This is a genomic window from Anaerostipes hadrus ATCC 29173 = JCM 17467, assembly GCF_030296915.1.
Classification (GTDB): domain Bacteria; phylum Bacillota; class Clostridia; order Lachnospirales; family Lachnospiraceae; genus Anaerostipes; species Anaerostipes hadrus.
This window is the reverse complement of the sequence record NZ_AP028031.1, coordinates 2,288,014-2,345,684: the sequence shown is the minus strand read 5'-3', so window position 1 is coordinate 2,345,684 and position 57,671 is coordinate 2,288,014. Positions and strand designations below refer to the sequence as shown.

At 37.6% G+C, this 57,671-nt stretch carries 57 protein-coding genes, 1 pseudogene and 1 riboswitch (2 of these 59 only partly in view); of the genes and pseudogenes, 54 read left to right on the top strand and 4 right to left on the bottom strand.

Annotated elements, in window-relative coordinates; all coding sequences use genetic code 11:
• From QUE18_RS11230 to QUE18_RS11175, 12 genes are all read left to right on the top strand, one after another.
• Positions 1-446 carry the final stretch of a baseplate J/gp47 family protein gene (locus QUE18_RS11230; RefSeq protein ID WP_009204072.1) on the top strand. It extends 613 nt beyond the left edge of the window, so the window shows 446 of its 1,059 coding nt (coding positions 614-1,059); its start codon lies off the left edge, out of view; it ends in the stop codon at positions 444-446.
• Positions 437-973: a putative phage tail protein gene (locus QUE18_RS11225; protein ID WP_009204073.1), complete on the top strand. Its 537-nt coding sequence runs from the start codon at positions 437-439 to the stop codon at positions 971-973. Before QUE18_RS11230 ends, QUE18_RS11225 begins: the two co-directional genes overlap by 10 nt.
• Before the next feature lie 2 nt (positions 974-975).
• Positions 976-1,380, top strand: coding sequence for a hypothetical protein (locus tag QUE18_RS11220; protein ID WP_286257658.1), 405 nt, complete (start codon positions 976-978; stop codon positions 1,378-1,380).
• A 328-nt stretch (positions 1,381-1,708) separates the two neighbouring features.
• Positions 1,709-2,704 (top strand): tyrosine-type recombinase/integrase, encoded by a 996-nt coding sequence (locus QUE18_RS11215; protein ID WP_286257655.1) that lies wholly within the window; start codon positions 1,709-1,711, stop codon positions 2,702-2,704.
• 198 nt (positions 2,705-2,902) lie between these two features.
• Positions 2,903-3,145: a hypothetical protein gene (locus QUE18_RS11210; protein WP_008393607.1), complete on the top strand. Its 243-nt coding sequence runs from the start codon at positions 2,903-2,905 to the stop codon at positions 3,143-3,145.
• A gap of 373 nt (positions 3,146-3,518) precedes the next feature.
• Positions 3,519-4,430, top strand: a complete 912-nt coding sequence (locus tag QUE18_RS11205; RefSeq protein ID WP_040344618.1) for an Ig-like domain-containing protein — start codon at positions 3,519-3,521, stop codon at positions 4,428-4,430.
• Between the two features lie 9 nt (positions 4,431-4,439).
• A complete protein-coding gene (locus QUE18_RS11200; RefSeq protein WP_009204617.1) occupies positions 4,440-4,733 on the top strand; it encodes an Ig-like domain repeat protein in 294 nt (97 codons plus the stop codon).
• Positions 4,730-5,014, top strand: coding sequence for a hypothetical protein (locus QUE18_RS11195; protein ID WP_009204618.1), 285 nt, complete (start codon positions 4,730-4,732; stop codon positions 5,012-5,014). The genes QUE18_RS11200 and QUE18_RS11195 overlap by 4 nt, the downstream gene beginning before the upstream one ends.
• Positions 5,014-5,181 (top strand): hypothetical protein, encoded by a 168-nt coding sequence (locus QUE18_RS11190; protein ID WP_009204619.1) that lies wholly within the window; start codon positions 5,014-5,016, stop codon positions 5,179-5,181. Before QUE18_RS11195 ends, QUE18_RS11190 begins: the two co-directional genes overlap by 1 nt.
• Positions 5,182-5,260: 79 nt before the next feature.
• Complete coding sequence (locus tag QUE18_RS11185; RefSeq protein ID WP_009204620.1) at positions 5,261-5,743, top strand: phage holin family protein; 483 nt, start codon at positions 5,261-5,263, stop codon at positions 5,741-5,743.
• A complete protein-coding gene (locus QUE18_RS11180; RefSeq protein ID WP_009204621.1) occupies positions 5,744-6,442 on the top strand; it encodes a CHAP domain-containing protein in 699 nt (232 codons plus the stop codon).
• Between the two features lie 458 nt (positions 6,443-6,900).
• Positions 6,901-7,095 carry a hypothetical protein gene (locus tag QUE18_RS11175; protein WP_009204623.1) on the top strand — a complete coding sequence of 65 codons (195 nt, stop codon included), beginning with the start codon at positions 6,901-6,903 and terminating at the stop codon, positions 7,093-7,095.
• 35 nt (positions 7,096-7,130) lie between these two features.
• Here the strand turns inward: QUE18_RS11175 and QUE18_RS11170 are convergent, their stop codons facing one another.
• On the bottom strand, positions 7,131-8,018 hold the full coding sequence (locus QUE18_RS11170) for a hypothetical protein (protein ID WP_009204624.1): 888 nt from the start codon (positions 8,016-8,018) through the stop codon (positions 7,131-7,133).
• Between the two features lie 104 nt (positions 8,019-8,122).
• Here QUE18_RS11170 and QUE18_RS11165 point away from each other — a divergent pair, with 104 nt between their 5' ends.
• From QUE18_RS11165 to QUE18_RS11100, 14 genes and pseudogenes are all read left to right on the top strand, one after another.
• Entirely contained in the window at positions 8,123-8,509 is a 387-nt protein-coding gene (locus QUE18_RS11165) for a hypothetical protein (RefSeq protein ID WP_226799404.1), read from the top strand.
• Positions 8,510-8,575: 66 nt separating this feature from the next.
• Positions 8,576-9,058 (top strand): Cys-tRNA(Pro) deacylase, encoded by a 483-nt coding sequence (gene ybaK / locus QUE18_RS11160; protein ID WP_008390637.1) that lies wholly within the window; start codon positions 8,576-8,578, stop codon positions 9,056-9,058.
• A 12-nt stretch (positions 9,059-9,070) separates the two neighbouring features.
• On the top strand, positions 9,071-9,616 hold the full coding sequence (locus tag QUE18_RS11155; RefSeq protein WP_008390636.1) for a beta-class carbonic anhydrase: 546 nt from the start codon (positions 9,071-9,073) through the stop codon (positions 9,614-9,616).
• A gap of 37 nt (positions 9,617-9,653) precedes the next feature.
• Positions 9,654-10,505: an N-acetylmuramoyl-L-alanine amidase family protein gene (locus QUE18_RS11150; RefSeq protein WP_242852752.1), complete on the top strand. Its 852-nt coding sequence runs from the start codon at positions 9,654-9,656 to the stop codon at positions 10,503-10,505.
• 6 nt (positions 10,506-10,511) lie between these two features.
• The gene (locus QUE18_RS11145; protein ID WP_009204627.1) at positions 10,512-10,907 is read left to right on the top strand and encodes a hypothetical protein; all 396 of its coding nucleotides are present in this window, start codon (positions 10,512-10,514) and stop codon (positions 10,905-10,907) included.
• 127 nt (positions 10,908-11,034) lie between these two features.
• Positions 11,035-11,691, top strand: a pseudogene (locus tag QUE18_RS11140) (IS607 family transposase).
• Complete coding sequence (locus QUE18_RS11135) at positions 11,621-12,784, top strand: RNA-guided endonuclease InsQ/TnpB family protein (RefSeq protein ID WP_009265326.1); 1,164 nt, start codon at positions 11,621-11,623, stop codon at positions 12,782-12,784. Before QUE18_RS11140 ends, QUE18_RS11135 begins: the two are co-directional and overlap by 71 nt.
• A gap of 191 nt (positions 12,785-12,975) precedes the next feature.
• The gene (locus QUE18_RS11130) at positions 12,976-13,149 is read left to right on the top strand and encodes a DUF4250 domain-containing protein (RefSeq protein WP_008390627.1); all 174 of its coding nucleotides are present in this window, start codon (positions 12,976-12,978) and stop codon (positions 13,147-13,149) included.
• A gap of 57 nt (positions 13,150-13,206) precedes the next feature.
• Positions 13,207-13,908 carry an ABC transporter ATP-binding protein gene (locus QUE18_RS11125; RefSeq protein WP_040344614.1) on the top strand — a complete coding sequence of 234 codons (702 nt, stop codon included), beginning with the start codon at positions 13,207-13,209 and terminating at the stop codon, positions 13,906-13,908.
• Between the two features lie 9 nt (positions 13,909-13,917).
• Positions 13,918-17,127 (top strand): ABC transporter permease, encoded by a 3,210-nt coding sequence (locus tag QUE18_RS11120; RefSeq protein WP_040344616.1) that lies wholly within the window; start codon positions 13,918-13,920, stop codon positions 17,125-17,127.
• 18 nt (positions 17,128-17,145) lie between these two features.
• A complete protein-coding gene (locus QUE18_RS11115; protein ID WP_008390623.1) occupies positions 17,146-18,462 on the top strand; it encodes an alpha-amylase family glycosyl hydrolase in 1,317 nt (438 codons plus the stop codon).
• Positions 18,463-18,531: 69 nt separating this feature from the next.
• Positions 18,532-20,079: a ribonuclease Y gene (gene rny / locus QUE18_RS11110; RefSeq protein WP_008390622.1), complete on the top strand. Its 1,548-nt coding sequence runs from the start codon at positions 18,532-18,534 to the stop codon at positions 20,077-20,079.
• A 78-nt stretch (positions 20,080-20,157) separates the two neighbouring features.
• Complete coding sequence (locus QUE18_RS11105; protein WP_008390621.1) at positions 20,158-20,688, top strand: NUDIX hydrolase; 531 nt, start codon at positions 20,158-20,160, stop codon at positions 20,686-20,688.
• Positions 20,689-20,756: 68 nt separating this feature from the next.
• Positions 20,757-21,320 carry a hypothetical protein gene (locus QUE18_RS11100; protein ID WP_008390620.1) on the top strand — a complete coding sequence of 188 codons (564 nt, stop codon included), beginning with the start codon at positions 20,757-20,759 and terminating at the stop codon, positions 21,318-21,320.
• A 23-nt stretch (positions 21,321-21,343) separates the two neighbouring features.
• Here QUE18_RS11100 and QUE18_RS11095 read toward each other — a convergent pair whose 3' ends face one another.
• The gene (locus QUE18_RS11095) at positions 21,344-22,372 is read right to left on the bottom strand and encodes a 3-deoxy-7-phosphoheptulonate synthase (protein WP_008390619.1); all 1,029 of its coding nucleotides are present in this window, start codon (positions 22,370-22,372) and stop codon (positions 21,344-21,346) included.
• A 198-nt stretch (positions 22,373-22,570) separates the two neighbouring features.
• Positions 22,571-22,713, top strand: a riboswitch (FMN riboswitch).
• Positions 22,714-22,860: 147 nt separating this feature from the next.
• On the opposite strand from QUE18_RS11095, the gene QUE18_RS11090 reads away from it, so the two are divergent.
• Positions 22,861-23,478 carry an ECF transporter S component gene (locus tag QUE18_RS11090; protein WP_009204631.1) on the top strand — a complete coding sequence of 206 codons (618 nt, stop codon included), beginning with the start codon at positions 22,861-22,863 and terminating at the stop codon, positions 23,476-23,478.
• 63 nt (positions 23,479-23,541) lie between these two features.
• Here the strand turns inward: QUE18_RS11090 and QUE18_RS11085 are convergent, their stop codons facing one another.
• Complete coding sequence (locus QUE18_RS11085) at positions 23,542-23,934, bottom strand: thioesterase family protein (RefSeq protein ID WP_009204632.1); 393 nt, start codon at positions 23,932-23,934, stop codon at positions 23,542-23,544.
• 157 nt (positions 23,935-24,091) lie between these two features.
• Between QUE18_RS11085 and QUE18_RS11080 the strand changes: the two genes are divergently transcribed.
• From QUE18_RS11080 to yajC, 15 genes are all read left to right on the top strand, one after another.
• On the top strand, positions 24,092-24,721 hold the full coding sequence (locus tag QUE18_RS11080) for a histidine phosphatase family protein (RefSeq protein WP_008390615.1): 630 nt from the start codon (positions 24,092-24,094) through the stop codon (positions 24,719-24,721).
• Positions 24,722-24,724: 3 nt separating this feature from the next.
• The gene (locus tag QUE18_RS11075; RefSeq protein WP_009204634.1) at positions 24,725-25,183 is read left to right on the top strand and encodes a DUF1700 domain-containing protein; all 459 of its coding nucleotides are present in this window, start codon (positions 24,725-24,727) and stop codon (positions 25,181-25,183) included.
• A 22-nt stretch (positions 25,184-25,205) separates the two neighbouring features.
• Positions 25,206-26,342, top strand: coding sequence for a M20 metallopeptidase family protein (locus QUE18_RS11070; RefSeq protein ID WP_009204635.1), 1,137 nt, complete (start codon positions 25,206-25,208; stop codon positions 26,340-26,342).
• A 100-nt stretch (positions 26,343-26,442) separates the two neighbouring features.
• The gene (gene thrC / locus QUE18_RS11065) at positions 26,443-27,933 is read left to right on the top strand and encodes a threonine synthase (protein ID WP_008390612.1); all 1,491 of its coding nucleotides are present in this window, start codon (positions 26,443-26,445) and stop codon (positions 27,931-27,933) included.
• A 589-nt stretch (positions 27,934-28,522) separates the two neighbouring features.
• A complete protein-coding gene (locus tag QUE18_RS11060) occupies positions 28,523-29,176 on the top strand; it encodes an IS607 family transposase (RefSeq protein ID WP_286257600.1) in 654 nt (217 codons plus the stop codon).
• Positions 29,139-30,314: an RNA-guided endonuclease InsQ/TnpB family protein gene (locus QUE18_RS11055; RefSeq protein ID WP_286257598.1), complete on the top strand. Its 1,176-nt coding sequence runs from the start codon at positions 29,139-29,141 to the stop codon at positions 30,312-30,314. The genes QUE18_RS11060 and QUE18_RS11055 overlap by 38 nt, the downstream gene beginning before the upstream one ends.
• Before the next feature lie 181 nt (positions 30,315-30,495).
• Complete coding sequence (locus QUE18_RS11050; RefSeq protein ID WP_009203572.1) at positions 30,496-34,206, top strand: LPXTG cell wall anchor domain-containing protein; 3,711 nt, start codon at positions 30,496-30,498, stop codon at positions 34,204-34,206.
• 76 nt (positions 34,207-34,282) lie between these two features.
• Entirely contained in the window at positions 34,283-34,600 is a 318-nt protein-coding gene (locus QUE18_RS11045) for a hypothetical protein (protein ID WP_009203573.1), read from the top strand.
• A gap of 82 nt (positions 34,601-34,682) precedes the next feature.
• Positions 34,683-35,444 (top strand): PP2C family protein-serine/threonine phosphatase, encoded by a 762-nt coding sequence (locus tag QUE18_RS11040; protein ID WP_009203574.1) that lies wholly within the window; start codon positions 34,683-34,685, stop codon positions 35,442-35,444.
• Positions 35,354-36,949 carry a serine/threonine-protein kinase gene (locus QUE18_RS11035; RefSeq protein WP_318248865.1) on the top strand — a complete coding sequence of 532 codons (1,596 nt, stop codon included), beginning with the start codon at positions 35,354-35,356 and terminating at the stop codon, positions 36,947-36,949. Before QUE18_RS11040 ends, QUE18_RS11035 begins: the two co-directional genes overlap by 91 nt.
• A complete protein-coding gene (locus QUE18_RS11030) occupies positions 36,946-39,051 on the top strand; it encodes an Ig-like domain repeat protein (protein WP_009203576.1) in 2,106 nt (701 codons plus the stop codon). Before QUE18_RS11035 ends, QUE18_RS11030 begins: the two co-directional genes overlap by 4 nt.
• 58 nt (positions 39,052-39,109) lie before the next feature.
• Entirely contained in the window at positions 39,110-39,817 is a 708-nt protein-coding gene (locus QUE18_RS11025) for a S1 RNA-binding domain-containing protein (protein ID WP_008390605.1), read from the top strand.
• Positions 39,818-39,829: 12 nt separating this feature from the next.
• Entirely contained in the window at positions 39,830-40,930 is a 1,101-nt protein-coding gene (gene aroC / locus QUE18_RS11020; RefSeq protein ID WP_009203577.1) for a chorismate synthase, read from the top strand.
• 2 nt (positions 40,931-40,932) lie between these two features.
• Complete coding sequence (gene tgt, locus QUE18_RS11015) at positions 40,933-42,060, top strand: tRNA guanosine(34) transglycosylase Tgt (RefSeq protein WP_008390603.1); 1,128 nt, start codon at positions 40,933-40,935, stop codon at positions 42,058-42,060.
• A gap of 26 nt (positions 42,061-42,086) precedes the next feature.
• Positions 42,087-42,380 (top strand): preprotein translocase subunit YajC, encoded by a 294-nt coding sequence (yajC, locus tag QUE18_RS11010; RefSeq protein ID WP_008390602.1) that lies wholly within the window; start codon positions 42,087-42,089, stop codon positions 42,378-42,380.
• Between the two features lie 80 nt (positions 42,381-42,460).
• Here yajC and QUE18_RS11005 read toward each other — a convergent pair whose 3' ends face one another.
• On the bottom strand, positions 42,461-43,288 hold the full coding sequence (locus tag QUE18_RS11005; protein ID WP_009203578.1) for a PHP domain-containing protein: 828 nt from the start codon (positions 43,286-43,288) through the stop codon (positions 42,461-42,463).
• 97 nt (positions 43,289-43,385) lie between these two features.
• Between QUE18_RS11005 and QUE18_RS11000 the strand changes: the two genes are divergently transcribed.
• The 12 genes from QUE18_RS11000 to QUE18_RS10945 all read left to right on the top strand — a co-directional run.
• The gene (locus tag QUE18_RS11000; RefSeq protein WP_009203579.1) at positions 43,386-43,751 is read left to right on the top strand and encodes a TIGR04086 family membrane protein; all 366 of its coding nucleotides are present in this window, start codon (positions 43,386-43,388) and stop codon (positions 43,749-43,751) included.
• A gap of 56 nt (positions 43,752-43,807) precedes the next feature.
• Positions 43,808-43,951, top strand: a complete 144-nt coding sequence (gene scfA / locus QUE18_RS10995; RefSeq protein ID WP_009203580.1) for a six-cysteine ranthipeptide SCIFF — start codon at positions 43,808-43,810, stop codon at positions 43,949-43,951.
• Between the two features lie 95 nt (positions 43,952-44,046).
• Positions 44,047-45,423 carry a thioether cross-link-forming SCIFF peptide maturase gene (gene scfB, locus QUE18_RS10990; RefSeq protein WP_009203581.1) on the top strand — a complete coding sequence of 459 codons (1,377 nt, stop codon included), beginning with the start codon at positions 44,047-44,049 and terminating at the stop codon, positions 45,421-45,423.
• A complete protein-coding gene (locus QUE18_RS10985) occupies positions 45,410-47,704 on the top strand; it encodes a protein translocase subunit SecDF (protein ID WP_008390597.1) in 2,295 nt (764 codons plus the stop codon). The genes scfB and QUE18_RS10985 overlap by 14 nt, the downstream gene beginning before the upstream one ends.
• A 64-nt stretch (positions 47,705-47,768) precedes the next feature.
• Positions 47,769-49,496, top strand: a complete 1,728-nt coding sequence (gene recJ / locus QUE18_RS10980; RefSeq protein ID WP_040344266.1) for a single-stranded-DNA-specific exonuclease RecJ — start codon at positions 47,769-47,771, stop codon at positions 49,494-49,496.
• Position 49,497: 1 nt separating this feature from the next.
• Positions 49,498-50,328 carry a Cof-type HAD-IIB family hydrolase gene (locus QUE18_RS10975; RefSeq protein WP_009203583.1) on the top strand — a complete coding sequence of 277 codons (831 nt, stop codon included), beginning with the start codon at positions 49,498-49,500 and terminating at the stop codon, positions 50,326-50,328.
• Positions 50,329-50,435: 107 nt separating this feature from the next.
• The gene (locus QUE18_RS10970) at positions 50,436-51,731 is read left to right on the top strand and encodes a C39 family peptidase (RefSeq protein WP_008390591.1); all 1,296 of its coding nucleotides are present in this window, start codon (positions 50,436-50,438) and stop codon (positions 51,729-51,731) included.
• Positions 51,732-51,826: 95 nt separating this feature from the next.
• Positions 51,827-53,785, top strand: a complete 1,959-nt coding sequence (locus QUE18_RS10965) for a SpaH/EbpB family LPXTG-anchored major pilin (RefSeq protein ID WP_009203584.1) — start codon at positions 51,827-51,829, stop codon at positions 53,783-53,785.
• A 1-nt stretch (position 53,786) separates the two neighbouring features.
• Positions 53,787-54,641: a class C sortase gene (locus QUE18_RS10960; protein WP_009203585.1), complete on the top strand. Its 855-nt coding sequence runs from the start codon at positions 53,787-53,789 to the stop codon at positions 54,639-54,641.
• Positions 54,638-55,345: a class C sortase gene (locus QUE18_RS10955; RefSeq protein ID WP_009203586.1), complete on the top strand. Its 708-nt coding sequence runs from the start codon at positions 54,638-54,640 to the stop codon at positions 55,343-55,345. The genes QUE18_RS10960 and QUE18_RS10955 overlap by 4 nt, the downstream gene beginning before the upstream one ends.
• 20 nt (positions 55,346-55,365) lie before the next feature.
• Complete coding sequence (locus QUE18_RS10950) at positions 55,366-56,886, top strand: InlB B-repeat-containing protein (RefSeq protein WP_008390582.1); 1,521 nt, start codon at positions 55,366-55,368, stop codon at positions 56,884-56,886.
• Positions 56,887-56,911: 25 nt separating this feature from the next.
• Positions 56,912-57,671, top strand: partial view of a SpaA isopeptide-forming pilin-related protein gene (locus QUE18_RS10945; protein WP_242852723.1) — the 5' portion only. 5,702 nt of this gene lie beyond the right edge of the window; the window shows 760 of its 6,462 coding nt (coding positions 1-760); its start codon is at positions 56,912-56,914; the stop codon falls past the right edge of the window.

Here is a 57,671-nt window from a genome sequence, read left to right as displayed (position 1 = left end):
AAGGCAGCAGTATATCAACTGTTATCATATCAGATGAATACAGAAAAGCATCGAAGGAGCTGATAGATTCAGTACAGACGCAAGTAGATCCGGTACAAAATCATGGAGAAGGAATTGGAATTGCTCCGATAGGTCATGATGTGATCATATCAACCGTAAATGAGTATACAGTAAATGTATCAGCAGTAGCGACTTACGATACTGGATACTCAGCAGAAGGTTTGAAAACGCAGATTGAAGATGCGATCGAAGAATATATGTTATCACTGCGAAAAACATGGGTTGATACAACTTCGATTATTGTGAGAAGGGCAGCAATAGAAAACGCGATATACAATATTGACGGAATTACAGACGTAACAAACGTACTCATAAATGGCGGTACTGAAAACATTACGTTGCAAGAAAATGTAATACCAATAAAGGGGGCGGTGTCATGCAGTTAGAAATCCCGGCAGCAATAGAAAACATAGATGAAATCATGGCAATTTATGCAGCAGAAGAAAAGGTTGGGCAACGCCTGGAAAAAGAAATAAGGGATAGAGATCTTGATACTTGTATTCGCACAGCAACCGAATACGGAATATCGAGACGAGAAAAAATCCTAAAAATACAGCCGCAGGATACAGATAGCCTGGAAGATCGAAGATTTAGAGTGCTAATAAAATGGTACGACGATTATCCATATACATACAACGATCTCTTAAATCGCTTAAATAATCTACTGGGCAATGGAAATTATACACTGGTAGTATTGCCAGAAGAAATGGAACTAAAATGCCTGGTTGAACTGACCAGAAAACAAATGTATGCAGATTTTGAAAAGTTAATGGATGAAATTGTTCCGATGAACATGACGATGGATATAGGACTGCGATACAACCAGCACGAAACACTACATGCATTTACACACGATTATTTGAAAAAATATACACATGAACAGGTTAGAAATACTGTTCTGAAAGGAGAATAAAGATGGCAACAAAGACAATGAACTACGGATTAACAAAACCGGACGGAGCAGATTTCTACGATGTCGATGTGCAGAATGATAACATGGATATTATTGATAAGCAGATGAAAGCAAATGCGAATGATATTGCGCAGCTAAATTCTGACTTAAAAGATGCACTTGTAACTCAATATGCCGAATTGAATGGTACTGGAAACAACTATTTTTATGTTGATCGTAAACAAGGTTATCGCTTGAGTTCTGCGATATTGCATGTATATGATACTGGTTATATACGTGTTGAAGCAATATCTCAGGAAGTTAACAATGAGAATTGTTATGTGTTATGGACAAATAATAGTTATCCACAAAACAAAAAAATTGGCTGTGATCTTGTATGGATCAAAGAAAACTTCCTATGGAATTAAAATATTTTAATTTGACTTATAGCATATAACTTCACAAGGACATCCTTGATATGCAGAAGGGATTTCTATCAAATATAATTCTTTTCCATACAATGCCATGCCTAATACGTTATAACGCCATTGATCATACTTTTTCACTCTTATAGCTACTGGCACCATGTTATCGGGCCAATTGGCATGAATGATACCTTCTGAGTTATTAGGTGTGGTCATATTGCCTAAAAACTGTATTATGCTTTTTGTATCAGAATTTAGCTGCGGAAGTCTACGAATCCTCCGCAGCGGAAAAGAGTATAATGCACACATAACACACAAAGGAGAATGTATTATGCGTGACAGAATTATAAGCAATGTTTTGATTAAAATGGGCAATAGAATCAAGAAAAAAGAGCTAGATTATCTTGAAAATGTGCTGGTAGAAGAGTTCCGAGATGTACAGATTAAGAAAGAATCGACGGAATTGACGGAATACAATGACAGTTTAAAGAAGCTAAAAGATACGTTCCTTGCAACGCTGATTGTAGAAAATAAATCCAACAGAACGATTGAACAGTATAATTTACATCTAACACAGTTTGTAGATTATTTCACTGGAAAAGAAGCAAAAGACATAGATGCAACCGATATTAGGGGATTTTTATATGCGTATAAGCAAAGCAGAGGCATATCGAATTTATCATTAAACAATAAGCAATCAGCGATATCCTCGTTTTTTAGTTGGCTGGCTGATGAGGAGTACATTGACAAAGATCCAACTCGAAAAATTAAGAAAATCAAAGTAACAAAGAAAAAGAAGAAGGCGTTTACAGCTGATGAAATGGAACGTATGCGTATAGCATGTAAGGATATTCGTGATCGGGCGTTGATAGAGATGTTAGCATCCACAGGTTGTCGTGTCTCAGAACTAAGCAGTATAAAGCTAAACGATATAGATTTTATTCGAAAGAAAGTGCGGATCATTGGTAAAGGAGATAAAGAGCGAACGGTGTTTATATCAGATCAGGCAATGATTTATCTGAATAGATATTTAGAAGCCAGACAAGATAATAACATTTCACTTTTTGTTTCTAAGAGGCATCCATATGATCAATTAAGAAAAGACGGAATCGAGCGAATTGTAAGAGATTTAGGAAAATCATGTAATGTATATGCACATCCGCATAAATTCCGACGGACGTTATGTACGCAATTGATTAAGCGAGGCATGCCGCTTCAGGATGTTGCGATTTTGTTAGGTCATGCAGACATTAATATGACTGCCGGTACATACTATGATGCTTCGGACGATATGATTGAATATGAATATATTCGTTATGCAGCTTAAAGAATAATAATCAATCTAATATATAAACTATTAAATCTGCTTAAAAGGGAAGGAGATTTTATTTTTATGCAAAAAATTAAATTTAGAAGCAGATCTCCATGTATTTGTTTAGAAAATATGAAAAATTAAATATCAATAGCACAACTAAATTCTGAAAGAGCATTTTTATCAAAAGTATTTTCTGGAACAAGCAACAAAATGATTTACTGGCAAAGATGTCAGTCTGAAATTGCAAAAGCATTAGGCATGCAAATATCAGACATAAATAACGAAAAGTTATATATAGCAGCTTGCAACGGTGATTGGAATGCGTATCAAGGTCTGGTAACAGGTGCTGCTTTACAATGGGATAATACAAATTTAAATATAAACATAGGATTATCCAGTGATACAAACGGTGTTGTTAGGATTAATTTTATGATTTATCGTAAATTAAATTAATCTATATCATATACTATGGAGGTATATACACATGTTGAGTACACTGTAGGAAAATATATTGTTATATCACCATTTGTGTCAATTTTAACAGCACCAATATTATTAAAATTAACATCATCATCGGTATAGCAAGCCGATCCGCATTTTATTTTAGGTCTAAAACCTTCTGGAACAAAAAAACAAGTTGTAATCCCAACACTAGGAGAATTGCAATGGAAATATCCATTTATATATACTTTTCCATTATGTTTATAACTGTTTCCGGTGAATGCATATTTTGAATCTATGCTAGTAATTGTAAATTCTATTCTGTTATTTAAGTCAGAATTTAGTTGTGCTATTGAGTAAAAACAGAGAAAAAGGAGAAAAAGATATGGCTATAAAAACAGTACAAGCGACTATTAACGGTCAAACGTATACGTTAACACTTAACAGTACAAGTGGAAAGTATGAAGCTACGGTAACAGCTCCGTCTAAGAGCTCGTACAATCAATCCGGACATTATTACGGAGTAACAGTAAAAGCAACCGACGTTGCAGGAAACATAACAACAAAAGATGCAGCAGATGCAACTCTTGGAAAATCTTTACGTTTACAAGTAAAAGAAAAAGTTGCACCTATTATTGCGATAACAGCACCGACAGTTGGAACATACTTAACGAATAATAAACCAACGATTACCTGGAAGGTAACAGATGCAGATTCAGGAGTTAATCCGGCAACAATTGGAATTACGATTGATAGTGGAACAAAAATAACAGGAGATTCAATTGCCAAAACGGCAATCACCGAAGGATATCAGTGTACATATACACCGACAACAGCATTATCTGATGGTAGTCACACAATCAAACTTGATGCAAGTGATTATGATGGAAATGCAGCAGCTACAAGCTCAATGTCATTTAAGGTAGATACAGTTCCACCTGCATTAACATTGTCCAGCCCAACGGACAAACTTGTTACAAATCAGTCTGCATGCACAGTAAAAGGTACAACCAACGATGCAACCTCAAGTCCTGTAACAGTTACAGTTAAGCTTAATTCTGGAGCAGCAGAAGCAGTCACAGTTGGAAGCGATGGAAGTTTCAACAAGGCTCTTACTCTTGCAGAAGGTACAAACACAATTATAGTTGTCGCAAAAGATGGTGCTGGTAAGACAACTACAGTAACACGTACCGTTACGTTAAATACAGTGGCACCTACGATTAAGAGCGTAACGATTACACCAAATCCAGTAGATTGTGGAAAAACATTCGTGATCAGTGTAGAAGTTACAAACTAGGAGATGAGTATGGTCAAAAGAGTATTCGGAAAGGTCGATGGCATAGAAGTGAATTATGATCATAGCAAAGGGGACTGGTGGAATGTACCAGTCCCACTTGATATAGATGGAGAATATGTGATCGAAGTAATAGCAGAGGACGAAGCAGGGAACCAAAGCTTTATAACAAGATTATTATATACTGTAAAAGGTGAAAACATTTGCGTGCATCAGTTGCCACTTTCCGGATACTTGTTTGAAAAAGTTGAAAGGAAAATATGCTTCAATAGGATGTACCCAAAATGTAAGGAGGTACAAAGATGATAACTTTCATATTAGGAGAGGACAGACATGTAAAGTATTTTGTTCATTCAATAGGTCAATATGATTATTTTGTGATAAAGGATGCAAAATTTTCGTTGTTGCATAATGGCAAGCAAGAGGCAGCAGGCGTTTGTACAATCGAAAAAGACGAAGAGAAAAATGGTTATTATGTTGATGCAAAAATACAACCAGTGCAAAAAAGCAGGATGTACACCTTAGAAATAGAATTAAAAATTGCAGATGAAATTATAAAAAACAGGGAGAAGATGGAGGTAATTTAATGATAAAAATTGAAAAAGTTGAATTGTCTCCAAATCCCGTTGTTGTAAATGGAAAAGTAAAGATTTCTGTAACGATTGTTACGCATAATTACTTAAACAAAAATTATACACACAAACAGTTAGCGACTTATACACATAAACAGTTGAAAGACAGAGGAACAACATGATAAGAATTAGAGAAAGACCAGGAATGGTCTTATTTTTATGCAAAAATTAAATTTTCTTTAAGGAAAGGAAAGTGAGGTCATGAAGAAAAATATGGAACAGGCAAATTATGTTAAAGCAATCATAACGGGAATATTGGCATTCTTATCGTCTTTGTTAGGAATATTAGCAATTCCATGCGGACTAATGGTATCAAGCAATCTGGTTGATTATGGAACTGGATTGATCGCAAGCAAATTTAGAAACCAGGATATAAATTCTTATAGATCTATTCGTGGAATATTTAAAAAAATTGCAATGTGGTTGCTTGTCGTAGTTGGTGCGATCGTCGATGAAATGATTAAGTATTCAACTGCACAAATAGGAATTGACATAAAGGTTCAGTTTTTGATTGCAAGCATTGTGGCGATCTGGATTACATGTAATGAGGTGATATCAATTTTGGAGAACATCCAAGATATCGGTGTTCCAATTCCAGGATTTTTAAAACCATTAGTGAAAAATATTAGATCACAGGTAGAGCACCAGACGGATATTCTGGAAAATGATGAGGAGGAAGAATAAATGGCAAAAGCAAGCACAATTCTTAAAAAAGCAAAAAGCTACATTGGAACAAAAGAAAACCCAGCAAACAGCAATAATGTAAAATTTAACACAGATTACTATGGGCACAGTGTAAAAGGGAGTTCTTATCCTTGGTGCTGCGCATTTGTATGGGATATCTTTAGGATGTGTAATGCATCCGATCTGTTCTTCGGGGGCAAAAAAACAGCATATTGTCCGGATGTAGAGAATTATTACAAAAAACATGATCGCTGGCACTCAACTGGACAGGCAGGCGATCTCTGCTTGATGGATTTTGGAAAAGGAAGAGCGAGTCATATTGGAATTGTGGAAAAAGCAAACAAGGATGGAACATATACGACAATTGAAGGAAATACATCTAAGAGTAGCGATGATAACGGCGGTGCAGTAATGAGAAGAACAAGAAGCAAGAGTGTAATCCGCGGATTTGCAAGACCAGCGTATGATCCAGAGAAATATACAACAGTAAAGAAGACGTCCGATAAAGGTGCGATTAAATGGATGCAGAAAAAATTGAACGAATTAACACCAGGAACAAATATCGAAGTAGATGGTATTTGGGAAAAAATGACGACTGCACAGCTTAAGAGATATTGGAAACGATTAGGATGGAGCACAGCAGGATCTTACTGTGGCAAGAAGACATGCAAAGCATTGTACGCAAACAGAAAAAAATAATGAAACCAGGGAGAAATCCCTGGTCTTTTTTTATGCAAAAAAATAATGAAAATTTAGGAAAAACATTGACATATGGTGCACCATATGTTATTATATATACATAAGGAGGTGAGAAGCAGATGAGCAAGAAAAAGAAAAAGCGAAAACTTAAAGAAGCGGTTCTCGTATTCAGCATCATTCAAAGTGTGGTAACTACGATATGCATGATATACGAAGCATTCTTTAAGTAATCGCAAGGCGGTGGGTAAATCCCACTACCCACTGCCTATTTTAAATCATCTGTGAAAAAATGTCTATGGTTAAAGTAATAACAATATCAACCTGGATAACATTTATGTGCTTGTGTTATTTGGCAGTCAAAAATGGATTAGATTTGTTTACAGGTATAGCATTGATTACCAATATTGTAAGTAATGTAATAAATATGATATATCTTTTAAAAGAAAAGGAGTGATAGCGTGCCAGTAGGAAAACCAACACCACAAACAATAGCAACAAAAAAATATGAGAAAAAAGCTGGTTGGATGTCAAAATCTTATAAATTAAAAAGAGAAGTAGTAGAAGAATTTGCGAGAGCTTGTGAAGAAGAAGGCGTCAGCCAGGCAAGCCAGTTAACAAAGATGATGAAAGAGTTTGTTGAAAAGCGAAAATAGTCAGGGATTTCCTGGCTATTTTTCTTAATACGCACTTACAGTAAGGTCATCCATTCCGGACAAGACACCTTCTTCCCATCACAATACTGAGTAAGGATCGGCTGTCTCACATTTGGACGAGACAGATAATCTGCAAAAATCTCATCAACGATCGTATTAATAGAATTATAAGTTGTTTTTCCAGGAATGAATTTATGATCATAAGCTGTAGAAGATGTGATCGTAAAATCATGCCCTTTATTTCTATACCATTCTGTATACACACGATTCAAAGTAAATGACATGATCGCAAGAATATTTGCTTCAAGCGTTGCCCTTGGCCAAGTGGAATAAATCTCACAGGCAGCAACATTTTTGATGTAATCTTTGTAGCGGACATAATAATTTTGCGCAGTTTTATCACCGACAGGACCATCATGAACAATAATATATTCAGGGATCACAACCCTGCTTAAAACAATCTCACCACTTTCGTTGACTGGCTTGATCTCAGATTCCGCAATCTTGGGAGGATAATTACCCCATAAGGTATGCGGACCGATCACGATCGGGTGTTCTTCTGTTGGAGTGTGGGTTTCTTCAGGAATCATGGAAACAGGCTGCAGGCCTTCCACACCAGAAAGAATCTGTGCACCTGAGATCGTGACAGGTTTATATTCATCAGAATGTATTTTTAGATTATATTCAGAATAAGGCTGATTTTCACTCGGAGACATGCTGTATTCCACGGGAGGAGCAGGGAGGTCAACGACAGGTGTCTGCCCATTTTCATCAGTAGATACAGTCTCAAGAACAGAATCAGGATCACCAGTATAAGAAATCTCGATCGTAGCGTTAGGGATCGGGACGGCTCTTTGTCCTGAAGTTACCTGTATTTTTAACTGTCCATGATCGACAAGATTGTTAGTTTGTATTTCTGGCATAAAAATATCCTCGGAAGATCTTTTACTCTCACTATATGAGAAAATATGATATAATGTGCACAAGTAGTGTAAAAATGTATGCCAAAGAAATAAAGGAGGCCACTATGCAGAAAGATTTTATATATGAGAATTATCTAAAAATGCCAGATGATCTTGAATTTGAGCAGGCGATGAAGGTTTATGAAGAACTGTTAGAAGAGAATCTTGAAGAAGATGAGATCTATGACAAGTTATGGGATCATGCACTTCATTGTATGATCGATTATGGAAGCCTCCGCGCACATTGGAAGATCACACCGAAGACAGACAGAAGCAATGATGACAGGACAGTGATGCACGATAGCGTGATCCATTCTTTAGATGAATTGGCAGCATATACAAAAGAGCATGGCAAAGAAGCAAAATGGAGAGAAGAACTTGGATATCAAAGAAAAAGAATCGGAGATTTTGCATGTTATGTTTCTTTGATCTATGGAGTATTTGCAAGGTAAAATATGATGAGAATGTCAAAAGCAAATTTTGCCAGATAAAACGATCAGTAAGGAGGACATTATAAGATGGCAAAGAAAGAACCAAAAACAAATGCAATGCGGATGCTTGAGAGAGCAAAGATCCCATTTGAAGTACATCGTTATGAATGTAAAGAATTTATTGATGGAATTACCATCGCAGATATGTTAAATGAACCATATGAAAGAGTATTTAAAACCCTCGTGACTGAAGGAAAAGGTGGAGGGTATTTTGTATTTGTCATTCCGATCGATCAGGAATTAGATCTTAAGAAAGCAGCGAAGGCAGCAGGTGAGAAGTCTGTGGAGATGATCCATGTCAAGGATATCAACAAGATCACGGGATATATCCGTGGTGGATGCACAGCGATCGGGATGAAGAAAGACTATCCAACAGTGCTCGATGAAAGTGCCAATGCACAGGAGAAGATCATTGTAAGCGGCGGTAAAAATGGAATCCAGATTGAACTTACGACCGAAGATTATTTAAAAGCCTGCAAGGGAAAAACGGCAGATATTACATTGAGGTAGGGAGTAGAAGTTATGATAGATGAAATCTTAAAATATAACAAAGAATTTGTAGAAGAAAAGAAGTATGAACAATACAAGACAAGTAAATATCCAGACAAGAAGATCGCAATTATCACTTGTATGGATACAAGACTGACAGAACTTTTGCCGGCAGCCCTTGGGATCAGGAATGGAGATGTGAAGATCATCAAGAATGCCGGTGGGGTAGTAAGTCATGCCTTCGGAAGTGTGGTACGAAGTGTTTTAGTCGGAATCTTTGAACTTGGGATTGAAGAAGTCATGGTCATTGGACACACTGACTGTGGAGTACAGCATATTAATAGTGATATGATGATAAAACATATGATGGATCGAGGAGTCGATGAGGAGAAGATTGAGCTGATCCGTCATTGTGGTATTGATTTTGATACATGGCTGGAAGGATTTGACTGTGTGGAAAGTTCTGTAAAAGATTCTGTGGAAATGTTGAGAAAACATCCATTGATCCCAAAAGATGTGAAGATATCTGGATATGTTATGGATTCTGTGACAGGAGAGCTTCATGTTGTAGAGCCATAGAACAACTGCAGCATTATAAATGAGAGGGATAAAAGGTATGAAAAAGATATGGAAGATCATGATCTTATGTATGATCCTTTGTTTTTTCTGTGCTGGATGCAGCAATGATGATGAAATGATCAGTGAAGATCATCCAAAACCAACAACAGAAAAAAGAACAGAGATTATCAAGCAAAAGACAACACAAAAAAAGAATGAAGTAACGGTTGATCAGGAACAATCAAAACAACAGGAAGATCGTATAAAGATTGCAATCGATGCAGGACACCAAAAGAAACAGATGAGTGAAAAAGAAGCGATCGGACCTGGTTCTGATAAGACAAAACCGATGGTATCCTCAGGAACCGAAGGTGTTGTCACAAAACGAACAGAATATCAGGTGAATTTGGAAGTTTCGTTAAAGCTAAAAAGTGCATTGATCGCGAGAGGATATGACGTATATATGATCCGTGAGACGAATGATGTGTCACTCAGCAATAAAAAGCGTGCTCTTATGGCAAATGAAAGTGGTTCAGATATTTTATTAAGGATTCATTGCAATAGTGCAGATTCTCAGTCTGCAAATGGGGCGTTGACAATGAGTCCGACATTATCGAATCCATATTGCAGATCGATCGCGGCAGATAGTCAGGAACTTTCAGAATGTGTGGTAAGTACATTATGCAGAAGGACCGGGGCAGTGAACCGCGGTGTAACGCAGACAGATGAGATGACAGGGATCAACTGGAGTAAGATTCCAGTGACGATCGTTGAGATGGGATTTATGTCAAACCCAGAGGAAGACCAGAAGTTATCGGACAATCATTATCAATCAATGCTTGCAGAAGGAATTGCAGATGGTGTTGACCGGTATTACGAGAGAAGAGGAGAAAAGAATGAAGAAAAATGAATTATCGTGATCATCGTATCACTTGTGATCGCAGCACTTGTCATGGGATTAATGAAAGCGGTGGCAGAAGCGGATATCAATTGGTTTCAAAGCTGTCAGATCGCAGGAATGAGATCTTTGGGATTAAGTCTAGGATGGATCCTTGGAATTTTAGGATTGTTTTTAGGAATGTATCAGTTCGCGATTCTGATCATTGTAGTTGGAGGAGTCCTTGGTATGATCTATATGATCGTTGCAATGATGAGTTATCCGAATACGAAGAAAGATATGATCGCATATGTTGTATTGATCCCCATATTGGTTGCAACATTTATATCATATTTTGTTTTGAAAGAGTTTGTTTTATCATCACTGATCAACAATGGCGGGTCTACAACCAATTTTTTAAATAATATTTTATGATATAAGTGACAGAAGTATAAAGACAAAGATATTAGGAGGAAATATTAAGAATCTAAAATAATTAACAAATGTGATTAAATGTATTTAAATATACTCAAAGGAGAGTGCTATAATGAATACATCAAATATCACAAATTATAAGCCAAAAGATTTTGCTGAATTTTTAGGTGTATCTGTTAAGACATTACAACGTTAGGACAGAGAAGGAACTCTAAAAGCAAACCGAACTCCAACTAATAGACGCTATTACACTTATGACCAGTATCTACAATTTAAAGGTATAAATACTGAAAATGATAAGCGTCATGTAGTTATTTATGCTAGAGTGTCTACAAGAAATCAAAAAGATGATTTACTAAATCAAGTTGCATTTTTAAGACAGTTTTGTAACGCAAAAGGAATTATTGTAGACCAGTGTATTGAAGATTATGGAAGTGGTCTTAATTACAACCGTAAAAAGTGGAACAAATTATTAGATGAAGTAATGGAACAAAAAATTAAAACCATAATAGTAACCCATAAAGATAGATTTATTAGATTTAGTTATGATTGGTTTGAAAAATTCTGTATGAAGTTTAATACGACTATAGTGGTAGTAAACAATGAGGAACTATCACCACAAGAAGAACTTGTGCAGGATATTGTTTCAATACTCCATGTGTTCTCTTGTAGGCTGTATGGGCTTCGTAAGTATAAAAAACAAATAGAAAGGGATGAGGAAATTGCTAAAGAGCTTCAAGACAGAAATAAATCCAACAGAGGAGCAGAAAGCCAAAATTCGTAAAACAATAGGAACTTGTAGATATATTTACAACTTCTACCTTGCTCATAATAAAGAGCTTTATAATAAAGGCGAAAAGTTTATGAGCAGTAACCAATTTAGAGTATGGCTTAACAATGAGTATCTTCCAAAGCATCCAGAATGTTTTTGGATTAAGGAAGCTTATTCAAAAGCAGTAACACAAGCAGTAAATAATGGACAAGCCGCATTTATAAGATTTTTTAAACATCAGAGTAGTTTCCCTAGATTCAAAAAGAAGAATAGATCTGATGTGAAAATGTATTTTGTAAAGAACAATCCAAAAGATTGCCGTTGTCAAAGACACAGGATCAATATTCCATCACTTGGTTGGGTTCGCATTAAAGAAAAAGGATATATTCCAACAACAAAAGATGGATATGTAATTAAAAGCGGTCATGTGTCAATAAAAGCTGGTAGATACTATGTTTCAGCTCTTGTAGAAATTCCAAATAACAAGATAGCTAATAGTTTCAATGAAGGAATTGGTATCGACCTAGGGATAAAGGATTTTGCCATTGTTTCCAATGGTAAAATTTATAAGAACATTAATAGATCAGTAAGATTAAAAAAACTTGGAAAACAACTTATTCGAGAACAGAAAAATCTTTCTCGAAAGTATGAAAATTTAAAGAAAGGAGAATCTACTCAAAAAGCAAATATACAAAAACAGAGGCTTAAAGTACAGAAACTTCATCATAAAATTGATAACATTCGTACGGATCACATCAATAAAACAATCGCAGAGATAGTGAAAACCAAACCATCTTATATAACGATAGAAGATTTAAATATATCAGGAATGATGAAGAACAAACATCTTTCAAAGGCAGTTGCTTCGCAGAAGTTTTATGAATTCAGAATAAAGCTTCAGGCGAAATGCAATGAAAACGGAATTGAACTTCGAGTTGTAGACAGATGGTATCCATCATCTAAAACCTGTCACTGTTGCGGAGCAATCAAGAAAGATTTAAAACTTTCAGATAGAATTTTCAAATGTGATTGTGGTTATAGCGAAGATAGAGATTTCAATGCTGCACTTAATTTGAGAGATGCTACGACTTACGAAATTGCATAAATAAATGCAAACGTAGGTATGTACCGAAGGCTATTTCGGGAATTTACGACTATGGAGTGTACAAGAACTTGTGAGTAGATATGATTTCGGTCAATCCAAAGCATACACGATGAAGTAGTAAGTAGAACTCGTGAGAGTCTACATTATCTCGATGTGAGTATGTTTAATCACATTTTGAGTAGCAGACAGACATGATACCAAAAGACCCAGTGATGTTATTAAGCTACATCAATACACAATTACGAGATTTTTACGATTCATACGAAGACCTGTGTAAGTCACTCGATCTCGATCAAAATGAAGTAAAACAAAAGCTTTCCATGATCGGATACGAATATGATGAATCATTAAATCAGTTTAAGTAGTAGACTAGTCGAATCAATGAAAATATGTTAAAATTGTACGTAAAGGAGAACATATTTATGGAGTTGATTCGGTTAGAAAATGTAAAGAAAATATATCAGACAGGAGAGGTGATCACCAAAGCCGTAGATGGGATCGATTTTACGGTGGATCAGGGTGAGTTCGCCTTGATCATTGGCGCCAGTGGTGCAGGAAAAACTACCGTTTTGAACATTTTAGGAGGTATGGATACTGCGACCAGTGGCGCTGTTTATATTGATGGAGAAGATATCTCCAAATGGAATAAAAAACAACTGACAGGATATCGAAGAGATGACATAGGATTTGTATTTCAGTTTTACAATCTGGTGCCCAATCTTACTGCAACAGAGAATGTAGAATTGGCACTTCAGATCAGTAAGAATCCTCTGAAAGCAGAAGAAGTATTAAAAGATGTGGGACTTGGACACCGTCTGAATAATTTTCCTGCGCAGTTATCTGGTGGGGAACAGCAGAGAGTTTCTATTGCACGTGCATTGGCAAAGAATCCAAAGATCTTGCTCTGTGATGAGCCAACTGGTGCCCTGGATTATCAGACAGGAAAATCTATTTTAAAATTATTGCAGGATACCTGTCACAAGAAAGGAAAAACAGTGGTTGTGATCACACATAACCTTGCGATCGCACCGATGGCAGACCGTGTGATCGAGATGAAGAACGGAAAGATCAGCAACATTACGATAAACGAACACCCTCAGCCGGTGGAGACGATTGAATGGTAGGAAATGCGTATGAAGAAAACGGCATTACATAAAGATATATACAGAACGATCACAGGAACCCTTCCGAGATTTTTATCAATCTTTTTTATCGTTGTACTGGGCGTTGCATTCTATTCAGGAATCCGTGTGACACAAAAAGATATGCATATCACAGCAGACCACCAGTTTGATGGAAGTCGGCTGATGGATGTCAAAGTCATGGGAACACTTGGGATTTCAGAAGAGAATCTGACAGTCCTTCGGAAGTTAAAAAATGTGCAGTCGGTTGAAGGAGGACATTCTGTAGATGTGATCGCAAGGAAGCAGGGAAGTGACGAAGAACATGCGATCAAAGTTATGGGGAAGACTGATAAATTAAACCAGATAACGATCATAGATGGAAAACTTCCACAAGCATCGGGAGAATGTCTGGTAGATGAATGGTATGCCCAGCAAAATGATCTGAAAACAGGGGATGTTTTAAATTTATCTTCTGGAAATGAAGATGATCTTAAGGATACTCTGAAAGATACAACTTATAAGATCACAGGAATCGGAAGTTCATCAGAATATCTTTCAAGATCCAGAGGAAGCACTGGCATTGGAACGGGAACGTTGTCAGGCTTTATTGTGGTGCAACCATTAGAATTTTCCTCAGATATCTATACAGAAGTTTATCTGACTGCGAAGGGAGCGAAGCAAGAGAGAGCCTACAGTGATGCTTACAAAAACAAAGTAAAACAGCTGGAAGAAGAGATCAAAGATATTTCCAAAATAGAAAATGAGAAACGGTTAAGATCTGTTCAGAAAGAAGCCGAAGAGAAGATCGACAAGAAAGAAAAGAAATTCAAAAAAGAACGAAAAAAAGCATATAAGAAACTAGATCAGGCCGAGAAAAAGCTAAAGAAGTCCAGACAAAGGATCAAAGATTCCAAAGCAAAATTAGCGAAAAGCAAGAAAGAGATCTCTGATGGAGAGCAGCAGATCAAGAATGCAAAAGCTCAGTATCAGTCAGGAATCAGACAGATTCAGAATGCCAGAAAGCAGTTAAAGACACAGAAACAAACAATTCGGTCAAAAAGCAAAGAATTAAAAACACAGGAGGCAAAGCTAAAGACACAGGAGAAGAACTTACAGACAAAAGAACAGCAGATTCAGGGTGCCATGCAGGCTGGAATGATCTCACAGGCAGAAGCGAAAGCTTCCTTAGCACAGATTAATGCAGGAAAAGAACAGATCAAGACAGCAAGAAGCAAGATCAATGTAGGGAAAAAACAGATCAGCAGGGCAAAGACAAAGATTGCAAAGGCTGAAACAACCTTGGATCAAAAAAGCAGCCAGCTAAAGAAAGCAAAGCAAACGATTAAAACAAATGAAGCAAAATTAGTATCAGCAAGAAAACAGATCACCTCTGGAGAAAAAAAGATTGCAAAAGCAGAATCAAAACTTTCATCCGGGGAGAAAAAATTAAAGAGATCAAGAAAGAAAGCAGAAAAGAAATTCAAGGAAGCCGAGCAGAAGATTGCAGATGCCAGACAGGATGTTAAGGATATCAAGAAAGGGAAATGGTATGTCTTAAACCGTGAGAAGATGCAGTCTTATGTGGAATACGGACAGGAAGCAGACAGAATTGCAGCGTTAGGACGAGTGGTACCGGTCATCTTTTTCTTAGTTGCAGCACTGGTAAGCTTAACAGCGATGACACGTATGGTCGAAGAGCAGAGAACACAGATCGGTATGATGAAAGCATTGGGATACAGTGGAGTTCATATTGCAATGAAATATGTGACCTATGCCCTCGCAGCAACGCTTAGTGGAAGTATTCTAGGGGCAGTGATCGGTGAAAAACTGCTTCCATGGATCATCATTAACGCTTATAAAATGATGTATACAGGACTGGGAGATGTCTATACGCCATTAGAGATCGAATATTCTGTGATGGCAGGTGGACTGGCGGTTGGAGTTGTTGTTTTAGCAGTATTATCTGCATGTTATAAAGAATTAAGAGAAAAACCTGCACAGCTGATGCGTCCAGTTGCTCCAAAAGAAGGAAAAAGGATTTTGTTAGAACGGATTCCATTTATCTGGAAACGATTAAGTTTTATCTGGAAAGCAACGATGCGAAACCTCTTCCGCTACAAGAAGAGATTCTTTATGACGATCTTTGGAATCGGTGGATGTATGGCATTATTACTCTTAGGATTTGGAATCAAAGATTCGATTTCAGCAATCTCAGAAAAGCAGTATGGGGAGATCATTACTTATGATTTCTCGATCACACACAAAGACGGGATCAGCGAGACAAAGAAAGAAGATCTGATCCAGTATGCAAAGAAACAAGAACATATGACAGATTTGATAGAAGTAAGCGAATCTGCAGTGACGATCCGTGCTAATGGGAAAAAACAGGATGCAACGATGATCCAGCCAATGTCCAAAAAAGATCTGAATGGCTATATCAGCCTTCAGGATCGAAAGAGTAAAACAAAGTATCAGTTAGATGATGATGGGATCATCTTAACAGAAAAGGCAGCGTCCCTGCTTGGTGTGAAAAAAGGAGATTCGATCAAGATCCAACGGTCTGGAGATAAACAGATCACAGCAAAAATAAGTCAGATCACAGAAAATTACATGCAGCATAAAGTCTACATGACACCAAAACTTTATGAGAAACTGTATCATAAAAAAGCACAAACGACAGGTATATATTGTATTGAAAAGAATATATCTAAGAAAAAGATGCAGGAAAATGGAAAACAGATTCTTGCAAGAGATGAAGCCTCAACACTGCATTTTTGTGCCGACGATGAGAAGACAATGTCAGATATGGTCAATAACTTAAATATTGTGGTGGTTGTTCTGATCGTATCTGCAGGACTTCTTGCATTTGTGGTATTATATAACTTAAATAACATTAACATTTCCGAGCGTAGAATGGAACTTGCAACGATCAAAGTTCTTGGATTCTATGACGGTGAAGTCGGAGCGTATGTGTATCGAGAGAATATCCTTTTAACGATCCTTGGAACGATCGCAGGAATTATTTTAGGAATTATTTTACACAAATACGTAATCTTCACAACAGAAGTTGACTTGATCATGTTTGGAAGGCAGATTTATGTGCAAAGCTATATTTACAGTATTTTACTAACAATCGCTTTTTCGATTCTTGTAAATGCCTTCGTGTATTTCCAATTGAAGAAGATCGATATGGTTGAATCGTTAAAAAGCACAGAGTGACAGAAAGGAAAAGAGACTATGAAAATGAACGAATTAATGATTTATCAAGTGTTTCCACTAAGAGCATTAACAGATGGGCAGCCATCTCATGGAATTCTCGAGATGATAGACTGGATTCCACATATTAAAAAATTAGGAATGAATGCAGTATATTTTTCACCTGTATTTTCATCCAGTGATCATGGATATGATACAAAAGATTATCAGAAGATCGATGAGAGACTTGGAACCAATGAAGACTTTAAAAAGATGTGTGATGCCATGCATGAAGAAGGAATCCAGGTGATCTTAGACGGGGTATTTAATCATGTCGGAAGAGAGTTCTTTGCATTTGAAGATGTGAGAGAAAAGAAATGGGATTCTCCATATAAAGATTGGTTCTATATTAATTTTGATGGGAATAGCTGCTATGATGATGGATTCTGGTACGAAGGATGGGAAGGACATTTTGAACTGGTCAAATTAAATCTTGACAACGAACAGGTTAGAAATTATTTATTAGAATCTGTCGGAATATGGATCGATAAATTAGGGATTGATGGATTAAGACTGGATGTTGCTTATATGTTAAACCGCAATTTCATGAAAGTGTTGGTTGACTTTGTTCACAGCAAGAAACCAGAATTTTTGATGATCGGAGAAATGCTTCATGGTGATTACACACAGCTTGTGAATCCAGAGCTGTTGGATTCTGTGACAAATTATGAATGTTATAAAGGTTTGTATTCAAGTTTCAATACACACAATATGCATGAGATCGGATATTCCCTAAACCGTCAGTTTGGACCAGAAGAATGGACGTTGTACAAAGGACTTCCATTATATAATTTTGTAGATAACCATGATGTGGAGAGAATCGCAAGTCAGTTAGAGGATAAAGAGCATTTACCATTGATCTATGCAATGGAATTTGCGATGCCAGGAGTTCCGGGTGTTTACTATGGAAGTGAATGGGGAATGGAAGGAAAGAAAGAACAGGGAAGTGATGACAGCTTGCGTCCAAGAATCCATAAAGAAGATTTAGTAGAAAATGAATTAACAAACTATATTGCACAATTGGCAAAAGTAAGAGCTGGATCACCAGCTTTAAAATACGGAGATTACTTACAATTAGCGATCGCACCAGATGTTCTTGTATTCCAGAGAAGAACGAATGAAGACCGCATCATTTTTGCAATGAACTGTGGTGATGGCGAATTTACAGCACATTTTGATGCTCAGGCAGGATGCGGGATTGATCTGATCACAGGAGATTCCGTTGATTTTGGAGGGGGACTTACGATCCAAGGAAAAACAGCAATGATAATTCGAACAGAAGAGGTATCCCTTCCTTGACTTTTATGTTAAAAACATATAAAATTAAATGAGTGTGAATACACAAAAAATTGAATAAGGAGGAAACCTGTGGTTGGTATTATTATAGCCATTATCGCAACTCTGGTTATCGCAGTTCCGGTATCTGCCTATGTAGCGAATACAAGAAGCAAGAAGGCAATGGAAATTACGATCGGGAATGCAGAAGATAAAGCAAGAGAGATTATAGATGAAGCAATCAAAGCAGCAGATGCGAAGAAACGTGAAGCTTCTTTGGAAGTAAAAGAAGAAACTATAAAAGCGAGACATGACTTCGAAAAAGAGACAAAAGAACGCAGGGCAGAACTGCAGAAGTATGAGCAGAGAGTTCTTTCTAAGGAAGAGACTGTCGAGAAGAAAGCAACCGTGCTGGAACGCAAAGAACAGTCATTAACAGCCAAAGAAAAGAACATCGATACAGAGAAAGCTCAGTTGCAGGAACTGCAGGCAAAACATCTACAGGAACTGGAAAGAATTTCTGGGTTGACCTCTGATCAGGCAAAAGAGCAATTATTATCAGCAGTAAAAGAAGATGTGAAACACGAGACAGCAATGTATGTCAAAGAAATGGAGACAAGAGCGAAAGAAGATGCCCGAAAGAAAGCCAAGGAATATGTGGTAACTGCAATTCAGAAGTGTGCAGTTGATCATGTGGCAGAGACAACGATTTCGCTGGTACAGCTTCCAAACGATGAGATGAAAGGAAGGATCATCGGTCGTGAAGGACGTAATATCCGTTCCATTGAGAACGCTACGGGAGTTGAATTGATCATCGATGATACACCGGAAGCTGTTGTACTGTCAAGCTTTAATCCGGTTCGACGCGAGATCGCAAGAATCGCTTTAGAGAAATTGATCGTGGATGGAAGAATCCATCCAGCACGCATCGAGGAGATGGTTGAGAAAGCTACAAAAGAAGTCGAAACTATGATGCGCGAAGAAGGGGAAGCAGCAACATTAGAACTTGGGGTTCATGGAATCCATCCAGAACTTGTCAGACTTCTTGGAAGAATGAAGTTCCGTACAAGCTATGGACAGAATGCGTTAAAGCATTCCATGGAAGTTGCTCAGTTATCCGGACTTTTAGCAGCAGAGATCGGTGTCGATGTGAGAATGGCCAAGAGAGCAGGTCTGCTTCATGACATTGGTAAATCCATCGACCACGAAGTAGAAGGTTCTCACGTAGAACTTGGTGTGAATCTGTGTAAGAAGTATAAGGAGAATCCAATTGTCATCAATGCAGTGGCATCTCATCATGGGGATGAAGAGCCAGAATCATTGATCGCATGTCTGGTACAGGCAGCTGATGCAATCTCAGCAGCACGTCCAGGTGCAAGAAGCGAGACACTGGAAAGTTATACAACAAGATTAAAACAGCTGGAAGAGATCGCAGACTCCTTCCAGGGTGTTGATAAAACTTTTGCAATTCAGGCAGGTCGAGAAATTCGAGTTATGGTAGTTCCTGAACAAATCAGTGACGATGATATGATCTTACTGGCGAGAGATATCTCAAACCAGATCGAAGAGAATCTGGATTATCCAGGACAGATCAAGGTCAATGTGATCAGAGAGTCACGAGTTGTTGACTATGCGAAATAACAAGAAGCGATAGAGAAATCTATCGCTTTTTCCAATTTATAACGTGAGTGTTAAAAGTATAAATAAAGGAGATTTTTTATGAAAGGATACGAGAAACTAGAACAACATCTGATACATCAGGGAAAAGTTGTTGGATTTTATGAGGATATTGTAAAACTTCCAAGCGGCAAAGTTGTCACATGGGATCTGGTCAAACATAAAGGGGCAGCAGCTGTTGTTCCTGTTACAGACAAAGGAACAATCTTACTTGTAAGACAATACCGTAATGCCCTTGATCAGGAAACACTGGAAATCCCGGCAGGTGGAATTGAACCCGGGGAAACACCTCTGGAGTGTGTCACAAGAGAGATTGAAGAAGAAACAGGTTTTATTGCTGGAAAAATGACCCACCTAATGACCGTGATCACAGCCATCGGTTTCTGTGATGAAAAGATTCCGATTTATGTTGCAACTGATCTAAAGCTGTCTAAACAGCATTTGGATGAGGATGAATTTATCGATGTAGAAGAATATACAATCGATGAGATCAAAGATATGATCTTTTCTGGAAAGATCATTGATGCAAAAACAATTTCAGGAGTTCTTGGATATCTGAACATGGAGAAATAAAAGACAAGATCAGGAAAACAGAATATAAAAGACAGGCACTGCATAAGATATGACAGGAGGAAAAAATTGTGGAAAAAGAGAAATTCTTTTCAGGATTATGGATCATCATTGGGTTAATCTTTGGGAGTGTATTTACGAATTTTGTATACCAGGATTATCTCGCATATGGAGGTACCGTAAGATCACTGGTTTTAAATAATACGGATCTATATAAAGCAAGTATCAGTCTGTTTTTTTATATTTTGTTTAAAAGGGGAAAACAATATGCATTTATTTATCTGGGGGCATATCTTTTGCAACCTTGGATTTTTTTATACAGTTTTGCATTTTGTATGGCATTTTTCTTTGGATCAATGTTATCTTTGCAGATCGTGCAAATGGGCATCAAAGGACTGGTTCTTGTATTTATGAGTTTATTTCCACATTTTATCTGTTATGTGATCACCTTGCTGCTGCTGATCAAGCGAAACTTTTATGCCCAAAAAAAAGAAGAAATGCTCTATGAACAGAGACATTCCTTCTTATTTCGTTTCAGTATTTGGTTTGAAATAACATTTATAATACTGGGATGCATCCTGGAAAGTTTCATCAATCCGTCGATCATGTCAGGAATCCTGAACCTTTGGAAGTGATATATCTAGGATCTTATACGTTTCTATATATAATCTGCCATGCGGTAAAGCAGAGCAGCAGATTTGTCCCATCCAAGACAAGGATCAGTGATAGACTGTCCATATACACCGTTACCGATGGACTGGTTGCCATCTTCGATATAACTTTCGATCATGATACCCTTAACAAGAGATTTGATCTCAGGTAAGAAACTTCTGCTGTGAAGAACTTCCTGTACGATACGAGGCTGCTGATCCCATTGTTTCCCAGAGTTAGAGTGGTTTGCATCAACGATAACAGCAGGGTTCTTTAACTGGAATTTCTCGTACATATAAGCAACACGAGTCAGATCTTCATAATGGTAGTTTGGAATATTGTTTCCATGACGGTTGACAGATCCACGTAAGATGGCATGTGTCAGAGGGTTACCATCTGTCTTGACTTCATATCCATTTGCAATGAAATCATGCTGGTGCTGTCCAGCTGTGATAGAGTTCATCATAACAGTTAAGTCACCACCAGTTGGGTTCTTCATTCCGGCAGGAATATCAAATCCACTAACTGTTAAACGATGCTGCTGGTTCTCTACAGAACGAGCTCCAACGGCCACATAAGATAAAAGATCTTCCATATATGGCCAGTTTCCTGGATAAAGCATTTCGTCTGCAGCAGGCATATGGAATTCTTCTAATGCTTCCATATGAAGTTTGCGGACAGAACGAAGTCCACTAGCCATATCTGGTGCTTTCTCAGGGTCTGGCTGATGAACCATACCTTTGTATCCGTCACCTGTTGTACGAGGTTTGTTTGTATAAATACGAGGGATGATCAGTAACTTATCAGCAAGATCTTTCTGAACTCTTGCCAAACGTCCGAGATAATCCATAACAGCAGTTTCATTATCTGCAGAACATGGCCCGATGATAACTAAGAATTTATCAGATGCGCCTGTGAATACATCACGGATTTCTTTGTCTCTTGCAGCTTTGATTTGTTTTGCTTCTTCACTCAGAGGCATCTCTTCTTTTAGTTCCTCTGGAGAAGGCATTTTAGCGATTTTGTGCATTCCCATAGTTGTTTTCTCCTTAACAATTCATACAATAAAGCAAATTTGCTTGTGTATATTTTAACAAATAATAATCTTTGTGTAAAGATAAGGAAATGTGAAATGGGACTTTACAAAATAGACAGGAGTTATTATAATAAAATTTATAAACAGGAAACACTTTCATTTTCTGGTAATTGAATATTGAAGTAGAGAAGATTGATTCTCCAACTTCAGGGCAGAGTGAGATACGAAAGTATCAATTCTCGACTGGCGGTGATACTCCAAGAGAGGCAAGTCCGCGAGCGTTTGGCCGATCAGGTTAGAATCCTGAACCAACAGTATAGTCTGGATGAAAGAAGTAGTTGGATGACATATCTTAAGATGTTATGCAGATAGAAGATATGTGATCAAGTCAGAAGCCCTGTCGTTTATGTAGATAAATGGACAGGATTTTTTAATTTATAGGGAGACCCTATAAAGCTAAGATTTTAAATCAGAAAGGGAGAATTATCATGGCAGGAGACACAATGACAATGAAGAGAACGAAGTTCAATATCAGAACGATCGCAGTGACAGGTATGTTAGGAGCATTAGCAACTGTGCTGATGTTTTTGGAATTTCCAATTCCAATGTTGATACCACCATTTATCAAGTTTGACTTTTCAGAACTTCCAGCATTACTGGCAGCATATGCGATGGGACCGGTATCTGGAATTGCAGTATGTTTTATCAAGAATGCGATCAACCTTCTTCATACACAGACAGGTGGAGTCGGAGAACTATCTAACTTTATCTTAGGTGTATGCTTTGTATTACCAGCAGGACTTATTTATAAGAGAAAGAAAACACAGAAGAGTGCAATGATCGGAGCATTAGCAGGAGCAGTCCTGATGTCAGTAGTCAGTGTATTTTCAAACTACTTTGTTGTATATCCAGTATACACAAACTTCATGCCAATGCAGGCAATTCTTGGAGCATATCAGGCGATCAACAAGAATGTAAAGACATTATGGGATGCATTGATCTGGTTTAATATGCCATTTACATTTATCAAAGGAATGTGCAGTGTTGTGATCACATTCTTTATCTACAAGAAGATTTCTCCAATCTTAAAGGGAACAAACAGATAAGAAGATAAGAAAAAGGTGTCGGAATAAGAATTCCGGCACCTTTTGCGTACACAGAGTTAAAAATTAATCTTCTAATTTTTTAGCTGCTTTTTCCATAAAAGGTTCACTGGCAACGATGAATCTTTCGTGAGTACCGATTCCAACACGTCCTTTGTTATCAGTTACTTCTATATGGAATACCAGACGTTTGCGGTCGATCTCTGTTAAGGAACAATGACATTTGATCGTTCCACCAACTGGTGTTGCGGAAACATGCGCAATGTTTAAATTTGTTCCAACAGTAGTCTGTCCTTCTTCAAGTTTTCCAGCTAGTAGATTAACTGCAGACTGCTCGATCAAAGAGATCATGGCAGGTGTGGCATAAACAGGAAGGCTTCCGCTTCCCCATTTCTCAGCAGTGTTTTCTGGAACTACTTCTTCTGTTAATTCGATTTCGTCTCCAACATGAATGTTCATAATTTTCTCTCCTAAAATTTTAGTTTATATGTATATCTTTAGTATAGCAAAGTTCGTTAAAAATTCCATAGTTTTTTCACATTTTTACAAAAAATTGCACAAAGAAGAAAGACTGGACTCGATTTGAAAAATAAGGTATGCTATTGGTAAATTGGAGGTGCTTGGTTTGAAATTATATTTGATCAGACATGGAGAAACAGATTGGAACAAGGAATTTAAGATTCAGGGAAGTTCAGACATCGAATTGAATGAATATGGAAGAGAATTGGCATTTATTACGCGAGAAGGTCTTAGACATATTCCATTTGATATCGCATATACCAGTCCGTTGAAACGTGCGAAGGAAACAGCAGAGATCATTCTTGGAGGCAGGAATATTCCGCTATATGAAGATAAACGGGTTCAAGAAGCGTGTTTTGGATCGTTTGAGGGTGCAACATTAAAGGAATTGAGAGAAAGACAGGATCCATTTCTCAAATTCTTTGATGCGCCAGAAGAATTTAAAAAAATTGAAGGATGTGAGACACACGAAGAGGTGATCGCAAGATCATCTGATTTTTTCAATGATATGATCTTGCCAAATGAGAAAAAATATCAACATATAGCAGTATTTTCTCATGGAGCATGGATCCACAGTTTACTTACATATATTTATCAGAGAGAGATTAAGGAATACTGGCATGCGCCAAGACAGGAAAACTGTGGTGTGACAACGATCCAGATTGAAGATGGTGTCTGCCATGTATTAAAGGAATCAGAGATTTTCTACAATAAAGATGGAGAATGATATATGACAAAAAGACAATTTATGGAGGAGTTAAGATCTTCCTTAGAGGGAATGGTATCACAGGCAGTGATTCAGGAGAACATGAATTACTATGAGGATTATATCAATGAGCAGATCCGAAATGGAAAGAACGAACAGGATGTATTGAATGAATTAGGAAGTCCGAGACTGATCGCCAGATCGATCATTGATGCCAAAGGTGAGGATGATGACTATGTACAGACAGAGTATTACGAAGAGGAACAGGATGAAGGAACACCAGAAGATATGTTTGGTGGTAACACACATATTTTTACGATGAATTCTACAAAGTTCAAACTTGGATGTCTTCTGTCAGTGATCATATTTATTTTTATCATTTATTTACTATTTCATGTATTTAGTGCAATGATGGTTGTGTTAGGCCCCGTGATCATTATCGGTGTGATCGTAGCTTTGATCATGAAGATCACAGGAAGGTAAGGAAACAAAGAAAGGAATCAATATGGATATAAATGAAGAAGCATATGCGATACAGGAAGAAGTGGTCGAATTTCGAAGAGCACTGCACCGTTGTCCTGAGATAGCATTTCATGAAACGATGACGATGGAATATATCAGAGAACATCTGGAAGAATGGGAGATTTCTTATAAGATTTTTGATCCATCAGGAATCATTGCAGTTGTTGGCAATGGCAAGAAAGAAACGATCGCATTAAGGGCAGATATGGACGCACTGGAAGTACAGGAAGAGACAGGACTTGATTTTGCATCTTTGAATCACGGATGTATGCATGCATGTGGACATGATGGACACACAGCAATCTTACTTGCAACAGCAAAGATATTGAAGAAACATGAATCAGAACTTGATCGCAGAGTATATCTTGTATTTCAGCCTGCGGAAGAAACCGCAGAAGGAGCCAGATTCATGTTGAAGACAGGAGTTTTGGACAGTGTGAAACGCATTTATGGAATCCATATTTTTAACGGTATACCGTCTGGCAAGATTTCATTGGAAGCAGGCCCAAGAATGGCAGCGACAAACTGGCTGGCAGTTCATTTATACGGAAGATCAGGACATGCAGGGAAACCACATGAAGGGATTGATACTGCAGTGGCAGTATCTTCCATGGTTATGAATTTTCAGAGCATCATCAGCAGGAATTTAAATCCATTAGATCCAGCAGTTTTAACGATCGGAAAGGTCGAAGCCGGGACAGCGAGAAATGTGATCGCAGGGGAAGCAAAGATCGAAGGGACTGCAAGAACATTTTCCAGACAAGCTCAGGAGATGATCGAGCGCAGAGTCAAAGAGATCGCGAAAGCCCATGAACAGATGTATGGAGTAGATGTTTCGGTTGATTTTCAACAATCAAGCCATGGGGCACTGATCAATGATCCGGGTGTTGTAGAAGATGTCATGGAGAAAGCAGGGGAAGTCTTTGATCCGTCAGAGTTTACCCATGTTGAAGCAATGATGTTAGGAGAAGATTTTGCAAATTATCTGGAAGAAATGGATGGATGTTTTGCATTTATCGGTGGCGGCGACCACCCTGCAAACCATCATGGAAAGTTTGATTTTGATGAAAAAGCATTGATCAGTGGTGTCCGTCTCATGCTGACATTTGTAATTGTATAGGATATAGTTCATGAAAATCAGTTGTAGACAGGAACAACATATGATATAATCAAAAACCAACAGAAACACGTATATTTAATAGAAGAAAAGGTAGGGAAATATGAATTTAGTATACCACAGTACAAGAAATAGTGAAGAAACAGCAACCGCCTCTGAAGCTATTTTAAAAGGATTAACAAGCGATGGAGGATTATTTGTACCAGACAGCATTCCAAAATTAAATGTATCGTTGGAAGATCTGACACAGATGTCCTATCAGGAAATTGCTTATGCAGTCATGAAAGAATTCCTTACAGATTTTACAGAAGAAGAATTAAAGACATGCATTAATAATGCATATGACAGCAAATTCGATACAGAAGAGATCGCAGTGACAAAGAAAGTAGATGGAGCATATTATCTGGAATTATTCCATGGAGCAACCATCGCATTTAAAGATATGGCATTATCTATTCTGCCACATTTACTTGTAACATCAGCAAGAAAGAATAATGTAAAGAATGAGATCGTGATCTTAACAGCAACATCCGGAGACACAGGAAAAGCGGCTTTAGCAGGATTTGCAGATGTACCGGGAACAAAGATCATCGTATTCTATCCAAAGTCTGGAGTCAGCCCAATTCAGGAAAAACAGATGGTAACACAGAAGGGTGACAATACATACGTGATCGGAATCAAAGGAAACTTTGATGATGCTCAGACAGGTGTTAAGAAGATGTTCTCTAACAAAGAGTTAGCGAAAGTGATGAATGACAACGGATTCCAGTTCTCATCTGCAAACTCAATCAACATCGGACGTTTAGTGCCACAGGTTGTATATTATGTAAAGGCTTATGCTGATTTATTAAAACAGGGTGCATTAAAGGCCGGAGAACCTATGAATGTAGTCGTTCCAACAGGAAACTTTGGTAATATTTTAGCTTCTTATTATGCAAAACAGATGGGTATTCCAATCGGCAAATTTGTCTGCGCATCTAATAAGAATAAAGTATTATTTGATTTCTTTGAGACAGGAAAATACGATCGCAACAGAGAATTCTATGTTACAACATCTCCATCTATGGATATTCTGATCTCAAGTAACTTAGAGCGTATGATCTATAGAATCGCAGGAAATGATGCAAAACAGTGTGCCAAATTTATGGCAGCATTGACAAAAGACGGTGAATATGTGATCACAGATGCCATGAAAGCAGAATTATCTGAGTTCTTTGGAGCTTTCGGAAGTGAAGAAGAAACAGCAGTGAAGATCAAAGAAGTCTATGACAAAGAAGGATATGTGATGGATACACATACAGCAGTCGCAGCAGTTGCATATGACAAATATAAAGCAGCGACAGGAGATGACAAGACTCCAACAGTGATCGCTTCTACAGCAAGTCCATACAAATTCACAAGAAGTGTTATGGATGCGATCGATCCAGCATATGATGCAGAAGATGACTTTGAATTAGTTGATGAACTTAACAAAGTATCTAAGACAGCAATTCCAAAAGCGATCGAAGAGATCAGAACTGCACCAGTTCTTCATGATACGGTATGTGAGACAGCAGCAATGGAAGACGAAGTGAAGAAGATTCTTGGAATCTAATGAATCATAAAAAAGCAACCCATGGAAGAAAATGGGTTGCTTTTTTTATACGAAAATGTTATGATAAACCAAGATAGGGAATAAATGGAAGAGAATACAATATCAGATAATTCTAAAAACATATCAACAAGATAAATCTAAGATGAGATCGATCAGATCTGACAAATCCATTCACGACATATGATGATCGAATGATGATGAATCCAAGGGAAACTGACAATTGAATAAGACCATTTTCCGGCACAGTCCGGGAGGACATATTCCGCCATGATCTGCGGGCAATGAATTTTATGCCATGAACAATAGGATGGAGGTTCTTTTATGATACCACGAAGAGCACAGGGAGCGAACAAGGATATGATAATGAGACTTCTGCATGGTCATGGAGGTGAGTGCAGCCTGTCATAAGAATGAGGGGAGCCGGGAGGCTATGAGACATTTTGTCTGTTGGAGAATGAGGGAAATATAAAGATATGACAAGGAGGTGTTTAACTGTTAAAATAATCTTATAAAAAATTATAAATATGTGTTGGATTTTATAATTTTTATTGGTAGAATAAATTATAAATATTATATGGAGGATTTGCTTATGAGTAAATATTATTCTATCAATAAATTTTCAAAAATATTAGGTGTATCGGCTCAAACATTAAGGAATTGGGATAAAAAGGGTAAACTTCATCCACATCACACTTCCAGTAATGGATATAGATATTATTCGCATGAGCAATTAAATCAAGTTATGAATATAAAACCTAATTTAGATAGAATTGTAATAGGTTATTGCAGAGTTTCAAGTAATAAACAAAAAGATGATCTGGAACGACAAATAGAGAATATGAAATTGTATCTTACTGCACAGGGAAAACCATTTGAAATAATTAGTGATATAGGTTCTGGTATAGACTATAAGAAAAAAGGATTAAAAGAACTTATGAAACGAATATCTCAAAATAAAGTGGACAAGGTGGTTGTTTTTTATAAAGACAGATTGTTACGATTTGGATTTGAATTAGTTGAATATATTGCAAGTCTATATGATTGTGATATTGAAATCATCGATCATACTGAAAAGACAGAGCAACAAGAAATTGTTGAAGATTTAGTTCAGATAATAACTGTATTTAGTTGTAAATTACAAGGCAAACGTGCCAATAAAGCAAGAAAACTTGTAAAAGAACTGATAGATGATGGTGGTGAAGAAGATGATAAAAACAATTCGAGTCATGCTGATCCCAAATAATAAACAGAATACAAAACTCTTTCGATATGCCAATACTGCCAGATTCGCTTATAACTGGGCGTTAGGAAGAGAAAAAGAAAACTATAAAAATGGTGGTGAGTTCCTATCGGATAGTGATCTGAGAAAAGAATTTACACAATTAAAGAAAACAGAGGAATATTCCTGGTTAAATGAAGTTTCAAATAATGTAACAAAACAAGCGATCAAAGATGCTTGTCATGCATATAAGAGATTTTTCAAAGGATGTTCAAAGTTTCCTAAATTCAAAAGCCGAAAATTTTCTATACCATCTTTTTATCAGGATAATGTAAAAATCCAATTTTCAGATACGCATGTAAAAATTGAGGGTTTTGCTGCTTCCAAAAAGAAGAATAAGCAAAAGATAAACTGGATCAGACTTGCGGAAAAGAATCGGATACCTACGGATTGTAACTATAGTAATCCCCGCATTAGATATGATGGGATCAACTGGTGGATCACAGTAGGCATTGAATACGAAGACTCTGTTACCGTTCCCTCCAATGATGGGATAGGGATCGATTTAGGGATCAAAGATCTAGCGATATGTTCTGACGGTAATAAATATAAGAACATCAATAAAACGAAAAAAGTTAAGAAACTAGAGAAACAAAAACGCAGATTACAGCGTAGCATCTCTCGTTCATACGAGAACAATAAACAAGGAAAGGAATACTGTAAAACGAAGAATGTGATCAAAAAGGAAAAACTTTTATTAACATTAAATCACAGACTGACAAATATCCGTCATGATCATTTACATCATATAACATCAGAGATCGTAAAACGAGAACCAAGTTTTATCTGTATCGAAGATCTAAATGTAAATGGAATGATGAAAAACAGACATTTATCCAAAACAGTTCAACAACAGGGATTTTATGAATTTAGGCGGCAGATGGAATATAAATCTAAGTGGAACAATATTCAGGTGATCATTGCAGATCGATTTTTTCCAAGTTCAAAATTATGCAGTTGTTGTGGAAAGATCAAAAAAGATCTGAAGTTATCAGAACGTATTTACAAATGTGAATGTGGAAATGTAGTTGACAGAGATCTTCAGGCAGCTTTGAATCTTAAAAAATATGGAGAGGATGTTCTGAAACGATCTGTAGCATAATATATTCAAGTGATTACAGATATGTACTGATACGTTAGTCAGGAATTAACGCCTATGGAGAGTACAGGAACTTGTGAGTAGTACATGAATTGATTCGTTACAAAAGCATACTCGTTGAAGTAGGAATGAAACATAAAGGTTTATAACTTTTTTATAAGTTTTCAGTAACGGAGAGTACATTATGAAGAAAAAGAGACAATGGTTCATGTGCCTTGGGATGATCGGAGTTTTTACGGCATCCGTAATCTTATCTGTGTTTGGACAGCGAAAGGTGAAAGCACAGTTAAATACTGAGAATGCGGGGAAGATCACAAGCAGTTGGGCAGATGAGAAACATATTTTCTCATCATTTGACGATGAAAAAGCACTTTCAGTGGATGCATCCTACGGTTTTAAGATGCATGCAACAGATCAGACGAAGACGATCATAGAAGCAGGAAAGAAAGCAGCAAAATTACCAGAGATCGAGATGCCGGATTTCCTTAAAAAGTATACATGGTTTCAGACTTCACAAAATACCGCAGGGAATATTAAAATCCGAAAAACAAATATGGAGATCTATCAATGCAAAGCCGATGGAAGTAATGGCCATTGGGAAAAATTAGATTTGGTCATGACGGTTACTGGAATCGAAAAGTATAAGAATCAAGACGGTTATGTGGCGATTGGAAGCGGCATCAATGGATGTGCTTATGTTGGAATCGAAGAGATGACATTAAAAAGTGATTTTTATAAAGCAGGAACGAATACACCAGTAACGATCAAAAGTAATATGACGTTAAAGGATATTGATACATATCAGTATATCGGGATCAAAGCAAACAAGATTCACGGAGAATATGTATCAAAGAATACAAAATTAAGTTGTAAAAGATCAGGGGAAACTAGTATTTATTATGCGGATTTTCCAGATAATTACAGTAGTGAAGATTTTACTTGTGTAGGATTTACATTTGCATCAGATTCTTTTGAATATACATTCGGAAGGAGTCTTGAAAAAGCACCAACAAAAGAGGAGCAATATGTAGGATATGGACAGAATATGATCCGCTTTGACCCAGTTGACCCAACCAAAGAGGTGATCGGAGAAGATGGGACCAAGACGGAACATCTAAGAGTGCAAGATCTGGCAAAATCTTGGGATTATGAAGTCAGTCAGGTAATTGCGGGAGAAATTCCAAAGGCACATTATTTTGATAAGTTTGCATTTGAAGATCAGATCGAATCCTGTTTAAAGATTCTGGATATCAAGGTTTACGGAGATGATGAGGATGTAAGCAGTCAGTTTGATATTTCACAAAACGGCAATCTTGTAAGAGCAGAACTTAAGAATCCGAAAGATGCCGAATTTTATAAAAAATCTGTTTATAAATTAAAGATCAAAGTAAAGATGAATATTCCGGAGAATGCATCCAAAGAACAGTTAGATCAATTGCGTAAGATATGGAAAGAACATGGGCATTATAATACAAAGGAAACGATGATCACAGAAAAAAATACAGCGAAAACGATCATTAATGATAAGATAGAAATGACCAATGAGGTTCGTGTAGATATCGAGCTGCCAAAAGAAAATGGAGATACGCCGGGTCTTTTGATCAGGAAAGAGACAAAACAATATGAATATCAGGCAAAAGATGAGATCACCTATAAGGTAACAGTGAAAAATCAAAACGAAAAAGCAAAGACAGCTTATTTTACGATTCAGGATACATCCTTTGCAAGTGTGATGGATATGAAGTTACAGGATATAAAAATCAATGGTCTTGATAAGAAGGATTACATATTACAGACAGAAAATAATGGATTTATTTTGAAGTCAAAAGGTGATTATGCCCTTCCATATGGACAGACGATCGAGATTACATATACAGTAAAAAGTGGAGTCCTTACAAATGGAAAAGTGATCGATAATACTGCATCTGCATGGGCAGCAGGAATTCCAGAAACAAGGGCATCAAGGCAGGTGTATATCAACTCGCCAAAAAATAATGTGATAAAATCAGCTCCAGTACAGCTTTATAAAAAAGGAGATCATGTAACTTATCAGGCAGTGATCACCAATCCAAATCCGGGAACTTTTATGAGAAATTTGGAGATTCAGGATGAACTTCAGGCAGAAGGGATCAAGATCATACCAGGAACCGTAGCGGTTATATCTGGTGGGAAAAACATTGCATCTGAGTGTAAGATCACATTTGATCCAAGTGGAAGAAGTTATGAGATCATAACACCACTTGCACTGAAAAATGGTACGATTCCAGCAATGGGTTCGGAAGAAGGAAAGAAAACAGGATCTTATGAAAATCTTCGCATGACGGATAAGATAGAGATCACTTATCAGGCAGTGATTGAAGAAGATGGACTCGAAGGACAGGAAGTAAAGAATATTATGCACGTTGCTGCGACAAAAAACAGCAATGGAGATCTGATCCGGGAAGATAAAGAGATTCCGTCAGGAAGCGGGATGGCAGATGAGACGATCAAGGTGAAAGCACCAAAACTGCAAATCACAAAACAATCGGATAAAAAGGTTTATGCAGTAGGAGAAACTGGATATTATAAACTTCATATCACACAAGGAAAAGAAGGCATGACAGCACAGAATGTAAAAGTCGTGGATGAGTTCGAAAAAGAAGGTATGAAGGTTCAGAAGATCGAAGTAAAACTTAATGAAAAAGATATTACATCGGATTGCAAGATTGATGCGAAAGACCATCGGTTTACGATTGAAACAGGAAAAGATCTTGGTGAAAATGATGTGATGACGGTAGCTTATCAGGTTGTATTTGAAAAGAGGATTGAAGGAGCCGTGAAGAATACAGCAGTTGCAGGAAGTGATAATACAGAAGATGATCAGGATGAAAATACAGTCGTTGTAAAACCACCTGTGTTAAAGATTAAAAAAAGTACTGCGCATAAGTCTTACAAAGAAGGACAAAGCGGAGAATACAAGATCCGTGTAACACAGAGAAATGAGAATATGACAGCACATCAGGTAGTCGTAGAAGATCATTTTGAACAAGAAGGAATGGAGATTTCACAGATCCGTGTAAAATACAATGGGGAAGATATCACCAAGCAATGTGAGATCATAATAGATGAGAATCTTAGAAAATTTAAGATCATCACAGGAAAAGATGTCAGTGACAAAGATGAACTTCTGGTAATATATCAGACAGCATTTAAGAAGATGATCACAGGAGATATCAAAAACATTGCGGAAAGCTATAGTGATGATGCGGATAAAGTCAGAGATGATCAAGTGGTAGTAATGGAAGCTGTACAGCCAGCATTGATGATCACCAAGAAGGTTGATAAAACAACATATAAAGTTGGTGATATCTGCGAGTATCAGCTGGTTGTTATGCAGACGATCAAAGATGCGATCGCAAAAAATATTGTGATCGAAGATCAGCTTTCAAGAAATGGAGCTAAGGTGATCAAGAACAGCATTAAGATTTATGCACCAGATGGGTCAGATATTACCAGACAGTGCACGATCACTGCAGGAGAAAATAAGTATGTCATTGAGACAGGAAAGAATTTATCTTATGATGAATCCATAAAAGTATCGTATCAGGTAAAACTAAAAGAAGCATCACTTTCTGGAAAGACATTAAAAAATACAGCGACAGGAAAAGCAGATTTTGTCAAACCAGTCAGTGCAGTACGTTTAGTGAAGATCAAAAAAGAATCGAAATCAACAGTGACAACGGGAAATAAAGCAGATCGATCCAATACTTCTGAATATAAAAGATCACCAGGAACAAGGGATGCAGCGAGCACACCAAAAACAGGAGATTCCTTCGATGAGAAATGGATTTTTGCATTGTTGGCAGCATCTTTAGGTGGAAGTTTTATATATTGGAAAAAGAAGAAAAAACACTAGTAATTCTAGGGACAAAGCCTTTACGAAACACTGAGGATAAGGTACAATGAAAGAAAAATGTTGGGAGTGAGCGTATATGGCAAAAGATTTTTTCGGACGTCTGGAAGAAACGATTCAGACCACAGGGAAAGCAGCGGCGCAGAAAGCTAAAGAAGTCGCAGATTCCGCAAAAAGACACAATGATCTAAGAGTCGCCAAGAGAGATTTAAATGATCTGTACCGTCAGGTGGGAGAGAAGTATTTTGAAGAACATATGGATTACCCACAGGCAGAGTATATTGACCTGTTTAATCTGATCGAGAAGCTTCGTGGAGATATCGAAATCCTGAAGCAGGAGATTGACGGAGGAGACGACGAAGCGGCGGAAGAAGATATCGAAGATATCGAGGAATAAACTATTAACAAACACAACAAAACAGTGAAAGAAGCTTGTAAAGATTTATCTTTATGAGCTTTTTTTCATTTAGGAGGAATTTATGATAGATACAATTGGAATGACAGATATTGGGAATGGGAGACCATCCAATCAGGATGCTTATCTGTTGCGTCAGAAGGAAAGGAACGGAAAGCTTTATCTGCTCGCAGTCGTCTGTGACGGCATGGGAGGTTTGAAAAAAGGAGAGATTGCCAGTCATTATATCGTGGAAGTATTAAAACAATGGTTTGACGAAACGTTGTTTGATGGATTAGAAACTATGGGAATTGATATGATCGAGCAGAATCTGATCGATCTGATCCGCAGGATCAACCAGAATCTTTTGTTAATGAGTCGTCGGATGGAAGAAACAAAATCCATGGGAAGCACATTAACCTTATTGTTTGTTGAAGAACATGAATTTTTTGTCTTAAATGTCGGTGATTCGAGAACTTACTGGTTTGACAGGGACCGTAAATTTGTAACGACAGATCACACTCTGGCAGAGTTGGAACTGCGTGCTGGACATCTCACAAAAGAACAGGCAAAAAAAGATCCGAGAAGACATATTTTGATCCAGTGTGTAGGTGTGACAAAAGATATCCGGATTGATTGTTACAAAGGCAGATTAAATCCAGGAATGGAGTTTTTATTATGTACTGATGGCTTTTATGGGCTGCTTGAGGAAGAAGAAATCTATCAGGTAGAGGCATCAAAAGAACAGATCAAAGAATGGGTGCAGAAATGTTTTCAGAAAGTAAAAAGAAGAGGAGAATTAGACAATCTGTCCTGTGTGATCGTCAAAGTTCCGAACAAGAAATAGGAAAGATTTATCACCAACGTTATCAAGTCCGAAAAATACTTGGAGAAGGCGGAATGGGTAAAGTTTTTCTTGCACTGGATCAAAAGACCGGAAAAGAGGTTGCTGTGAAGATCGTGAAGGATCAAAAACAGTGGGACAGGGAGAGGGTGATCTTGCAAAAATTAAAACATACCAAAGGTGTGCCGGAATTATTTTTTGCAGGAAAGGAAAAGGAACTTTTTCTGGTGATGGAATATATTCTTGGAAATTCGTTAAAACGATATGGCAGAGTCTGTGGAAAACTTTATAAAAAGAAAAGTTTATTGTGGATGATCAAAATCTGCAAAGTGCTGAATAAGATTCATGAACAAGGAATCATTCATATGGATCTGAAACCAGAAAATATCATGCTTGATCGATCTGGAAATATATACTTGATCGATTTTGGAGCGGCATTGTTTGCGGGAGAAAAATTAAGTGGATATGGAACCAAAAACTATGCATCCAAAAAACAGGCAAAGACAGAAGAAAGAGCAGACATTTATTTTGATATATATAGTTTAGGAAAAACAATGGAATCTTTATTGAAAGCAACAGATGCTGTCCAAAAGATCATAGAAAAATGTCTGATCGATGACGATGCAAAAAGATATCACAACATAAGGCAGATTCAGGCAGATTTTGAGAGAATATTGAGAATCTGTCGTATGAAGAAAGGGTTCATGGTGGTGATTGCTGTTTTTTGTATCCAGAATCTCTGGAATCAGATACAGAGGGAAGAGCAAAGAGAGAAAGAAGTCATTGTACAGAAAAAGTCTCAAAGAGAGATAAAAAAGGCAATGGCTTATTTTTATGGAACGGATCAGATACAAAAGAATACACAATTGGCACGAGTGTATCTTGAAAGATGTAGAGGGATGAAAAAGAATGTGTCATCGTATTTGGTGCTTTTAGATGTTTTAGATGGCAGGAGAAATGATATAAGTGCGGAAAAACTTATGAAGATCGTACAGGATTGTCAGACCGATGTGCATGATTTCTGGTCGGCATATTTTTATCTTCATTTTTATACAGTAAATACAGCAAAACTGTCAGAGAATGTATGGAAAGAAGCAGAAAAAATGTTAGAACAGATACAAAAATATCCACAAAAGGAAGAATATCAGAAATTAGTGGAAGCAGACCGGATCAATTTATATGAAAGAGAAGCAGAAAAAGGAGATGATAGAAAGTTTTTAGAGGAAACAGACCGGGTTTTCAAAGAAAATCTTAAAGGAGATCCTGCATGGAAATTGTATGAAAGAAAGCTTGTTTATCTGGAATCAAAACAGCCAGATATCAGCAGGGAGTTTGAACGATTTCTAAAGAAATATCCAAAAGTTATGGATGCCTATGTGGAGTATAGTATTTATTTATGCAGGAACAATAAAATGACACAGGCACAAAGGGTCTATAGGGAAGGTAGAAAACAGACAGGAATGACAAGCAAAAGAGCAGAGGAATTGAGGAGGAAACTTGGGTTATGATCAGAAAATATAAGATATATATCATCATGGGAATCACAGTACTTCTTCTTTTTATGGTTTTACCGGTCGATACGAAGGGAGATTGGGAAATCCCTTGGGACATTACTCTGGAAGGAGAAGGGAATGATCCTGCATTTCGAAGCAGTACAGTGATGGAAATATTTCTAAAAAATGGGACAGCACCAAAGGATGTTACAATTTTCGTGAATCAACAGAAAATAAATCCGATCTGGGATTACGAACAAAGTACACAGATCAGTTTTCAGGAAGAAGGGATTTATAAGGTTCATATTGTTCATAAAAATGGATATGAAGAAATAAGGCAGGTTATGGTCGAATTAAATAATCCAACAACAGCCAAGATCACAGCGGGAGCGTATATTCCAGGAGCATGGAGCAAAAAGAATGTGGTATTGGAAGCTTATGGAGCCAAAGCAGTTTCTGATATTCAATTTTATGAATATAAAATAGGACAAGATGAATGGAAGCAGATGAAAAATAACAAGTTAGAGATCAGCAAAGATTTTGATGATTTTGTTTATATCAGGGCAGTTTCGAAGGCTGGAAGAGAAGGAGTGATCAGTCAGATTCCAGTGAGAGTATGGAAACAAAAACCAGAATTTGCAAAGATCCAATGTGATCAGGAACCTATTGGTGGATGGTATTCGAAAATTCCTGTTTTCTCATATGATCTGAAGGAAAAAGAAGGACCACAGGTGCATCTTTATGCGCAGCTTACAGATTTGAAGACAAAAGAGATACTGACAGGAATCGATCAGATTCCTAGGATCAGGAAGGATGGAAGATATCAGCTTGACATCTATACGAAAGATGAATCTGGAAATCGATCAGAACAACTCTACCAAACGACTTGTTTTGTGGATACAGATAATCCAGAGATTTTTGTTCGCTATCAAAATCCAAGATTAGAAATTTTAAAATACCAGAAAGCTCAGATCATAGTTAAGGATGAAAATCTGAAAAAGGGGAATATGATCTTAAGAACATCGGGGAAACAGGTAAAGCCATGGAAGTTGGAAGGTGATCATTATGAAACAGAAGTTATATTTTTAAAGGACGGAAAACAGACATTGTCTGTTCAGGCAGAAGATCTGGCAGGAAATAAGATGACCATACAGGAAAAGTCGTTTATCATTGATACACAAAAACCAAGGATTAAAATTCAAGGAATTGACAATGGAAGATCATATTCAAAGCCTGTAAAAATTCAAGTAGATGTGAAAGATCAAAATCTGAATCCAGATAAGACATATATTTATCTTAACGGAAAGAAGATGAATTCCGTTATGATCAAAAAGGATGGATATTATACCATTGATGTGAAAACTGAAGATCTTGCAGGAAATCAAAATAGGTGCAGCAGAAAATTTACTGTCAATCAAAAAGGCATACAGATTCATTTTCTGCAGGAGGATTTAAAGGAAAAACAGATATCAACAAAAAATCTGAAGCCAGGATTTCGCATTGAAAGTCTGGAACCAGTGCAGGTAAGGGCATTTCTTGTGAATGGGCAAAAAAAGGAATATCAATGGAAAGAAGATAAAGTTTATATAAAAGATCCTATCACAGAAAATGGGAAATGCAGTGTCAGTCTGCATGTAAAAGACAGTGCCGGAAATGAAAAAACAAGTGAAGAAATACAGTTTTTTTATGACACACAAAAACCGGTGATCAAAATAGAAGGGCTTGATCAGAAATCTGAATGTGAATATGGAAAACAGATCAGCATTCTTCTGGAAAATAAAACAGATCAGTGGGAGAAGGTTATTTTGGATGGAAAAGAACAAAAACTGGAACATCATAAGATCACATGGAAAGAATTGGCTCCTGGAAAGCATGTTCTTCATCTGAAAGCAGTGGATCAGGCAGGAAATAAAACTGATCAAAGGATCACATTTAAGATTACAAAAGTCCTTCCAAAAGCAGTGAAACAAATTGTGGTAAAACAAGATAAAATACCATCAAAAAAAGATGAAAAAAAACAAACACACCACAATTTATGGATTTTATTTCTCATAGGAACAAGCATTTTCGTATCTGTAAAAATGTTTTGTAGTTATAGGAAATCCAGGCATTCTTGAATCTTTTTCATTCTATGTTATAATAAAGGTTACGTATATAGTTCAATCAAATGGAGGAATGGATATTATGGCAGAAGAAGTAAAAGAAACAAGAGAAGATTTCGAAGCACAGTTAGAAGAATCTTTAAATAAAGCATCAACAAATGAAGACGCAGTATGGAACCGTTTAGAGCAGATGAAAGAAGATGGGGATGTTCTGGCATTGACAGTTGGCGGTGTTGTAAATGGTGGAGTTATCGTTTATGTCGAAGGAATCCGTGGATTTATTCCAGCATCTTTATTATCAACAAAATATGTAGAAGATCTGAACGTATGGTTACAGAAAGATGTGGAAGCAAAGATCATCACAGTAGAACCAGAAGAACAGAGACTTGTCTTATCTGCAAAAGCTGTTGAGAAGGAAAAAGAAAGAAAAGAACGCGAGAATAAGATCAATGAATTAAAAGTTGGTACAGTTGTAGAAGGTACAGTTGAAAATATCATGCCATATGGAGCATTTGTTGATATCGGTGATGGAATCAGTGGATTAGTTCATATTTCACAGTTAAGCCAGAAGAGAGTAAAATCTCCAGAAGAAGTTGTGAAAGAAGGAGATGCTGTTACAGTTAAGATCATTAAAGTTGCAAATGGAAAAGTAAGTTTAAGTATCAAAGCATTAGAAGATGATAAAGAAGCAGCTAAGAAAGCAGAAGAAACTGGTGTGGAATACACAGAAGATGCAGCTGGAACAAGTCTTGGTGACTTACTTGCAAATATCAAATTATAGGAAGGAACATATATGGCAGGATCAGGTTTTGGCACAAATTTTCGAATTACAACATGGGGGGAAACTCATGGTGCAGGCGTAGGTGTCGTGGTAGATGGATGTCCGGCTGGATTACCTCTTGAGAGAGAAGATGTTCAGAAATATCTGGACCGCAGAAAACCAGGGCAGTCAAAGTATACAACACAGAGAAAAGAAGGAGATCAGGTTGAGATCCTTTCTGGTATCTTCGAAGGAAGAACAACAGGGACTCCGATCTCCATGGTTGTATATAACAAGGATCAGAGGTCTAAAGATTACAGCAATATCAAAGATATTTACCGTCCAGGACATGCAGATTTTACATTTGACATGAAATATGGATTCAGAGATTACCGCGGTGGCGGCAGATCTTCTGGACGAGAGACAATCGGACGTGTAGCAGCAGGAGCTGTAGCAGCGAAAGTTTTGAAAGAACTGGGAATTGAGATCAAAGCTTATGCAAAAGCAATCGCCGGAATTGAAGTATCTAAGGATCATTTTGACTTTGCGGAGATGAATAACAATCCATTTAACATGCCAGATAAAGAGGCAGCAAAACTTGTACAGGAGAAAGCAGACCAGATGATTAAAGAGATGGATTCCATCGGTGGTATCATTGAATGTCAGATCACAGGAATGCCAGTTGGAATCGGGGAAACCGTTTTTGATAAACTGGATGCAGAACTTTCGAAAGCCATTATGTCCATTGGATCAGTAAAAGGCTTCGAGATCGGAGATGGATTTGAGGCTGCCAACCTGCGAGGGTCAGAGAATAATGATGATTTTATCTGTGTTGATGGGAAGGTAGCAAAAGAGACAAATCATTCTGGAGGAGTTCTTGGAGGAATGAGTGATGGAAGTGCGATCGTATTCCGTGCAGCTATCAAACCGACACCATCGATCGCACAGACACAGAAGACAGTCAATCGTGATCTTGATAATGTAGAGATTGAAATTCATGGCCGTCATGATCCAATGATCGTGCCAAGAGCTGTAGTTGTGGTAGAATCAATGGCAGCTGTTACGATTCTTGATGGAGTTTTAAAGAATCTTGGTGCAACAATGGATAATATTAAGAAAATTTATGGTGAATAAGAATGTATGAATTAATCAAAAAAGACGGAAGAGCAAAAAGAGGCCGTTTAACAACGGTCCATGGTGTGATCGAAACACCAGTATTTATGAATGTCGGGACTGTGGCAGCGATCAAAGGTGCAGTCAGTACAGATGATCTCAAAGATATTGGAACACAGGTGGAGTTATCTAATACATATCATCTGCATGTAAGAACAGGAGATAAGCTGATCAAGGAATTTGGAGGGCTGCATAAGTTTATGCACTGGGACCGCCCAATCCTTACAGATTCTGGCGGATTTCAGGTGTTTTCATTGGCGAAGCTTCGTAAGATCAAAGAAGAAGGCGTTTCTTTTGCTTCTCATATTGATGGAAGAAAGATTTTCATGGGACCAGAAGAAAGTATGCAGATCCAGTCAAACTTAGGATCAACGATCGCGATGGCATTTGACGAATGTCCGCCACATCCTGCAACAAGAGAGTATATGCAGAATTCTGTTGATCGTACAACAAGATGGTTGAGACGATGCAAAAAAGAGATGGACCGCTTAAATTCTCTGGAAGATACAGTCAATCCACATCAGATGTTATTTGGGATCAATCAGGGTGGAACATTTGAAGATATCCGAATCGAACACGCCAAAGAGATTTCCAAGATGGATCTAGATGGATATGCATTAGGTGGACTTGCGGTTGGAGAAACACATGAAGAGATGTACAATATCCTTGAAAAGACAGTGCCATATCTGCCAGAAGATAAACCAACTTACCTGATGGGGGTTGGAACACCGGTGAATATTTTAGAAGCAGTTGACCGTGGAGTTGATTTCTTTGATTGTGTATATCCAACAAGAAATGGCCGTCATGGACATGTATATACGAATCAGGGAAAACTTAATATGTTCAATAAAAAATACGAACTGGACCATCGCCCGATCGAAGAAGGATGCCAGTGCCCAGCCTGTAGAAGTTACAGCAGAGCCTATATTCGACATCTTTTAAAAGCAAAAGAAATGCTAGGAATGAGATTATGTGTCTTGCATAACTTGTATTTTTATAATACAATGATGAGTGAGATTCGTCAGGCAATCGAAGAAGGCAATTATAAGGAATACAAGAAACGTAAGATCGATGGCATGATGAACCAGTAATCTTATTAGAAAGATGGAGGAAGAAAATGGATCAGGTTACAATGACAATTCTAATGTTGGTTGTTTGTTTTGGATTAATGTACTTTTTAACGATCAGACCACAGAAGAAAAAAGAAGAAGAATTAAAACAGATGATGGAAACTCTGGAAGTTGGAGACAGCGTGTTGACAACAAGCGGATTTTACGGAGTTGTTGTAGATAAAGTTGATGAAACAACGATCATTGTTGAATTTGGTAACGACAAACATTGCCGTATCCCAATGGAGAAATCAGCAATCCAGGCAATGGAAAAAGCGAATGCATCATCATCTGAAGAATAAGATGAATATTTGATCAAAAGAAAAGAATCTGAGACAGAGAATAGTATCTGTATTTCAGATTCTTTTTTTGTTTCTTAATATTAATTCATCAGATCATCAATCAAATGATCTGGGACAAATAACGGTCCGCGTCCGGTTCCGATTTCGATATCTGGTTTATTCGTTCCATGGAAGTCTGATCCTCCAGTTGCAAGAAGATCATATTCTTTCTGCCATTGGCGAAGTTTTGTGATCTGGCCGATATGATGGGAAGAATGATAAACTTCGATTCCTGCGAGCCCTTCTTCTTTCAGATCATGAATGAGATGTTTGGTATCTTCATTTGAGAATTTATATAAAAATGGATGTGCAAGAACCGGAATTCCGCCAGCATCAAGGATTAATCTTAAGCAATCTTTTGGATCAAAAAATGGTTTTGGAACATAATATTTACACTTTTCACCAAGATATTTGGAAAAAGCCTGATCCATGGAAGAACAAATGCCTTCTGAGATCAAAGTTCTTGCAAAGTGAGCTCGTGTGATCACAGTATGAGGATCACCATTTTGCAGTTTTTCAAGCGTAATCGGATAACCGTCTTTTTGAAAGAGTTCGATCATATCAAGATTTCTCTGAAACCGTTTGTCACGGAGCATGTTGAGAGTATGATTTAACTGCTGATCCTTATAGTTGATTCCGTATCCTAATACATGAATCTCACGATGAAGTGCATCACATGAAATTTCAATTCCAGGAATGAATTTCAGATCATCTGGAAGATCCATAGCAAGAATTTCCGGAATTCCATCGACAGTATCATGATCTGTCAGAGAAAATCCATATAATCTTTTTGCTATCACTTTTTGAACAATCTGTTTTGGTGTAAAAGTTCCATCGGAACAAGTAGAATGTATATGAAGATCGATCATAGGAAAACTCCTTTCGTATTTTTAATGTCAGTTTATCACAAAAAGGTATAGATTCAAAATACCATTCATAGATTAAATAGAAAAAGGAGCAATTGTTATGGACATGGGGAAAAAGGGACTCTATATGATACAAAGTCTGGTATTTGCCTACATTGCCACAGGAATTTTATTGTGTCTTCTTGCATTTATCATCTATCAAAGCAATGCAGGAATGAAGATCGCGAATCTTGGGGTCACACTTACATATATTCTTGCATCTGTTTTTGCTGGCATGCTGATCGGAAGTAAGATCGGAAAAAAGAAGTTTTTATGGGGATTTGCAGCAGGAATGTTATACTTTATGATCTTGACTTTGATCTCGTGGATTTTTCAAAAAAATATCGTTCTGTTTTCCACAGAAAGGATCACAGCATGTTTCTTATGTATTGCAGGAGGAACTTTAGGTGGAATGCTTGCTATTTGAAAATGAATATGATACAATATAGCAAGTTATTTTATGAGAATTAGGAGGACGATAAGATGAAACATATTAAAACTCTGACAAATAAAACATTACAGAACACAGTGAAAAAAGGTGGATGTGGTGAATGCCAGACATCTTGCCAGTCAGCATGTAAAACATCTTGTACAGTAGGTAACCAGACCTGCGAACACAGCAAATAGTCAAATCGAACAAAGACTTTGTGCTTGAGGCGTTCCTTGTGGGCCGCCTCATTTTTTCGATGAAAGAAAATAACAGATAAAGGGAGAAAGAAACAATGGTTCACCAGTATAAAAATAATGGATATAACATGGTCCTTGATGTAGCAAGTGGATCTGTCCATGTGGTTGATGACCTGACATATGAGGTGATTGCTTTATATGAGGATCATACATTAGAAGAGATCATCAAAGAATTATCATCCTGGGATGAGAAAGATGTCAAAGAATCTTATGGAGAAGTTACAGAATTAAAAGATGCAGGTGTATTATTTACAGAAGACTGTTATGAAGAATACATTTGTGGATTCAAAGATAGACCAACAGTTGTAAAGGCACTCTGTCTTCATATTGCACATGATTGTAACCTTGCCTGCCGATACTGTTTCGCAGAAGAAGGAGAATACAAGGGAAGACGTGCATTAATGAGTGCTGAAGTTGGTAAGAAAGCATTAGATTTTCTTGTAGAGAATTCAGGAAACCGTAGAAATCTGGAAGTTGATTTCTTTGGTGGAGAGCCTTTGATGAACTTTGATGTAGTGAAAGAGATCGTTGCATATGGACGTTCTTTGGAAGAAACACATGATAAGAAGTTCCGTTTTACATTGACAACAAATGGTGTATTACTAAACGATGATATCATGGAATTTGCCAATAAAGAGATGGATAACGTTGTATTAAGTGTGGATGGAAGAAAAGAAGTTCACGATTACATGAGACCATTCCGTAATGGAAAAGGAAGCTATGATTTTATTATCGACAAATTCAAGAAATTTGCAGACAGCAGAAACCAGCAGAAATATTATGTAAGAGGAACTTTTACACATCATAACTTAGATTTCTCAAAAGACGTTATGCATTTAGCAGATGCAGGATTCGAACAGATTTCTGTAGAACCTGTTGTAGCACCAGATACAGCAGATTATGCGATCACAGAAGAGGATCTTCCAATTTTGATGGATGAATATGATCTTCTTGCAAAAGAGATGATCAAAAGAGAGAAGGAAGGAAAAGGATTTACCTTCTTCCACTTTATGATCGACTTAACAGGAGGGCCATGTGTTGCAAAACGTTTATCCGGATGTGGTTCAGGAACAGAATATCTTGCAGTGACTCCATGGGGAGATTTATATCCATGCCATCAGTTTGTAGGAGAAGAAGACTTCTTAATGGGTAATGTTTACGAAGGAGTCAAGAAAGATGAGATCGTCAAAGAATTCAAGGCATGTAATGTATACTCCAAAGAAGAATGTAAAAAATGTTTTGCAAGATTCTATTGCAGTGGTGGATGCAGTGCAAACTCTTATAACTTTAACGGTACGATCGATGGAACTTATGAGATCGGATGTAAATTAGAGCGCAAGAGGGTAGAATGTGCATTAATGGTAAAGGCAGCATTGGCATTAGAAGGGGAGACGGAGAATGAAGAAGCGTAATAGCAGTGGCAAGTATATTGCAGGGCTTATTTTACTGATCGCTTTGTGTGTATTTGGAGCATTTATCACAACCAAGGGAATTACAAAGAAGAAGATCGGTCGAGCAAGCAATATCGAACTCGGATTAGACCTTGCAGGTGGAGTTAGTATTACATATGAAGTAGATGGCAAGAATGTATCTGATAGTGATATGAAAGATACTGTATACAAACTTCAGAAGCGTGTAGAAGGGTACAGTACAGAAGCAGAAGTTTATCAGGAAGGAAAAGATCGTATCAATATCGAGATTCCTGGAGTGACAGATGCAAACAAGATTTTAGATGAGCTTGGTAAACCAGGAACACTTTCTTTTGCTGTCCAGAAACAGGTAAAAGTAAAGAAGAATGGAAAAACAACGACTCAGACAACATTAGATACTGTATTGACAGGTCAAAATGTTAAGAAAGCCAAAGCTGTAACTAATCAGAATCAGACAACTGGTAAGAAAGAATATTTAGTTGCACTTGAATTTGATGCTAAGGGAACAAAGGCATTTGCGAAAGCTACAAAAGCCAATATTGGAAAACCAATTTATATTATCTATGATAATCAGGTGATCAGTGCCCCAAATGTACAGGAAGCGATCACAAAAGGAGAATGTACGATCGATGGTATGGAAAGTTATGAAGCAGCAGAGAATTTAGCTTCATCAATTCGAATCGGTTCCTTACCAGTGAAATTAAACGAATTACGCTCTAACGTAGTATCTGCGAAATTAGGAGTGAATGCGATCCAGACAACGGTCAAAGCAGGAGTCATCGGATTTGTACTGGTATGCTTGATCATGATCGCATTTTATGCAGTGCCTGGTGTGATTGCGTGTGTGGCACTTGCGATCTATATGCTGATGATGTTATTAGCACTGAATGGATTTAATGCGACACTGACATTGCCGGGACTTGCAGGTATCATCCTCGGTATCGGTATGGCAGTTGATGCAAACGTTATCATTTATGCCAGAATTCAGGAAGAGATCGGGGCAGGAAAGAGTACAGGAGCAGCGATCAAATCTGGATTCGGAAAGGCAGCATCAGCGATCATCGATGGTAACGTTACAACATTGATCGCAGTATTAGTTTTATGGTTTAAAGGATCAGGAACGGTCAAAGGATTTGCTCAGACACTTGGAATGAGTGTATTGATCTCTATGTTTACAGCACTTGTGATCAGCCGATTCCTTGTATATGCGGCATATCATTTTGGACTTCACGACAAGAAATGGTATGGAAAACCAAGAACGATCAAAACAAGAGATTTTGTCCGTACAGGTAAGAAATACGTTGCAGTTGCAGGTGTGATCATTTTGATCGGACTTGCTGCACTTCCAATGAATCGAAGCAAGATTGGATCAATCTTGAATTATGATCTGGAATTTTCAGGTGGTACAGCATCTACGATCACATTCAAGGATGACCAGAAAGTCAATGATTCTCTGGAAAAACAGGTTGTGAAAGCTTACGAGAAAGTCAGCAAGTCAACCTCTGTTCAGAGTCAGAAAGTAAAAGCAAACAATCAGATGGTTGTAAAAAGTGTAGAATTGAATCTGAGTCAGAGAAAACAGATCGAAAATACATTAAAGAAAGATTATAAAGTAAAATCTGTAACAACAGAGAATATCAGTTCAACGATCAGTAATGAAATGCAAAGAGATGCATTTATTTCCGTTGTGATCTCAGCAATCTGTATGCTGATCTACATTGCGATTCGATTCAAAGACGTGAAGTTTGGATCCAGTGCGATCATCGCATTGATCAATGACGTATTGGTCGTATTTGCAGCATATTCTGTTGGAAGATTATCTGTTGGTGGAACATTTATCGCATGTATGTTAACGATCATTGGATATTCTATCAACTCAACGATCGTTATCTTTGACCGTATCCGTGAGAATCTGAAACTTCAGACGATCCGGACAAGAGATGATATCAAAGCACTTGTGAATCAGAGTATTTCAAGTACATTGGTTCGTACGATCAATACAAGTTTGACAACATTTGTTATGGTGTTAGCGTTATTCATCTGCGGAGTATCCTCCTTAAGAGAATTTGCATTAGCATTGATGGTGGGTGTGATCGGAGGAGCGTTCTCTTCTGTATTTTTAACTGGACCACTTTGGTATATGATGAAGACGCGAATTGGATCAGATGTGATCAAAGAAAATCAGGCAGCCAGTCAAGCACAGCCAGAGAAGATCACAGCAAATCCAAACCGCAAGAAAAAGAAGAAAAAGAAAAGAAAATAAAACATTCAAAAAGAGTATTCAGTAAATACTGGATGCTCTTTTTTATGAAAAATGGAGTAAGATGATGGAACAGTGGTATCTGTATAAGAAAAAGGCTAATTTTAATCAGATTGGAGAAAAATTTAACATAGATCCAGTGATCGCACGGCTGATCCGCAACAGGGATGTGGTTGGGGATGAACAAATACAGCAGTATCTGTATGGAGAACTTTCAGATATTTCAGATCCTTTTTTGATGAAAGGCGTCAAAGAAGGAGTTGAGATTTTGAAGCAAAAGGTACAAGAAGGGAAAACGATCCGTATTATTTCAGATTATGATGTAGATGGAGTTGTCTCAAATTACATTTTGTGGAAAGCGATTCATGATCTTGGTGGAAAGATTGATTTTCAGATTCCAGACCGCATGAAAGATGGCTATGGAATTAATGAAAATATCATTGAAAAAGCAGTGGAAGACCAGATTGATACGATCCTTACCTGTGATAATGGGATTGCAGCAGCAGATGCAGTTGCATACGGCAAAGAACATGGACTGACAATGATCATTACGGATCATCATGATGTGCCATTTGATACCGATGAAGCAGGAATGAGAAAAGAGGTTCTTCCACCAGCAGATGTAGTGATCAATCCAAAGCAAGAAGCATGCAATTATCCGTATCCGTTACTTTGTGGAGCAGGAGTGGCTTTTCAGTTTATGAGGGCATTTTATCAGGCAATGGAAGAAGATGAAAGCCAATTGGAAGAGTTGTTATCCATGCTTGCGATCGCGACTGTTTGTGATGTGGTAGATCTGACAGGAGAAAACAGAATCTTTGTCAAAGAAGGATTACGCCGAATCAAAGATACACAAAATATCGGGTTGAAAGCATTGCTGAATGTGCATGATCTGATGGATAAACAGATACAGTCTTATGCACTAGGATTTATTGTTGGACCATGTATCAATGCGAGCGGACGTTTGGAATCTGCCGAAAAAGCATTGAATCTATTTCTGGAAGAAGATGAAGAGAAGGCAAAACAGACAGCAGAAGAATTAAAAGAACTGAATGATCTTCGGAAAACCATGACAGAAAATGGTGTAAAAGAGGCACTGGGACAGGCGTTCGAATATGAAGCAAAAGGAGATAAAGTGCTTGTATTATATCTTCCAGAATGTCATGAAAGTATTGCAGGTATCATAGCAGGAAGGATCAAGGACCGCTTAAATCATCCAGCATTTGTCTTAACAGATGCAAAAGAAGGAATCAAAGGTTCTGGACGTTCCATCGAAGGATATTCCATGTTTGAAGAGATGATGAAAGTCAAAGAGGTGTTCACAAAGTTTGGGGGACATCCAATGGCCGCAGGATGTTCTTTGGAAAAAGAAAAATTACAGGAATTCCGCAAAAAGATCAATGAGAACTGTACCCTTGAGAAAAAAGATTTTGCAAAGAAGGTACAGATTGATATTGATATGCCAGTTGATTATATTACCATGGATCTGATCCATCAGTTATCTGTTTTAGAGCCATTTGGAAAAGAGAATAAAAAACCATTATTTGCACACAGAAAGTTAAAAGTGGAACGTGTGAATGTTTTTGGAAAAAATAAAAATGTGATAAAATTAGCATTAAAGAGTAGTCAGGGAACTAGAATTGATGGCATGATTTTTGAGGATGAAGATGAATTTCGAGAGAAAATGGGAACATCAAAGTATATCACATGTACATATTATCCAGTGATCAATGAGTATCAGGGATATAAAAGTCTTCAGATCAACATTCAAAATTATTTTTTTGTGGAGGGATAGCATGAGTAAGATAAAATTAGTAGCGATGGATTTAGATAATACACTCTTAGACAGCGAGAAACAGATTTCAAAACACACAGAAGAAGTTCTAAAAGAAGCAATCAGAAGGGGTGTTTATATAGTTCCAGCAACAGGACGTATTTTTAAAGCAATTCCAGAATTTTTAAGAGATATTCCAGGCGTTCGATATGCTGTTTGCTGTAATGGGGCAACTGTTTATGATCAGAAAGAAGATAAGATCATATATACAAATCATCTACCAAAAGAAACGGTATTTTCGTTGTTTGATATTTTGGAAAAATATCATTGTACACGTGATATTTATCAGAATGGGCAAGGGTATATGGAACGATGCTATTTTGACCATCTTGCAGAGTATGGTGTATCAGATCATGTATTAAAACTTGTGAGAGATACAAGACTGCCGCTGGATGATCTGCGAAAGTATATTGAAGAGCATCCGCTGGGAATTGAGAAGATCAATGTATTTTTTGATGATATGGAAGAGCGGGAAACTGCAAGACAAGAATTAATCGAGAAAAATATTGCGAGTGTATCAAGTTCTCTGGAAAATAACATTGAAATAAATCAGATTGGATGTGATAAAGGAGATGGACTTTTACATCTGGCAGAGCAAATTGGATTATCTATGGATGAAGTGATGGCATGTGGAGATGCAGGAAATGATACGATGATGATCAAAGCTGTAGGAACCGGTGTTGTTATGGAAAATGGACAACCTGATCTGAAAGAGATCGCAGACTTTGTGACAAAGACAAATAATGAAGATGGTGTTGCATATGCAATTGAAAAATTAGTCTTTGAAGCATAAGATGTGAAAAAAATGTGAACATGGATCATGACCATTCATTTTTATTGACGAGGGTATCCAAAGTGGTATAATAAGTATGTTTAAATAGTTAGGGGGAACAATGAAAGATGAGAAAAACACGTAAAACAGCAGCTGTAGTAGCTCTGTATACGTTTTTGATGCTTGGATCAGTGTCTGTGGTCAGAGCAGATCAGCCAGTCACAAGAGAGCAAATAAGCAGTGAACAGACTGAGACCAAGACAGATTCTTCTGCCCAGACGACAGAAAGTGAAGCAACGACAGAGACAACAACACAGACGACTCAGGCAAAGCCGACAACGGAAGCAACAACGCATACGCATACAACGGCTGCAGCAACACATACAAAGAAACATACAGCAACAACACATACAAAGAAACATACAGCGGTAACGCATACAAAGAAGCAAAAGACAAAGTCTGATCAAGATAAGAAGAAAGATAAAAAAGATAAGAAAAAAGACAAGAAAGATAAAAAATCTATCATTCCAAAAGTATATAATGATCATAGTCTTGAGATGAAAGATAAGAAAGAGACGATACAGGGATTTATTTACTTTAATCAGGCAGATGCAGCATGGAATGACAATGGATATCAGATCAAAAGCAGTGGATGCGGACCAAGCGCTATGGCAGTTTGTATCAGTTCGCTGACGAATAAATGGGTAACTCCAGTTGATACAACAGTATGGGCATATAAGAATGGCTATTACAGTAGTGCTGGAGCAAGTCATGAGATGGTCCCAGCACTGGCACAACAGTATAAACTGGAATGTCATGGACTTGGAAGTGATGTCAGCAAGGTTAGAGATGCATTGAAGAAGAAGCATCCAGTAGTAGCACTGATGGGGCCAGGATATTTTACGAAGAAAGGTCATTTTATCGTATTGGTTGCGATCGATGATAATGATCAGGTAACGGTTGCAGATGTTGGAAGCAGACAGCGTACACAGTACAAATATCCACTAAAAGAAGTGATCGCACAGACGAAGTCAGCATCAGCAGGAGGTCCATGCTGGGAGATTTATTCTGATCAAAAGATATCTGCGAAGGCTGATAAGAAGGCAAAGCAGCTGAAAGCTGAGAAGAAATACAGAAGCAAAGAATTTAAAGCAATGTATAATGAGATCAAGTCAGTATTGCAGAAGAATTATCAGTTAGCGGTTCCACTAAAGAAAGGAACACTAGTTAGTGAAGAACAGTTTGTTACGATCACATCCTTAGGAATCAACGATAAAGTTTCCGTAATGGATGAGAGCAAGAAGTTAACAAGTGATGTCGATCTTGACACAGTAGTAGATGAGATTCAGGCAGAGGCAGTCAAAGATTCTTTTTGGAATACGATCATGATCGCACCTGACAAAACTAATTTAACAGATAAATAAAATAGTATATATTACATAAAGAAAAGCACAGAATCATTGAGTATGATCAATGATTTCTGTGCTTTTTCTATTCTAAAAAATAGGAGGAAAGAAAAATGAAGATTCAAAATATGATCAAAAAAATAATGATTGCTGTATTATCTGCAGCAATGATGCTTGCACCTATCGTTAATATCAAAGCGGCATCAACAGATGTGGTCGATACAAGCAAAACCGGATCTATAACGATCCACAAATATGACATGACAGCAGCAAAACAGGCCGGTGTTAACACCAGTCAGTTTACACCAACAGGAAAACAGGACGCTGCTGCGGAAGCAGCCTTGGAAAAATATGCGATCAAAGGTGTGGAATTTAGTTACCTGCGAGTTGGAGATGTTGAACAGCAGAGTGAGAATGGAAAGATTCAGATGATCTATGAACTTCCAACCACAATACAGCAGATTTTGGGTTTGACATCTTCTGATGCAGCTAAAACAGAAGGAAGTAAGACATATTTTACAAGCCAGCAGATCAATGAGAAACTTGCCAAGGCATTAGAAGATAATACGGTAACGAAAGACAAATTAGAAGATTACATGGGAAAGAATGGGACAGCCATGGATGAGACTAATGCTAATGGTGTGACAAGTAAAGACAAATTGCCACTGGGTCTTTACCTGATCGTTGAGACAAAGGCACCAGAAAATGTAACTTACACAATAAATCCATGGTTTGTACAGTTGCCATCCACGGATTCTAAGGGAGATGACTGGTTCTATGATGTGATCTGTTATCCAAAGAATGAAACTGGAAATCCAACACTTGACAAAAGAGTACGCAATAATCCAGATCAGGACAATGTAACAACTGCCAATACAGACAGACTGGCAGATTTTACTTCTGCAAGAAATGAATATAAATATCAGAGTACCGTGACAGCATCTAAAGCAGAAAGACTGGATTATCAGTTCATTTCCAAATTGCCACATATCACATCATCAACAACCTACCTGTCAACTTATACATTTAACGATACGATGGCAAAAGGAATGACATATGGGAAAGATGCCGTGATCGCAATCTATGAAACTAAGGATGCAGCGGACAGAACAAATGTGAATAATGTTGAGAAGAGTGGAGCATTGGCTGTATGGAAGAGTTCCGACACGGATCCAAAGTTTGCAGCAACATACGGAAAATCTGGAGACGATCCTGCAATGAAGATTGAGATGACAAAAGCAGGACTTAATGAGTTGAATAAGAAATATTCTGATAAATATATCGTTGTATATTATACAGCTAAGGTGAATACAGATGACAGCGTTATTCTTGGTGATAAAGGAAATCCAAACGATGTATCCCTTATGTGGAAGAGAACAAATACGAATTATTATGATATTTTAAAAGACAAATGTATCGTATACTCTTACGGATATGATCTGACAAAGAAATTTTCTGACAGCAAGGGAGATGCAACAAAGGTTAAATTCGTTGTAAAAAATAAGACAGATAATTACTATCTGGTAGCAAGAGCAGATAGAGCAGGTGTTTATCAGGTAACAGGAAAGTCTGCAAAAGAAGCTGATGCGACTCAGTTTAGTCCGTCTTCTGATGGAAAACTTGTGATCAATGGGATCGAAGGAGATGAATATGGATTTACAGAAACACACTCCGATGCAGGATACTCCCTGTTAAAGAAAGAAGTGATCGTTAAGGTCAAAGAGACAAAAGCAGATATCACACCAACCGAAGCAAACATCACAGGGATCCAGAGTAAGTCTGATGCAGATTCCACAGCAAATGATGGAGTTCCTAATGGTTCGGTATTAAAGAATGATGTGACGGTTCAGACTACAGCAGCGAGTGCGACTGTGGATGAGACAAAGGCAACGATGACAAAACACGATGATTCTGGAAATGCATATATCAATATGCAGATCACAAATCAGAAGCAGTTCATGCTGCCAATGACAGGTGGGGCAGGAAACTATCTTCTGATCATTGCAGGGGTTGTTGTTGCTGGATGTGGGATCTTGATCTTGAACAAAAACAGAGGACGATCACAAAGATAAAATGAAACAAAAGATCATACCGATTCTGGTTATTCTGGCCGGCTTTTTTCTGCTGTCTTATCCATTTGTAAGCAACTATCTGTTTGAAAAGAGTGCAGGTTCGACAGTGGAAAGTTATCAGGAAAAGGCAGCCGGAATGGATCAGGCGATCATAAAAAAAGTAATGGATGAAGCAAAACAGTATAATGGGGAATTGATGCGATCTTCAGTACAGTTGACTGATCCGTTTAAGGTAAAACGTTTGGATGGAGAGATGGTTCATTATAATAGAATATTAAATATTGATGGATCATCGATCATGGGATATTTAAAGATTCCTTGCATTTCAATTAATCTGCCGATCTATCATGGGACAAGTGGGACAGTTTTGGAACATGGGATCGGACATCTGGCTACATCTTCCTTTCCGATTGGAGGAAAAGATACCCATGCGGTGCTGACTGGACATACTGGGCTTAGTTCTGCAAAAATCTTTACAGATCTGACAGAGATGAAAAAGGGAGATTTCTTTTTTATACATGTATTGGATAAAAAGCTTGCTTACAGTGTGGATCAGATCACAGTCGTGGAACCACAAGATACAAAGAAACTTCAGATCATGGAAGGAAAAGATCATGTAACATTGGTTACTTGCACACCCTATGGAGTTAATGACAAGCGTTTATTAGTCCGAGGAGTTCGCACAGCTTATCATGCAAAAGAGGAAGAGATAAGAGCAAGAAATCATCATTCGCAATGGATGGAAGTTTACAAACGGGCCATCTTTGCGGGACTATTGATCATTTGTGTATTGATCGCAGCCAGAAAAGTATATGAAAAGATGAAAAGAAAAAGCGGAGAAAGGAGATATGGGTGAAACAAAAGATCATAAATATTGTTGGAATCTTTTTTCTAGTGATAGGGATCACGTTACTGCTTTATCCGGAGATTATATCATATCTGAAACAAAAACAGTCCGATCAGACAGTGAAAGAACTGACGCAGAGGAGAAGCAAAAGAAAACAGGATGATCTACTGTATCAAAAAGCAGTCTGCTATAACAGGAAGATATTCAAAGAAAAACAAGCAGGACTAAAGGATGTATTCAGTTACCGCAGTGCACCGATCGTCTTAAGAAATGAAAAGAATACCTTCGGTTACATTAAGATACCGAAGATGAAACAGAAACTTCCATTATATTTGGGAGCGACGATGGAAAATATGAGAAAAGGAGCAGCGATCATGGGACAGACATCCCTGCCAGTAGGACAAAAAGACAGCAACTGCGTGATCGCTGCACATCGGGGATATCGGGGAATTCCGTATTTTCGGGACATCGAACAGTTAAAAACAGGCGATCAGGTGATCATTAGGAATCTATGGGAAAGACTGGATTATCGGGTTACAAAGATTAAAGTGATCGATCCATATGATATGGACAAAATTCTGATTCAAAAAGGGAAAGATATGGTCACACTTTTAACCTGTCATCCGTACCGAGGACATGGAAGATATCGGTATGTGGTGTACTGTATGAGGAATCATGGACAGAAGATCAGGAAACAAAAGGAAGATAGATAAAAATAGATGGAGAGGAGGATATGATGAAGAATGCAAAAAAGATCCTGGAAAGAAAACGAAAGATCATAGTGGTATTAGTGGTCATGGTTTCATTTGTTTCTGTTCTGGCATGGTATCAGATGAAGAAGGCACATGCTTATCAATCATATAATACAGGAGGAAACAAACATTTTAAAGATGGACATTTAACAGTGAACATCAATGGACCAAATGGGAAAAGCGATAGTCTGACAATGTATATTCATAGTGATGAATATGAAAAAAATAAAAATGTCAGCGGTGGGACATTTAATAATTCCAGACATCCATATACGGTAACGACGTATTCCGGTGGAGGCGGAGATTATAAGCTTACAGTGAATAAACAGACGATATATTCAGAGAAGAACAGTAACAACAACTATACACTTTTAACGATCAAAGTCTGGTATCTGTTACCGGCCCATGAACAGCATCGATCCTGGGAATGGGTAACGGTGGATAAACCAGTATTTTCAGATCCGAGCAAGGATATAACGCTTTATTGTGGAGGAAATGATGGATTTTGGGAAAATTCCTATCATGATACTCAAGAACATTGGAAATCAGTAAATATCCATGTCAGTACTGGATTGGTCGGAGTGGCCTCTGCTGACAGAGATGGATGGAAAACTTATGACTGGTGTTCTATAAATCTGAATCTGGAAAAGCCAAGCCGTAGCATTTATTACAACGGAAATGGTGGAGATGGTGCAGATGTAACATGGAATTTTACGGATGGAGATTATTTTTCGTTTCCAACGGTATCAAGAAGAGGTTATACCTTGGAAGGATGGCTGGATGAAGGAACAAAATGGATGTCCAATACAGGCTGGCTGGTATGTGGTAATTATACAGAGACAGCCCAGTGGACAGCGAATACATACACTGTAAACTATGATGGAAATGGAGAAGATTCTGGATATGTGAATGATGGGACAGCCACGTACGATCAAAATTACAGCTTTGCTGAGAATGGATACACGAAAAAAGGCTATGCCTTTGTTGGATGGAATACAGATAAACATGCGGTGAGAGCACGGTATTCTCCAGGAGAGACGATCACATGGAGTAACACGGAGGGTATAACACTTTATGCTGTTTGGTCCAAGAACTCTTATGAAGTAACATTTGATGGAAATGGTGCATCAGGCAGCAAAAAGACTGTGGAATTAAAATATGGACAGGATGATATCCTGCCAGCAAATACATTTGAACGGCCGGGATATACCTTCCTTGGATGGAGTGAAGATCCGAATGCGATCAAAGCAAAATATACCGATAGACAGGCAGTCAATACTCTCTGCGATGCTGGACAGACTTGTGAATTGTATGCTGTCTGGAAGAAAACAGATGGATCATTCGACACACACAACATTATTCATGATGACGGCATGTTTAATGGCTCGATCGAACTGGAAGGGCAGAATGGAACTGGATTTTCGAGAGACCACGTAGATTCTGAGTATGGAAGGATCGACAAGGAAGGGCAGCCAGGATATTTCACAAACCGTTACAAGTAAAAAGGAGGAAGAAAGTTTGAAACAAATGAAGACGATCTGTAAAAAGATATCGGTAAGTATTCTTACCCTCCTGATGATCATGACAATGTATCTGAGTGGTTCAGGAGAATCACTGTTCCTGAAGAATAGAGACGTCAAGGCTTTCACAGGAAAAGCCAAACTGGTGATGAGCCAGGCATTATCAAGTAATAAGATCTCAGAGATCGATCGTCCTGCATCAGAAGGTCTGTGGAGTATGACAGCTGACGGACACAGAGTGTTTTGCTTAAACTCTGGAAAGACCATGTGTTCTGGAGATACCTTAAAATACAAGACGATCAATGCAGCAACTTATGAAAAAAAGGGAATTGCAAAAGCATTAAACTGGTATTTCAGATCAAGCGGCAAGAATACAAAAGATCTGTCATTGTGTCAGGCATACATCTGGGCATGTGGACATGGAGCGAATAAGCAAAATACCGTTTATCAGGCAGGAAAAAATGTGGACAGAGGTTATTCGCAGAAAGATGCAAAAAAGTTCTGTAAAATGATCAGTGATCAGGATCCAGAAGGAACGATCTACTATTATACAGTGAAGAAATGTGTGAAAAAGAAGAAACTGGATTCCCATCAGGTTTTGTTCGGATTTCGTCATACACCGCCAGATATTGAAAAAGCGAAAACGAGTGCAACAAAGTCAGGAACCAGCCCAGATAATGTAAGGATCAAGATCAAAAAGAAAGATGCGGAAACAAGAGCAGGGCTTTCTGGAGCAGTATTTCAGATCTATATGGATGGGAATTATC

What these genes read in the sequence shown, in the direction of transcription:
- QUE18_RS11030 (WP_009203576.1), top strand. Translation starts at nt 36,946, where the DNA reads ATGATCAGAAAATATAAGATATATATCATCATGGGAATCACAGTACTT.
- yajC (WP_008390602.1), top strand. Translation starts at nt 42,087, where the DNA reads ATGGATCAGGTTACAATGACAATTCTAATGTTGGTTGTTTGTTTTGGA.
- QUE18_RS11185 (WP_009204620.1), top strand. Translation starts at nt 5,261, where the DNA reads ATGAAGAAAAATATGGAACAGGCAAATTATGTTAAAGCAATCATAACG.
- ybaK (WP_008390637.1), top strand. Translation starts at nt 8,576, where the DNA reads ATGGCAAAGAAAGAACCAAAAACAAATGCAATGCGGATGCTTGAGAGA.
- QUE18_RS11200 (WP_009204617.1), top strand. Translation starts at nt 4,440, where the DNA reads ATGGTCAAAAGAGTATTCGGAAAGGTCGATGGCATAGAAGTGAATTAT.
- QUE18_RS10970 (WP_008390591.1), top strand. Translation starts at nt 50,436, where the DNA reads ATGAGAAAAACACGTAAAACAGCAGCTGTAGTAGCTCTGTATACGTTT.
- QUE18_RS11105 (WP_008390621.1), top strand. Translation starts at nt 20,158, where the DNA reads ATGAAAGGATACGAGAAACTAGAACAACATCTGATACATCAGGGAAAA.
- QUE18_RS10950 (WP_008390582.1), top strand. Translation starts at nt 55,366, where the DNA reads ATGATGAAGAATGCAAAAAAGATCCTGGAAAGAAAACGAAAGATCATA.
- QUE18_RS10975 (WP_009203583.1), top strand. Translation starts at nt 49,498, where the DNA reads ATGAGTAAGATAAAATTAGTAGCGATGGATTTAGATAATACACTCTTA.
- QUE18_RS11060 (WP_286257600.1), top strand. Translation starts at nt 28,523, where the DNA reads ATGAGTAAATATTATTCTATCAATAAATTTTCAAAAATATTAGGTGTA.
- QUE18_RS11050 (WP_009203572.1), top strand. Translation starts at nt 30,496, where the DNA reads ATGAAGAAAAAGAGACAATGGTTCATGTGCCTTGGGATGATCGGAGTT.
- QUE18_RS11165 (WP_226799404.1), top strand. Translation starts at nt 8,123, where the DNA reads ATGCAGAAAGATTTTATATATGAGAATTATCTAAAAATGCCAGATGAT.
- QUE18_RS11115 (WP_008390623.1), top strand. Translation starts at nt 17,146, where the DNA reads ATGAAAATGAACGAATTAATGATTTATCAAGTGTTTCCACTAAGAGCA.
- QUE18_RS11135 (WP_009265326.1), top strand. Translation starts at nt 11,621, where the DNA reads ATGAGGAAATTGCTAAAGAGCTTCAAGACAGAAATAAATCCAACAGAG.
- aroC (WP_009203577.1), top strand. Translation starts at nt 39,830, where the DNA reads ATGGCAGGATCAGGTTTTGGCACAAATTTTCGAATTACAACATGGGGG.
- QUE18_RS11215 (WP_286257655.1), top strand. Translation starts at nt 1,709, where the DNA reads ATGCGTGACAGAATTATAAGCAATGTTTTGATTAAAATGGGCAATAGA.
- QUE18_RS10965 (WP_009203584.1), top strand. Translation starts at nt 51,827, where the DNA reads ATGAAGATTCAAAATATGATCAAAAAAATAATGATTGCTGTATTATCT.
- QUE18_RS11130 (WP_008390627.1), top strand. Translation starts at nt 12,976, where the DNA reads ATGATACCAAAAGACCCAGTGATGTTATTAAGCTACATCAATACACAA.
- QUE18_RS11120 (WP_040344616.1), top strand. Translation starts at nt 13,918, where the DNA reads ATGAAGAAAACGGCATTACATAAAGATATATACAGAACGATCACAGGA.
- QUE18_RS11090 (WP_009204631.1), top strand. Translation starts at nt 22,861, where the DNA reads ATGGCAGGAGACACAATGACAATGAAGAGAACGAAGTTCAATATCAGA.
- QUE18_RS11035 (WP_318248865.1), top strand. Translation starts at nt 35,354, where the DNA reads ATGGGTGCAGAAATGTTTTCAGAAAGTAAAAAGAAGAGGAGAATTAGA.
- QUE18_RS11045 (WP_009203573.1), top strand. Translation starts at nt 34,283, where the DNA reads ATGGCAAAAGATTTTTTCGGACGTCTGGAAGAAACGATTCAGACCACA.
- scfA (WP_009203580.1), top strand. Translation starts at nt 43,808, where the DNA reads ATGAAACATATTAAAACTCTGACAAATAAAACATTACAGAACACAGTG.
- QUE18_RS11085 (WP_009204632.1), bottom strand. Translation starts at nt 23,934, where the DNA reads ATGAACATTCATGTTGGAGACGAAATCGAATTAACAGAAGAAGTAGTT.
- QUE18_RS11195 (WP_009204618.1), top strand. Translation starts at nt 4,730, where the DNA reads ATGATAACTTTCATATTAGGAGAGGACAGACATGTAAAGTATTTTGTT.
- QUE18_RS11075 (WP_009204634.1), top strand. Translation starts at nt 24,725, where the DNA reads ATGACAAAAAGACAATTTATGGAGGAGTTAAGATCTTCCTTAGAGGGA.
- QUE18_RS10985 (WP_008390597.1), top strand. Translation starts at nt 45,410, where the DNA reads ATGAAGAAGCGTAATAGCAGTGGCAAGTATATTGCAGGGCTTATTTTA.
- QUE18_RS11170 (WP_009204624.1), bottom strand. Translation starts at nt 8,018, where the DNA reads ATGCCAGAAATACAAACTAACAATCTTGTCGATCATGGACAGTTAAAA.
- QUE18_RS11125 (WP_040344614.1), top strand. Translation starts at nt 13,207, where the DNA reads ATGGAGTTGATTCGGTTAGAAAATGTAAAGAAAATATATCAGACAGGA.
- QUE18_RS11025 (WP_008390605.1), top strand. Translation starts at nt 39,110, where the DNA reads ATGGATATTATGGCAGAAGAAGTAAAAGAAACAAGAGAAGATTTCGAA.
- QUE18_RS11150 (WP_242852752.1), top strand. Translation starts at nt 9,654, where the DNA reads ATGAAAAAGATATGGAAGATCATGATCTTATGTATGATCCTTTGTTTT.
- QUE18_RS11000 (WP_009203579.1), top strand. Translation starts at nt 43,386, where the DNA reads ATGGACATGGGGAAAAAGGGACTCTATATGATACAAAGTCTGGTATTT.
- QUE18_RS10960 (WP_009203585.1), top strand. Translation starts at nt 53,787, where the DNA reads ATGAAACAAAAGATCATACCGATTCTGGTTATTCTGGCCGGCTTTTTT.
- QUE18_RS11155 (WP_008390636.1), top strand. Translation starts at nt 9,071, where the DNA reads ATGATAGATGAAATCTTAAAATATAACAAAGAATTTGTAGAAGAAAAG.
- QUE18_RS11005 (WP_009203578.1), bottom strand. Translation starts at nt 43,288, where the DNA reads ATGATCGATCTTCATATACATTCTACTTGTTCCGATGGAACTTTTACA.
- QUE18_RS11225 (WP_009204073.1), top strand. Translation starts at nt 437, where the DNA reads ATGCAGTTAGAAATCCCGGCAGCAATAGAAAACATAGATGAAATCATG.
- QUE18_RS11180 (WP_009204621.1), top strand. Translation starts at nt 5,744, where the DNA reads ATGGCAAAAGCAAGCACAATTCTTAAAAAAGCAAAAAGCTACATTGGA.
- tgt (WP_008390603.1), top strand. Translation starts at nt 40,933, where the DNA reads ATGTATGAATTAATCAAAAAAGACGGAAGAGCAAAAAGAGGCCGTTTA.
- QUE18_RS11190 (WP_009204619.1), top strand. Translation starts at nt 5,014, where the DNA reads ATGATAAAAATTGAAAAAGTTGAATTGTCTCCAAATCCCGTTGTTGTA.
- QUE18_RS11095 (WP_008390619.1), bottom strand. Translation starts at nt 22,372, where the DNA reads ATGGGAATGCACAAAATCGCTAAAATGCCTTCTCCAGAGGAACTAAAA.
- thrC (WP_008390612.1), top strand. Translation starts at nt 26,443, where the DNA reads ATGAATTTAGTATACCACAGTACAAGAAATAGTGAAGAAACAGCAACC.
- QUE18_RS11205 (WP_040344618.1), top strand. Translation starts at nt 3,519, where the DNA reads ATGGCTATAAAAACAGTACAAGCGACTATTAACGGTCAAACGTATACG.
- scfB (WP_009203581.1), top strand. Translation starts at nt 44,047, where the DNA reads ATGGTTCACCAGTATAAAAATAATGGATATAACATGGTCCTTGATGTA.
- QUE18_RS11055 (WP_286257598.1), top strand. Translation starts at nt 29,139, where the DNA reads ATGATAAAAACAATTCGAGTCATGCTGATCCCAAATAATAAACAGAAT.
- QUE18_RS11210 (WP_008393607.1), top strand. Translation starts at nt 2,903, where the DNA reads ATGATTTACTGGCAAAGATGTCAGTCTGAAATTGCAAAAGCATTAGGC.
- QUE18_RS11040 (WP_009203574.1), top strand. Translation starts at nt 34,683, where the DNA reads ATGATAGATACAATTGGAATGACAGATATTGGGAATGGGAGACCATCC.
- QUE18_RS11220 (WP_286257658.1), top strand. Translation starts at nt 976, where the DNA reads ATGGCAACAAAGACAATGAACTACGGATTAACAAAACCGGACGGAGCA.
- QUE18_RS11070 (WP_009204635.1), top strand. Translation starts at nt 25,206, where the DNA reads ATGGATATAAATGAAGAAGCATATGCGATACAGGAAGAAGTGGTCGAA.
- recJ (WP_040344266.1), top strand. Translation starts at nt 47,769, where the DNA reads ATGGAACAGTGGTATCTGTATAAGAAAAAGGCTAATTTTAATCAGATT.